The 57,671-nt window shown below is 70.7% G+C and carries 45 protein-coding genes and 3 tRNA genes (1 of these 48 cut by a window edge); 34 read left to right on the forward strand and 14 right to left on the reverse strand.

The window, feature by feature from the left end:
• Window positions 1–122 precede the first annotated feature (122 nt).
• The 20 genes from ACFY5B_RS12865 (at window position 123) to ACFY5B_RS12960 (ending at window position 26,964) form a co-directional block, all read left to right on the forward strand.
• The gene (locus tag ACFY5B_RS12865; protein WP_389968283.1) at window positions 123–281 is read left to right on the forward strand and encodes a hypothetical protein; all 159 of its coding nucleotides are present in this window, start codon (window positions 123–125) and stop codon (window positions 279–281) included.
• 148 nt (window positions 282–429) lie between these two features.
• Window positions 430–672 (forward strand): DUF6411 family protein, encoded by a 243-nt coding sequence (locus tag ACFY5B_RS12870; RefSeq protein ID WP_053672211.1) that lies wholly within the window; start codon window positions 430–432, stop codon window positions 670–672.
• Between the two features lie 70 nt (window positions 673–742).
• Window positions 743–1,708 (forward strand): YihY/virulence factor BrkB family protein, encoded by a 966-nt coding sequence (locus tag ACFY5B_RS12875; RefSeq protein ID WP_389968285.1) that lies wholly within the window; start codon window positions 743–745, stop codon window positions 1,706–1,708.
• A gap of 67 nt (window positions 1,709–1,775) precedes the next feature.
• A complete protein-coding gene (gene uppS / locus ACFY5B_RS12880; RefSeq protein ID WP_389968286.1) occupies window positions 1,776–3,662 on the forward strand; it encodes a polyprenyl diphosphate synthase in 1,887 nt (628 codons plus the stop codon).
• A 629-nt stretch (window positions 3,663–4,291) separates the two neighbouring features.
• A complete protein-coding gene (gene eno / locus ACFY5B_RS12885; RefSeq protein ID WP_389968288.1) occupies window positions 4,292–5,575 on the forward strand; it encodes a phosphopyruvate hydratase in 1,284 nt (427 codons plus the stop codon).
• Between the two features lie 49 nt (window positions 5,576–5,624).
• The gene (locus ACFY5B_RS12890) at window positions 5,625–6,887 is read left to right on the forward strand and encodes an ATP-grasp domain-containing protein (protein ID WP_389968290.1); all 1,263 of its coding nucleotides are present in this window, start codon (window positions 5,625–5,627) and stop codon (window positions 6,885–6,887) included.
• 43 nt (window positions 6,888–6,930) lie between these two features.
• A complete protein-coding gene (locus ACFY5B_RS12895; protein ID WP_389968291.1) occupies window positions 6,931–7,926 on the forward strand; it encodes an SGNH/GDSL hydrolase family protein in 996 nt (331 codons plus the stop codon).
• Window positions 7,927–8,057: 131 nt separating this feature from the next.
• Window positions 8,058–10,211, forward strand: coding sequence for an iron-containing redox enzyme family protein (locus ACFY5B_RS12900; RefSeq protein WP_389968293.1), 2,154 nt, complete (start codon window positions 8,058–8,060; stop codon window positions 10,209–10,211).
• The gene (locus ACFY5B_RS12905) at window positions 10,211–12,049 is read left to right on the forward strand and encodes a carbamoyltransferase (protein WP_389968295.1); all 1,839 of its coding nucleotides are present in this window, start codon (window positions 10,211–10,213) and stop codon (window positions 12,047–12,049) included. The genes ACFY5B_RS12900 and ACFY5B_RS12905 overlap by 1 nt, the downstream gene beginning before the upstream one ends.
• Window positions 12,050–12,064: 15 nt before the next feature.
• On the forward strand, window positions 12,065–12,211 hold the full coding sequence (locus ACFY5B_RS12910; protein ID WP_389968297.1) for a hypothetical protein: 147 nt from the start codon (window positions 12,065–12,067) through the stop codon (window positions 12,209–12,211).
• 39 nt (window positions 12,212–12,250) lie between these two features.
• Window positions 12,251–12,658 (forward strand): DUF6917 domain-containing protein, encoded by a 408-nt coding sequence (locus ACFY5B_RS12915; RefSeq protein WP_389968513.1) that lies wholly within the window; start codon window positions 12,251–12,253, stop codon window positions 12,656–12,658.
• A complete protein-coding gene (locus ACFY5B_RS12920; protein ID WP_389968299.1) occupies window positions 12,658–13,866 on the forward strand; it encodes a pyridoxal-phosphate dependent enzyme in 1,209 nt (402 codons plus the stop codon). The genes ACFY5B_RS12915 and ACFY5B_RS12920 overlap by 1 nt, the downstream gene beginning before the upstream one ends.
• Window positions 13,863–15,497, forward strand: coding sequence for a thiamine pyrophosphate-binding protein (locus ACFY5B_RS12925; RefSeq protein WP_389968301.1), 1,635 nt, complete (start codon window positions 13,863–13,865; stop codon window positions 15,495–15,497). The genes ACFY5B_RS12920 and ACFY5B_RS12925 overlap by 4 nt, the downstream gene beginning before the upstream one ends.
• Window position 15,498: 1 nt before the next feature.
• Window positions 15,499–16,761: an ATP-grasp domain-containing protein gene (locus tag ACFY5B_RS12930; RefSeq protein WP_389968303.1), complete on the forward strand. Its 1,263-nt coding sequence runs from the start codon at window positions 15,499–15,501 to the stop codon at window positions 16,759–16,761.
• A gap of 27 nt (window positions 16,762–16,788) precedes the next feature.
• Window positions 16,789–18,045, forward strand: coding sequence for an MFS transporter (locus ACFY5B_RS12935; RefSeq protein WP_389968305.1), 1,257 nt, complete (start codon window positions 16,789–16,791; stop codon window positions 18,043–18,045).
• A 62-nt stretch (window positions 18,046–18,107) separates the two neighbouring features.
• Complete coding sequence (locus ACFY5B_RS12940; protein ID WP_389968307.1) at window positions 18,108–19,100, forward strand: asparaginase; 993 nt, start codon at window positions 18,108–18,110, stop codon at window positions 19,098–19,100.
• Between the two features lie 187 nt (window positions 19,101–19,287).
• The gene (locus ACFY5B_RS12945; protein WP_389968309.1) at window positions 19,288–20,547 is read left to right on the forward strand and encodes an ATP-grasp domain-containing protein; all 1,260 of its coding nucleotides are present in this window, start codon (window positions 19,288–19,290) and stop codon (window positions 20,545–20,547) included.
• Window positions 20,548–20,700: 153 nt separating this feature from the next.
• Window positions 20,701–21,429, forward strand: coding sequence for an HAD family hydrolase (locus tag ACFY5B_RS12950; RefSeq protein ID WP_389968311.1), 729 nt, complete (start codon window positions 20,701–20,703; stop codon window positions 21,427–21,429).
• 538 nt (window positions 21,430–21,967) lie between these two features.
• Window positions 21,968–26,116 carry an AAA family ATPase gene (locus ACFY5B_RS12955; RefSeq protein WP_389968313.1) on the forward strand — a complete coding sequence of 1,383 codons (4,149 nt, stop codon included), beginning with the start codon at window positions 21,968–21,970 and terminating at the stop codon, window positions 26,114–26,116.
• Window positions 26,113–26,964 carry a serine peptidase gene (locus ACFY5B_RS12960; RefSeq protein WP_389968315.1) on the forward strand — a complete coding sequence of 284 codons (852 nt, stop codon included), beginning with the start codon at window positions 26,113–26,115 and terminating at the stop codon, window positions 26,962–26,964. Before ACFY5B_RS12955 ends, ACFY5B_RS12960 begins: the two co-directional genes overlap by 4 nt.
• Before the next feature lie 613 nt (window positions 26,965–27,577).
• Here the strand turns inward: ACFY5B_RS12960 and ACFY5B_RS12965 are convergent.
• From ACFY5B_RS12965 to ACFY5B_RS12975, 3 genes are all read right to left on the reverse strand, one after another.
• A tRNA-Ile gene (locus ACFY5B_RS12965) sits at window positions 27,578–27,654 on the reverse strand.
• Between the two features lie 190 nt (window positions 27,655–27,844).
• Window positions 27,845–27,917: transfer RNA gene (locus ACFY5B_RS12970), tRNA-Asn, on the reverse strand.
• A 5-nt stretch (window positions 27,918–27,922) separates the two neighbouring features.
• Window positions 27,923–27,995: transfer RNA gene (locus tag ACFY5B_RS12975), tRNA-Asn, on the reverse strand.
• 158 nt (window positions 27,996–28,153) lie between these two features.
• On the opposite strand from ACFY5B_RS12975, the gene ACFY5B_RS12980 reads away from it, so the two are divergent.
• The 4 genes from ACFY5B_RS12980 to ACFY5B_RS12995 all read left to right on the forward strand — a co-directional run bounded on the left by ACFY5B_RS12980 (window position 28,154) and on the right by ACFY5B_RS12995 (window position 33,832).
• Window positions 28,154–28,459, forward strand: coding sequence for a YtxH domain-containing protein (locus ACFY5B_RS12980; RefSeq protein WP_389968317.1), 306 nt, complete (start codon window positions 28,154–28,156; stop codon window positions 28,457–28,459).
• Window positions 28,460–28,611: 152 nt separating this feature from the next.
• Complete coding sequence (locus ACFY5B_RS12985) at window positions 28,612–30,060, forward strand: FGGY-family carbohydrate kinase (RefSeq protein WP_389968319.1); 1,449 nt, start codon at window positions 28,612–28,614, stop codon at window positions 30,058–30,060.
• A 110-nt stretch (window positions 30,061–30,170) separates the two neighbouring features.
• Window positions 30,171–31,904 (forward strand): ABC transporter ATP-binding protein, encoded by a 1,734-nt coding sequence (locus ACFY5B_RS12990; protein WP_389968321.1) that lies wholly within the window; start codon window positions 30,171–30,173, stop codon window positions 31,902–31,904.
• Window positions 31,904–33,832, forward strand: coding sequence for an ABC transporter ATP-binding protein (locus ACFY5B_RS12995; protein ID WP_389968323.1), 1,929 nt, complete (start codon window positions 31,904–31,906; stop codon window positions 33,830–33,832). The genes ACFY5B_RS12990 and ACFY5B_RS12995 overlap by 1 nt, the downstream gene beginning before the upstream one ends.
• A 206-nt stretch (window positions 33,833–34,038) precedes the next feature.
• Here ACFY5B_RS12995 and ACFY5B_RS13000 read toward each other — a convergent pair whose 3' ends face one another.
• Window positions 34,039–35,334, reverse strand: coding sequence for an RNA polymerase sigma factor (locus ACFY5B_RS13000; protein ID WP_389968325.1), 1,296 nt, complete (start codon window positions 35,332–35,334; stop codon window positions 34,039–34,041).
• A 139-nt stretch (window positions 35,335–35,473) separates the two neighbouring features.
• Here ACFY5B_RS13000 and ACFY5B_RS13005 point away from each other — a divergent pair, with 139 nt between their 5' ends.
• A complete protein-coding gene (locus ACFY5B_RS13005; protein WP_389968327.1) occupies window positions 35,474–36,091 on the forward strand; it encodes a hypothetical protein in 618 nt (205 codons plus the stop codon).
• Window positions 36,088–37,083 (forward strand): nucleotidyl transferase AbiEii/AbiGii toxin family protein, encoded by a 996-nt coding sequence (locus ACFY5B_RS13010; protein ID WP_389968329.1) that lies wholly within the window; start codon window positions 36,088–36,090, stop codon window positions 37,081–37,083. The genes ACFY5B_RS13005 and ACFY5B_RS13010 overlap by 4 nt, the downstream gene beginning before the upstream one ends.
• Window positions 37,084–37,089: 6 nt before the next feature.
• Here the strand turns inward: ACFY5B_RS13010 and dnaG are convergent, their stop codons facing one another.
• The 4 genes from dnaG to ACFY5B_RS13030 form a co-directional block, all read right to left on the reverse strand.
• On the reverse strand, window positions 37,090–39,009 hold the full coding sequence (gene dnaG, locus ACFY5B_RS13015; protein ID WP_389968331.1) for a DNA primase: 1,920 nt from the start codon (window positions 39,007–39,009) through the stop codon (window positions 37,090–37,092).
• A gap of 106 nt (window positions 39,010–39,115) precedes the next feature.
• Window positions 39,116–40,381, reverse strand: coding sequence for an NAD(P)/FAD-dependent oxidoreductase (locus ACFY5B_RS13020; protein WP_389968333.1), 1,266 nt, complete (start codon window positions 40,379–40,381; stop codon window positions 39,116–39,118).
• Between the two features lie 134 nt (window positions 40,382–40,515).
• Window positions 40,516–41,793: a deoxyguanosinetriphosphate triphosphohydrolase gene (locus ACFY5B_RS13025; RefSeq protein ID WP_389968335.1), complete on the reverse strand. Its 1,278-nt coding sequence runs from the start codon at window positions 41,791–41,793 to the stop codon at window positions 40,516–40,518.
• Window positions 41,794–41,929: 136 nt separating this feature from the next.
• The gene (locus tag ACFY5B_RS13030; RefSeq protein ID WP_389968337.1) at window positions 41,930–42,697 is read right to left on the reverse strand and encodes a sirohydrochlorin chelatase; all 768 of its coding nucleotides are present in this window, start codon (window positions 42,695–42,697) and stop codon (window positions 41,930–41,932) included.
• A 213-nt stretch (window positions 42,698–42,910) separates the two neighbouring features.
• Between ACFY5B_RS13030 and ACFY5B_RS13035 the strand changes: the two genes are divergently transcribed.
• Both ACFY5B_RS13035 and ACFY5B_RS13040 read left to right on the forward strand, forming a co-directional pair.
• Window positions 42,911–43,609 carry a vancomycin high temperature exclusion protein gene (locus tag ACFY5B_RS13035; protein ID WP_389968339.1) on the forward strand — a complete coding sequence of 233 codons (699 nt, stop codon included), beginning with the start codon at window positions 42,911–42,913 and terminating at the stop codon, window positions 43,607–43,609.
• 159 nt (window positions 43,610–43,768) lie between these two features.
• Window positions 43,769–44,077, forward strand: a complete 309-nt coding sequence (locus ACFY5B_RS13040) for a hypothetical protein (protein ID WP_389968341.1) — start codon at window positions 43,769–43,771, stop codon at window positions 44,075–44,077.
• Window positions 44,078–44,186: 109 nt separating this feature from the next.
• On the opposite strand, the gene ACFY5B_RS13045 is transcribed toward ACFY5B_RS13040, so the two are convergent.
• The 3 genes from ACFY5B_RS13045 to ACFY5B_RS13055 are packed head-to-tail and all read right to left on the reverse strand — an operon-like array spanning window position 44,187 to window position 47,740.
• The gene (locus ACFY5B_RS13045) at window positions 44,187–44,954 is read right to left on the reverse strand and encodes an enoyl-CoA hydratase-related protein (protein WP_389968343.1); all 768 of its coding nucleotides are present in this window, start codon (window positions 44,952–44,954) and stop codon (window positions 44,187–44,189) included.
• Window positions 44,955–44,966: 12 nt separating this feature from the next.
• Window positions 44,967–46,223, reverse strand: a complete 1,257-nt coding sequence (locus ACFY5B_RS13050) for a hypothetical protein (protein WP_389968345.1) — start codon at window positions 46,221–46,223, stop codon at window positions 44,967–44,969.
• The gene (locus ACFY5B_RS13055; RefSeq protein ID WP_389968347.1) at window positions 46,220–47,740 is read right to left on the reverse strand and encodes an amino acid adenylation domain-containing protein; all 1,521 of its coding nucleotides are present in this window, start codon (window positions 47,738–47,740) and stop codon (window positions 46,220–46,222) included. Before ACFY5B_RS13055 ends, ACFY5B_RS13050 begins: the two co-directional genes overlap by 4 nt.
• Before the next feature lie 393 nt (window positions 47,741–48,133).
• Here ACFY5B_RS13055 and ACFY5B_RS13060 point away from each other — a divergent pair, with 393 nt between their 5' ends.
• The gene (locus ACFY5B_RS13060; protein WP_389968349.1) at window positions 48,134–50,248 is read left to right on the forward strand and encodes a molybdopterin oxidoreductase family protein; all 2,115 of its coding nucleotides are present in this window, start codon (window positions 48,134–48,136) and stop codon (window positions 50,246–50,248) included.
• Between the two features lie 30 nt (window positions 50,249–50,278).
• Here the strand turns inward: ACFY5B_RS13060 and ACFY5B_RS13065 are convergent, their stop codons facing one another.
• Window positions 50,279–51,925 carry a M4 family metallopeptidase gene (locus ACFY5B_RS13065; RefSeq protein ID WP_389968350.1) on the reverse strand — a complete coding sequence of 549 codons (1,647 nt, stop codon included), beginning with the start codon at window positions 51,923–51,925 and terminating at the stop codon, window positions 50,279–50,281.
• A gap of 139 nt (window positions 51,926–52,064) precedes the next feature.
• Between ACFY5B_RS13065 and ACFY5B_RS13070 the strand changes: the two genes are divergently transcribed.
• Entirely contained in the window at window positions 52,065–52,481 is a 417-nt protein-coding gene (locus ACFY5B_RS13070; protein WP_389968352.1) for a gamma-glutamylcyclotransferase family protein, read from the forward strand.
• A 91-nt stretch (window positions 52,482–52,572) separates the two neighbouring features.
• Here the strand turns inward: ACFY5B_RS13070 and ACFY5B_RS13075 are convergent, their stop codons facing one another.
• On the reverse strand, window positions 52,573–53,181 hold the full coding sequence (locus ACFY5B_RS13075; protein WP_389968354.1) for an NADPH-dependent FMN reductase: 609 nt from the start codon (window positions 53,179–53,181) through the stop codon (window positions 52,573–52,575).
• 267 nt (window positions 53,182–53,448) lie between these two features.
• On the opposite strand from ACFY5B_RS13075, the gene ACFY5B_RS13080 reads away from it, so the two are divergent.
• Window positions 53,449–53,970: a hypothetical protein gene (locus ACFY5B_RS13080; protein ID WP_389968356.1), complete on the forward strand. Its 522-nt coding sequence runs from the start codon at window positions 53,449–53,451 to the stop codon at window positions 53,968–53,970.
• Window positions 53,971–54,080: 110 nt separating this feature from the next.
• Window positions 54,081–54,740, forward strand: a complete 660-nt coding sequence (locus tag ACFY5B_RS13085; RefSeq protein WP_389968358.1) for a class F sortase — start codon at window positions 54,081–54,083, stop codon at window positions 54,738–54,740.
• Between the two features lie 329 nt (window positions 54,741–55,069).
• Here ACFY5B_RS13085 and ACFY5B_RS13090 read toward each other — a convergent pair whose 3' ends face one another.
• Entirely contained in the window at window positions 55,070–55,852 is a 783-nt protein-coding gene (locus tag ACFY5B_RS13090; protein WP_389968360.1) for a sulfite exporter TauE/SafE family protein, read from the reverse strand.
• Between the two features lie 173 nt (window positions 55,853–56,025).
• Here ACFY5B_RS13090 and ACFY5B_RS13095 point away from each other — a divergent pair, with 173 nt between their 5' ends.
• Complete coding sequence (locus ACFY5B_RS13095; RefSeq protein WP_389968362.1) at window positions 56,026–57,243, forward strand: NAD(P)/FAD-dependent oxidoreductase; 1,218 nt, start codon at window positions 56,026–56,028, stop codon at window positions 57,241–57,243.
• Window positions 57,243–57,671, forward strand: partial view of a nitrite reductase large subunit NirB gene (gene nirB / locus ACFY5B_RS13100; protein WP_389968363.1) — the 5' portion only. Its footprint extends 2,181 nt past the window's final position; only the first 429 of its 2,610 coding nucleotides appear in the window; it begins with the start codon at window positions 57,243–57,245; its stop codon lies off the right edge, out of view. The genes ACFY5B_RS13095 and nirB overlap by 1 nt, the downstream gene beginning before the upstream one ends.

Below are 57,671 nucleotides of genomic sequence, written 5' to 3' on the forward strand. Positions count from 1 at the left end.
GGACGGCGCTGCAGCGGGCCGTGGCGCGGCGCCGCCGGGGCTGAGGGCGGAGTCCGGGGGGACCGGTGTTCCCCGGCCCACCGGGGTACCCGGCAGCGGACTGCTGCGCGAGGAGGTACACGATGAGCGACCACACCCCGTCGCAGGCCGAAGGCGACCGCGACGACGAGCAGGACACGACCCCGCGTCCCACCCCGTCCCAGGCCGAAGGCGACCGCGACGACGAGAGCACCCCGGGCGAGGGCGACACGTCCGAGGGCACCACAACGGAGGACCCGTAACGGGAGCCCCCGGTGGCGACGGACACCCGTAGCGACGGAGTCCCCGTCACGGAGAAGTCCTCAGAACGGTGAGTCCGAACGGTGGCGGCCACATACAGGCGGCCCGGCGGGGAACCCGTATCTCCCCTATCAGGCAAAGGAGTTACCCGTGATCGTCGCCGTCGTCATCGCCGGATGTGTGCTGCTCGCCGTGCTCGCCTTCCTCGTCCCCCGCCTCTCGCGCCACCCCGAGCGCGGCACCCAGCGTTCGCTCGGCGCGGGCGCCCGGGCCGGTGGCAAGGCACCCGGCGTCCTGGGCCGTCTCTTCGCCAAGCCGTTCCACACTAGTTCCCGCGCGGTGAGCCGCAGCGGCTCGGCCGGCCGCCGCACCCGCGGCCGCATGCCCTTCTGACCCACCGCGCGGCCGCGCCACCCGGCATGCTGGTCCGGTACGCACGGCAGGCAGAAGGAGACCTTTCTCGATGGGCACCGCAGTGCACGTCCCGCAGACGCGGGACATGATCGGGGAGGAACTCTCCGGGGACGAGGCGTTCACCGCCCTGCGGCGCTACGGAGGCCGCCGGCTGCTCGTCGACGCGTTCACCCGCTTCCGCTACGCGGACGGCTTCAGCAACTCCCGCTCCCTCGCCTTCCAGGTGGTCCTGGGCATGGTGCCGTTCACCATCGCCCTGGTCGGCGTGGCCACCACCGTGCACACGGAGAGCGTGGGACGGATCATCGAACTGACCCTCGGCCGGATCGTGCCCGGCGCCAGCGCGGACCTGGTCGAGGACGCCCTGGACGGCACCGCGCGCAGCGCCGGTTCGGGCGTCTGGGGCGCCGTCGCCATGTGGCTGGGCCTGGCCTTCGCAGTGCTCAACCTGGCCTCGGCCATGGCCCAGGTCGAACGCGGCGCCAACCGCATCTACGGCATCGAGCGCGACCGGCCCTTCGTGGCCAAGTACGGCCGTTCCCTGCTCCTCGCCATGGCCGCGGGCATGCCGATGGTCCTGGGGTTCCTCGTGCTGGTGGCCGGTGACGCCGTGGGCAGCGCGGTGGTGGAGGCCCTCGACTGGTCCGGCACCTGGCTCGACTGGTGGGGCGCCCTCGACGTGCCGCTGGGCGTGGTGCTGGCCTGGGTCGCCTCGGCGGCGATCTTCCGCTGGGCGCCCCGCCGGGACCAACCGGGCTACACCTGGCTGGCGTTCGGCTCAGCGGTCCATCTGGTGCTGTGGATCACGGCCACCTGGCTGCTGGCGCTCTACGTCGCGAAGAGCGGCTCCTTCGGCGCCGTCTACGGGCCGCTGACGGCCTTCGTCGCCCTGCTGCTGTGGGCCAACCTGACCGGTGTGGCGCTGTTCCTCGGTATCGCTTTCGCCGCCCAGCTGGAAGCGGCCCGGGCAGGCATCACCGAAGCCGTGCGGCCGGATCCGGGGCCGGGGCCCTGAGGTACGCCCCTGACGCGCGCCCGGCCCCTGTGATCCACCCGCTGAACCAGGACGTATCGTCCTCGGTGTGAGCGATGTGCCCCCCGCGACCACAGCACCGGCGGACCGAGAAGCGACCTCCGAGACCCCGGAGCGAGCCGAGCACCCGGTGACCGGCGACGACCCGGCCCTGCGGGCGGCCTACCGGCTGTGCCGGCGCCGGACGAAGGACCAGGACCCGGCGGAGTACGCGCTGATCCAGCTGGTGCCCGCGGCCCTGCGCCCGGCCCTGCACGCCCTGTGGGCGGCCGCCAACGCCCTCGACGACCTCGGCGACGACCCCACGGCGCCCGCCGCCGAGCGGGCCGCCCGGGTCGAGGCCTGGATCACCGCCCTGCACCGCGAACTGCCCACCGGCTCCAGCCCGGACCCGGTCCGGCTCGCCCTGGTGGACACCGCGAACCGCTGGCGCCTGGACCTGTCCGAGCTGCGGGACGCCATGGCCCAGGTCCAGGACGACACCCGCGGCAGGCACTTCGCCGACTGGGCGCAGTGGCGCGCCTGGGGCCGGGACAACCTGCTGCCCTGGTTCGGTCTGGTCCGCACGGTCTTCGACCGGGCCGGCGTCCCGGTGGCGCTGCGTCTGGACACCCGGGAGGCCTACGAGGAGTTCCTCGACGGCGTCCGGCTCACCGACATCCTCACCGACCTGTCCGCCGACCTCGCCCAGGGCGACCTGCTCCTGCCCGCCGAGGCCCTCGACCTGCACCCCGGGTCGGCCGCAGACCTGGCGCGGCGCCGCTGGAGCCCCGCCGTCGCCGCCCTGGTCACGCACCTGACCGGGCTGGCCCGCCAGTGGGTGGCCCAGGAGGCCCTCACCCGCGGCATGCACCCGGGCCCCGCGACGGTCCTGGACACGATGGCCGCCCTGCTGCACGCGCAGCTCGACGCCGTCGACGCGGCCGGTCCGGCGCTCCTGCACTCCCCGCCCCGGCCCGCGCTCCGCACCCGGGCCCGCATCCTCGCTCCCGCCCGGGCGCGCGCGGCCCTGGCCTGGAGCCTGACCTCGCTGACGGTGCCGCCGCGGCAACACCCCGCCGCCCACAGGCCACCGGCACCCCCCGGGCCGGCACCCACCGGCGCCTTCCGGCTGCCGCCGCCCCACCCGGGCGGCGAGCGGCCCCCGGAGATCCCGCCCGGCCTGCTGCCCGCACACGTCGCCGTGATCATGGACGGCAACGGGCGCTGGGCACAGCAGCGCGGCCTGCCCCGGCACGCGGGCCACCGCGCCGGTGCCTCCACCGTCCGCGAGGTGGTCCACGGCGCCCTGGAGATCGGCCTGCGCCATCTGACGCTGTACACCTTCTCCACCGAGAACTGGCAGCGCGACCCGGAGGAGGTCGACGCGATCCTCGGCCTGCTGAGCGACGAACTGGCCGAGAACCCCTTCCGCGACCTCGACGTCCGGCTGCGCTGGCACGGCCGCGCCGGCCGCCTGCCCCCCGACCTGGTCGACCTGCTCCACCTGCGGGAGCGCACCACCCGCGCCCGCACCGGCCTGACGCTGACGATGTGCATCGACTACGGCGGCCGGGACGAGCTCACCCGCACGGCCGCCGCCCTGGCCCACCGCGCCCGGGCCGGCCGTCTGGACCCCGGCCTGATCGCCGAGAACGACTTCGCAGGACACCTGCCGCACCCGGACATGCCCGACGTGGACCTGCTCTGGCGCACCGGCGGCGAACAGCGGATCTCCAACTTCCTGCCCTGGCACACGGCCTACGCCGAGCTGCACTTCACCCCCGGCCTGTGGCCCGACGTGGACCGCCGCGACCTCTGGCAGGCGATCACCGCCTACACCGGGCGCCAGCGCCATCACGGCGCGACCCCGGCCCCGGCGGGTGAGCTCTCCCCCGCCGACGGACAACCGGCGACCCACCGTGTGACGACCCCTGCTGCGGGTTCGGGCGGGTGAACGCGGAGGGGCCGCCGCGCCGGAGACCCGAATCGAAGACCGGGCCTCGCAAGACCTCCAAGCGGGTTATCAGAGCCTGCCCACAGCCGAGTTGCTCATCTCGCCGGACGGGAACGCACGAGTCCTGGGCGGAACCCCCGAACTGTCTTGCTCCGGGGGGCGTGTGGTTAGATGGCAACTGCACGGACACCTTGGATCCGTCGCGCGGAAAATGAGGAGCACGGCCCTTCAGTGTGGAAGGCTGCATTCGTCTCCTGGTGAGTTGCCCGAGCCTTGATGTGAGGGCGCGTAGAGGTGCCGGAAGCCATCCGCACCGTATGAGGTTCACGATGCACCGCATGCTTCGTGAATAGATCGGGCAGCCCTTCCGCCCGGCAGCGCAAACAGCATGGTCGACGGAGTCTCTTGCTGGTTCTGCGCACGACAGGCAGATATGACTCGATGACGAGCAATCCAGCCAGTCGATCGCTGTTACGGTCCAATTCCGTAGCACTACCCCAGGTCAGCAGCGTCCCACATGCCGTTTGACCGGCCGACGTCGTGGCACGACAAGCCTTCTGGTGTGCCACGGCAGCCATGCTGTGGTGACTCATCCGGCATGAAAATATGAGACGCAGCGTAGGAGTGGAATGTCTGATATCACTGGCGTGTCCGCACGCGAAATCGTCGATAGCCGCGGCAATCCCACTGTCGAGGTGGACGTTCGTCTGGCCGACGGCTCCTTGGGCAGGGCCGCGGTTCCCTCCGGCGCCTCGACCGGTACCCGGGAAGCGGTCGAACTCCGCGACTCCGACCCGGCCCGTTTCCGGGGAAAGGGTGTCACCCGGGCGGTTGCTGCGGTCAATGGAGAAATCGCGGAGGCCGTGCAGGGCATACCGGCTGACGCCCAGTCCACTGTCGACCGGCTGATGATCGAGCTCGACGGGACGGAGAACAAGGGGCGCCTCGGGGCCAATGCCACGCTGGGCGTGTCGCTCGCCGTCGCCAAAGCGGCGGCCGCGTCGCGCGACTTGCCTCTGTACCGCTATGTCGGCGGCACTTTCGCGCATGTTCTCCCGACCCCGATGATCAATATCATCAACGGTGGCGCCCACGCCGACAACGCGCTTGATTTCCAGGAATTCATGGTCGCGCCGGTGGGTGCGGCCTCGATGGCCGAGGCCGTCCGTATCGGCTCGGAGGTCTTTCACACCCTGCGAGACCTCTTGCGCGCTGCAGGACACAACACCAACGTCGGCGACGAGGGCGGGTTCGCGCCCGATCTGGCCACGGCGGACGAGGCGCTCGAGTTCATCGTCAAGGCCGTCGAGAAGAGCGGATTCCGGCCCGGCCACGACGTCGCGTTGCTGCTGGATCCCGCATCCTCCGAGTTCTACCGCGACGGCGCCTACCACTACGCGGGCGAGAACCGCGTCCGGTCGGTCACCGAGCACGCCGACTACCTCGCCGACCTGGCGTCCCGATTCCCGATCGTGTCGATCGAGGACGGCATGGCCCAGGACGACTTCGAGGGCTGGAAGTACCTCACCGACGCCATCGGCTCCACCTGCCAGCTGGTCGGCGACGACGTCTTCTGCACCAACGTACGCCTGCTCCGGGACGGCATCGACCGGGGCATCGCGAACTCGATCCTGGTCAAGGTGAACCAGATCGGCACCCTGACGGAAATGCTGGACACCGCGAACACAGCCTTCCGCGCCGGCTACTCCGTGGTGATGTCACACCGCTCGGGCGAGACCGAGGACACGACCATCGCCGATCTCGCGGTCGCCCTCAACTGCGGTCAGATCAAGACGGGTTCGCTGTCGCGGGCCGACCGAACGGCCAAGTACAACCAGCTGATCCGGATCGAGGAGGAGCTGGGATCCGAGTCGGTCTACGGCGGAGCGAAGTTCTTCAACGGCATCAGCTGAACGTGGGAGCCACAGCCACGGTCGTCATGCACGGAAAGACCTGCCGAGAATGAGCATCCTCTTACTCCACAAATCCAACGCCAGCCGGCGCGGGCACCTGGCGAAAGCCGCAGAGTACGCGAAGGAGAACGGGGACCGGCTCCTTGTCGCCGTGAGGAATCCGACCTGGGAGAAGGACTTCGCCGACGTCGTGGTGTCCGTGGACACCTCGGACATCGAGGCCACGGTCGCCGCGGTGCGCGCGCTCGCCGCGACGGAGCAGGAACCCATCCGAGCGGTCGCTGCGTTCGTCGGACACAGCGTGCCCGCCGCCGCTGCCGTCGCCGCGGACTTAGGACTCCCCTTCATCGGCGAACAAGTGGCGCGCACGGTGCGCGACAAGTACGCCATGCGCGAGGCCTTCGCCTCGGGAAACGTGCCGCAGCCGGCCTACGGGCTGGCCCGGACGCCGGACGAGGCAGTGGCGCAGGCCGCCCGCATCGGCTTTCCGCTGGTGCTGAAGCCGCTCATCGACAACGACAGCGGCTACTTCCGGCGGGTGGACGACATCGCCGAACTCATCGAGCACTTCCCGGTGGTACAGCACGGCGCCTGGCCCAGGATCGCGGACAACCCGCTGTACGCCTGGATGGTGGCGACTTATGACTCGGCCATCCTGCTGGAGGAGTACCTACCGGGCGCGGAGATCAGCGTCGAGTCGATCGTCGTCGACGGCCGGGCCCACGTGGTCGCCATCCATGACAAGCCCCTCCCCATGGAGGGCCCCTACTTCTTCGACGTCCACTACGCGACCCCCAGCCGGCTGCCGGCAAAGGTGCAGGAGCGGATCGTCGAGGTCACCGCAGCATCGCACCGGGCCGTCGGCATCGAGACCGGAGCCGTTCACACGGAGTTCCGCATCCAGAGCGACGGCACGCCGAAGATCCTCGAGACGGCGGCGCGACTCGGCGGCGGACCGGTCTACCAGTCGGTTCTGTTGAGCACCGGGGTCGACATGGTCGCAGCGGTGCTCGATGTAGCGTCCGGTCGAACACCGGATCTCACTCCCGAACTCGAGCCCACGCCTGCTGGTTTCTACCTGTTCTTCGCGGAGAAAGCCGGGCGGATCAGTGGTATCAGCGGCGTGGAAGAAGTCCGCCGCAATCCCCGCGTGCATGAGCTCTCGCTCTACCGGCAGGTGGGCGACTTTGTCGATGTCCCGCCGCGCGTCTGGCAGTCACACGGCCATGTGATCTTTGCCGCTGACAGCGACGCCGAACTCGTTGAGACGTTCGACGAGCTCGTGAAGTCCATCAGGATCGAGATCGAATAATGCTTTCGACCAGGGTCCGGACGTACCGCCTGAGGAGTTTTCAGTGAAAATCAGGAACGAACTGGCGCCGTATCTTGCGGGCTATGAGGAGAAGTTCACGAGCAAGGGCGAGATCCGCTGGCTCCCGCATCTTCTCTTCTTCCACCCGCAATCGCATCGTTCGGACGTGGTGAACACCGACTCGATCGGTTTCCGGTACGCCACGGACGGCGACCACAGCTATTCGGTGGCCGACCAGGGGGATGCCGAGTCGGTAAGGCTCCTGGCCGGCAGTTCCACCGTCTTCGGCATCGGCGCAAGCTCCGACGCCTGGACGCTTCCCTCGCGGCTGAACGCGCACGACGACCGGCCCGGCACCTGGCTCAACTTCGGCGGCCGCAGCTTCAACTCGACACAGGAGCTCCTCCTGCTCACGCTCTACCGCCACCTGTTGCCGAAGGTGGACGAGATCGTGCTGTTCTCCGGGTTCAACAACCTGAGCCTGGCCCGCATGCCGCAGATGCGGGAGGAGGACCACGGCACCTTCTTCCAGTACACGACGTACCAGGACATCTTCGCGCAGCACGCGAAGACCAAGTCCTCGATGCGCAGCCTGCTGCGCCGGGAGAAGGAAGCGCCGGCGCCGGCCGCGCCGGGCATCGACGAACAGATCACCTACGCCGCCGACCTCACGCTGCGGCACCTGAGCGGCTGGCAGGCCCTGGCCTCCACGTGGGACGCGAAGATCACCTACATTCTTCAGCCGCTGTCGGGCTGGGTGCGCGACAAGGGAAGCCGGGAAGAGGAACTCATCTTCGACGAGCTCGAGCAGCACGGCGGCTTCGCCGCGATGTACGGAGACATTCTCAGCCGCCAGGTGAACATCGATTACGCGGCGATGCTCGAGCAGGGCGCGAAGGAAATGGGCATCGACTTCGTCAACTTCAGCCCCGTCCTGGCCGATTCCGCCGAGCAGGACCAATGGCTTTTCATCGACCGGATCCACTTGACGGACCACGGTCATGATTTCGTCGCCAGCAAGATCCTGGACAACATCTGATTCGGAGGCGACGCATGTCGTTCATCAAATCCCTGATCGCCCGCATTTTCCGCCGGAAGAAGTCCAAGAAGCCGGACGCGTCCATCTACCCGATGTTCTGACGCCGGTTGAGCACGACAAGAGAGCACCCCATGTGGCGTGAGACGTACCGCCGGTGTGTCGACCCGGAGATATTTCTGGGCACCACCGCGATCCAGACACTCATGGCCGAGGTCGCGTCCATCGATCCCGGGACCGACCCCCCGCATCTGTCCGTCACGCTCGACGAGGCCGCCTCGTGGAGTGACGCACAGAGCAGCGCCTATCGAGAGTTAACCCACTCTGCCGACCGGACCGACGCATCGAGAACCCTGGCGCACGCACTGCTCCGCCAGTCCGGTCCCTTCGCCTCGACGCTCGGCGCCTGGCTGCAGGGCATGAGCGCACCCGGGGTCTTCGAGGACGAGACCCACCTCAAAATCCTGGCCCTGTTCGCCGACGACATCGGGGTCGGCGGGCCGCGCTCGTCGCGCTACGACGCGTTCAAGGGCCTCGCGACGCAGTACGGCCGTCCCGAACTGGCTGTGGACGCCGACGAACTGGCCGCCGAACGGCCGGTCCGGGACCACATGTTCGCCCTGCCCGCGACCCTGTTCGCGATCAGCCGGCGCAGCGACGAGTTCGCGCCTCTTGTCGCCGGTATCGATGTGGTGCTGCGCTCCATCGGCATGCTCCCCTGCTGGGAGGCGCTCCGCGCGAGCGACGGCGCCCCGGCCGAGTGGGCACGCCTGGACCTGGCGCAGTCCACCGGAGCCACCGACATCGCGGCGCCCCTGGACCTCTCGCGGGGCGTGGCCGAGCAGTTCTGCGCGACCGGCGGGGCCGCGCGCCGCCAGGTCGCGTTCGGCGCGGCCTGGATGCTCGACGCCCTGCGGTCGTGGAACGAGCTGCTGCTCGACGAGGCCCGCGCAGCGCTGCACCCTCGGCGCGCGATGGAACAACTGATCCGGGAGCGGGCCCGAGAGGGCGCCGTCTACCACCAGAACTTCCGTATGGACGGCGCGGAGTCGCTCTCCGAGCTGCTGGAGCGGGCCAAGACCGACCCGGGCCCGCTGCTGAAGGAGCTGGCCGGGACCCGCATGGTCAAGCCGGGCAACGCCGAGCGCAGCTCGCTGGTCAACGGCCTGATCGGCCCGAGGGGACCGATGTTCCGGGTCTTCTCGGCCGACGACGTCGAGGTGATCTCGAAGTGGATCGACTCGCTGGCCGACGGCGAGCCGGAGCCCGCGCCGCCGTCGGCCGCACGGGTCCCGAGCGCCCCGGCCCCCGACCTCCTCGACCGGACGGCCGAGGCGGGCGCGGTGCCGGCCGATGTCCGCGAGGCCTACTTCGTCCTTCAGGGGCGCGTACTGGCACCGGGCACCCGCGACTTCGCCCTCCGGTACGTGAACCACTGGCTGGCCCGGGCGAAGCGATCGCTGGGCCGCACAGACCGTTCGCTGCCCGAGCGGTGGACGTCCGGCGGACTGCGCCCCTGGCTGCTGGACATGCACGACAAGCACGGCGTCGAGTTCGAGAGCGCCAAGTTCGGCGAGATGCCGACCCGCGAGCAGGTCGTCGACGAGACCCTGCAGCTGGCGCCGCTGACGCTGATCGACGGTTCGTGGCTGCAGGGCTTCACCGACGCGGGGCTCGCCACCACCCGATACGGTTTCCCGCTGTTCGAGACGTACTGGGACGAGCTGGGCAACGGCGACATCGAGCTCAACCACCCCAAGATCTACCGTGACGTCCTGCGGGAGATGGGCATCGAGCTCGCTCCCACCGGCAGCCGGGAGTTCGCCTACGACACCCGGTTCCGCGAGGAGTCGCTGGAGCGGCCGGTCTACTGGCTGTGCCTGGGCAAGCTCCCGCACACCTTCATGCCGGAGATCCTCGGCATGAACCTGGCCATGGAACTCTCCGGCGTCGGCGGCAGCTATCGCGCCGCCCGGCGCTTCCTGAAGCACTACGGCTTCTCCACGCACTTCGTCGATCTGCACAACACGATCGACAACGTGTCCACGGGCCACTCGGCCTGGGCCGCCGACGCCATCGACACCCACATGCGCACGGTGTCGAAGCTGTCGACCCCGGCGGAGGCCGCCGCCGAGTGGGAGCGGATCCGCATCGGCTACGAGTCGCTGGCCCCGCTGCCTTCGTCCACCGTCGCCGACCGGATCGGCGACCGATTCCGTACAACTCCGTGGAAACCTCGATCGCAAGGCGGGTCGCTGTTCCACCACACACCGGTGGGGGTGTCCTGATGTCCACGTACACGCTGGGAATTTCGGCCTACTATCACGACAGCGCGGCCGCGTTGGTACGCGACGGCGTGGTGGTCGCCGCCGCGCAACAGGAGCGTTTCAGCAGGGTCCGGCACGATTCCGCGTTCCCGGCGGACGCGATCGCGTACTGCCTGGACCACGCGGGGATGTCCCTGGCAGAACTCGACGCCGTCGTCTACTACGAGGACCCTGGCCTGAAGTACGGGCGGGTGCTGTCCTCGTTCGCCAGCGCCGGGCCGCGTGGCCTCCGCCCGTTCTCGGCCGTCCTGCCGGAATGGCTGCGCTGGAAGCGCGACGTCCTGAAGCGCGTGGACGCCGAGCTCGTGGCGATGGGGCGCGGCACTGCGCCGCGGGCCGTGGCCTCACAGCACCACCGCTCGCACGCCGCATCGGCGTTCTTCCCCTCGCCGTTCGAGAACGCGGCGGTGCTCACGATCGACGGCGTCGGCGAATGGCAGACCACCACGATCTGGCACGGTCGCGGCAACTCCCTGGAACTGGTCAACTCGGTCTCGTATCCGCACTCGGTGGGAATGCTCTACTCGGCGTTCACCTACTACTGCGGCTTCAAGGTCGACTCCGGCGAGTACAAGCTGATGGGCCTTGCGCCCTACGGCGAGCCGCGGTACGCGGACGTCATCCGCCGGGAACTGGTGCACATCCGCCCCGACGGCTCGTTCACGCTGAACATGAAGTACTTCGAGTTCCATCAGGGCAGCCGCATGGTCGGGCGAGCCTTCGAGGAGCTGTTCGGCGCGCCGGTCCGAGACGCGGAGAGCGAACTGGAGCAGCGCCACTGCGACCTGGCGGCCTCCGTCCAGGTGGTCACCGAGGAGATCGTGCTGGGCCTGGCGCGGGCGGCGGTCGAGCAGACCGGCGAACGCGCGCTCGTCATGGCCGGCGGCGTCGCCCTGAACTGCGTCGCCAACGGCGTGCTCAGCCGCTCCGGCATCGTCGACGACCTGTGGATCCAGCCGGCGGCCGGCGACGCGGGCTGCGCGCTGGGTGCCGCACTCGACCACTCGGTCCCGGCGCACGGCCGGCCGCACCTGGCCGACGGCGGCGACGGCATGTCCGGCGCGCTGCTCGGGCCGAGCTTCTCCGACAGCGAGATCGAGGAGTTCTTGCGGGAGAACGGCTACGACTTCACCACGTTCGCGCAGGACAGGCTGTACGACGAGGTGGCCGGCCACCTGGCCGACGGCGCCGTGGTGGGCTGGTTCCAGGGACGCATGGAGTTCGGCCCCCGAGCCCTGGGCGCCCGGTCGATCATCGGCGACCCGCGCGACCAGTCCATGCAGAAGCGCATGAACCTCAAGATCAAGTTCCGCGAGTCGTTCCGGCCGTTCGCGCCGGCCGTCCTCGCCGAGGACGCCAAGGACTACTTCGGTCTGGTCGGCGACAGCCCGTACATGCTGGTGGTGGCGGAGGTCGCGGACCGGATCAAGACCGCGGCCGCGTTGCAGCCCGGTGGGCCGAGCCGCGGCCTGGGCAGCATCAACGAGGCCCGTTCCGAGCTGCCCGCCATCACGCACGTGGACCTCTCCGCCCGGGTGCAGACCGTCACCGAGCGCGACAACGCCCCGTACGCCCGGCTCCTGAGCGCCTTCAAGGCGGCGACCGGCTGCCCGGTCCTGGTGAACACGTCGTTCAACGTGCGCGGCGAACCCATCGTGCACACCCCCGAGGACGCCTATCGATGCTTCATGCGCACCGGGATGGACGTGCTCGTTCTCGGCAGCCACGTGCTGCACAAGGACGACCAGCCGCCGTTCGCCGAATCCGTCGACTGGCGCGACGAGATCCCGCTCGACTGACAAGGAATGGTCTCCATGCGTTTTGCAGCATCCGCGGTGTTCGTCGCGGTGTTCGTTCCGATCTCGCTGTATCGGCGGCTGCGGGGATCGAGCCGTTTCGGTCCGCGCTTCCATCAGGGTTCCTCGGCCTGGGACCTGCCGCGCGCGATGCGTCCGCGCTGACGGCGCTCACTCACGGAATCTTCCGAGAAGCAGGAAATGATGTTTACCAGTAGAGAACCGTTTCGGCTCCGTTGGGCCGCGGTCATGGACCACACGCGGCGCGACCGCGCCATCGAGCCGTCGGCGTGGCGGACGCGGTGCATTCGCGCGGGTGAGGTGCACGAGTTCATCAACGTGGGCCCCGGCCCCCGTTACCCCGTCGACCACGTCGAGTACTACGGATTCGCCACCTTCGAGACGTCGGGCGTCCTCGCGGTCGGCGACACCCTGGTCGCAGAGGGACGCACGCTCGGCACCATCAGCGGCTTCGACGAAACGCACATGCCGAACCACTACAACATTCTCGTCGAGGGCGCGGACCTCCGAAACGGCCACGCACTCGGGCTGAAGGCCGGGATGGCCGTCACCACGTGCCCGCGAGAAGACAAGGATTCCGGGGGGTCCTGATGTTCGACTACCAGAAGCTCTACGCGAACCACACGCCGGCCGACCGTCCCGTCTTCCTCTGCCTCGACTGCGAGAAGCGAACGGACGACAGGGCGCACCGGTGTCCTTCCTGCAAGGGCGCGATCGAGGTCCTGTACCCGCTCGACGGGGCCGAGATCGGATCCTTCGACTCGAACCCCAACCCGCTGCGGCGCTACAAGGACGTCCTGCCCGTGGCGGAGGAGGACCACATCACCTGGCTGGGCGAGGGCAACACCCCCTGCACGGACGTGCCCGCGCTGGCCCGCCTTCTCGGCGTCCGCTCGGTGTACATCAAGGACGAGACGCGCAACCCGACACGATCGACCAAGGACCGCATCGCGTCGGCCGGCCTGAGCCGCTTCAAGGGCCTCGGCGTCAACGAGTTCGTCATGGCCTCCACGGGCAACAGCTCCATGGCCTATGCGAACTCGATGAGCCTGGTGCAGGGCTTCAAGCTCCACATCTTCGTGGGGGAACGTTTCGCCTACCGTCTGAACTACGCGGACCACCCCCAGATCGAGACTCATGCCGTCGCCGGCACGTTCGTCGGTGCGGGCACGGCCGCCCAGAAGTTCGCCAAGGAGAACGGGTACTTCTGGGAGGGCGGGTTCTTCAACTACGCCCGCCGCGAGGGCCTCAAGATGTCCTACATCGAGGCGTACCAGCAGATGCCGTCGGCGCCGACCCACGTCTTCCAGGCCATCAGCAGCGGCATGGGCCTGCTGGGCGGCTACAAGGGCGCCGTGGAGATGAACCGCCTCGGCCTCCTGGCGAGCCTGCCGGCTTTCGTCGGCGTGCAGGAGGACAGCTGCTCCCCCATGGTCAGCGCGTGGAACGCGGGCCGCTCCGCGATCGCGGAGGAGGACATCGTCGAGAACCCCGAGGGACTGGCCCACGCCATCCAGCGGGGCGACCCGACGAACACCTATCCCTACCTGCGCACGATGGCCCTCAACACGGGCGGCGCCCTGGTCGCCGCCCGGACCCACGAGATGCACATGGCCAAGGGGCTGCTGAAGTCGCTCGGCTTCGACGCCTGCTACGCAGCCGCCGCGTGCCTCGCGGGCGCGATGCGGATGGCGCAGGAAGGCTCCCTCGCAGAGGACAGCGACCTGCTCATCATCCTCACCGGTGCGGAGCGGCCCATGCTGCCCACGCCGACGAACATCCTGGCCGTGGCCTCATGACCACGGTGGCTGACGAGATCGCCCGCACGCTGGCCGAGCGCGGCGTCTCCCGGGTCTTCGGATACCCCGGCGAGACCTCGCTCTCGCTGTATGCCGCCTTCCAGCGGAACGACGAGCTGACCCATGTCGTCGGCCGGTGCCCCAGGGGAGCGGCCTACGCGGCCGAGGCGTACGCCCGGATCAGCGGGGGTGTCGCGGTCTGCGACGCCCCGGGAGGAATCGGTTCCCCCTACGCCACCCCTGCCCTCCTGGAGGCCTACAACAGCGGCACGCCGCTGGTGCTGATCACCTCGGGGCCCAGCAAGAGCACCCCGCGGCCCTGGGCGACCGGACAGGTCGAGCACGCGCAGCTCTTCGACAGCGTCGCGAAGCACGTCTACGTGATCCGTGAACAGCGGGGCGCGCTGGGCGTCGTCGAGGCCGCGCTCGCCCTCGCGGAACGGCCCCGCCGCGGCCCGGTCGTCGTGGAGATCGCCCCCGACGTCCTGGAGGCCGAGGCCGACCCGACGCTGCTCGACGCGCCGTCCGCCGAGGCAGGCGTGACGGAGCCCGCGGACACGGCCGCCACGGCCGGCGGCGCGGTCGCGCGGGCCGCCGAAGCGGTCCGGCGCGGTGCGAGCGTCGCCCTGATCGCCGGTGGCGGCTGCCACGCGGCAGGCGCCGCCGGCGCCCTCCGGGAGTTCGTCGACCGGTTCGGCATCCCGGTGTTCACCACGCTCAACGGCAAGGGTGTCCTCTCCGAGGCCGGTGGCGGCCTTCCCCGGGTGGTCGGGTCGAAGGGCGACACGCCCGCCAACGAGTACATCAGCGGCTGCGAGGTCGTCCTGTACGCGGGCTCCAAGATGGGCGACAAGTCGACCAACCAGTACGCGTGGCCGTCGCCCGGCCAGTTCCTCGTCCGGATCGACGACGACCCTTCGATCGAGGAAGCCGACCCGGTGCGCGGCTGCGTGCTGCGCGAGGACATGGCCGACGGCCTCAAGCTGCTCACCGACGCATTGGGAGAGTGGTCCTACAGCGGCCCCCGTCCGTCGACCACCACCGCCGGCAACTGGTCGAAGACCGGCACCGCCTCCCTGGTGGCCACGGTGAACGCGGAGCTGTCCGACCGGGACGTCTGCGTCGGCGAGGCCAGTGTCGCGAGCGGCTGGTTCGGCGCGCTGCTGCGCCTGACGCCACCGCAGCGACTCATCACCCCGCGCGGGACCGGAAGCCTCGGCTACGCGATCCCGGCGTCCGTCGGTGCGGCCGTCGCACGCCCCGACGCGACGGTGTGGACCCTGGTCGGAGACGGCGGACTCACCATGTCCATCGGCGAGCTGGAGACCATCGAGCGCCTCGGTCTCAACGTGAAGATCACCGTGCTCGACAACGGACGGCTCAACCTGATCGACCAACACGCCATCCACCGTCACGGAGCGGCCGCCGTCAGCCGTGATTTCCACCGGATCGACTGGCCCACCATCTGTGCGGCGATCGGCCTGCCCGTGATGGCGTGCGACGACCCGGAGCGCGACGCCTCGGAGATCGCGTCCTTCTTCTCCCGGCAGGGCCCGGCCGTCCTCGTGCTCGACACGTCGGTCGACGAAGTCTCGCCGGACATGGCCATAGCAATTCGAAAGGTGCACTGAAATGACCCTGATGATCCTGCACACCCGCAACGCGAGCCGTCGCAAGCACCTCGCCAAGGCCGCGGAGACAGCCCACGCGCTGGGCCACCGGGCGATCGTCGTCGTCGAGCAGCCCAGCTGGGAGCACGAGTACGTCGACGCGGTCTACGCCGCGCCCACCGGTGACCTCGAGGCCACCGTCGCCCGGTGTGTGGAGATCGCGAAGGAAGAGTCCGAGCCCATAGCAGGCGTGATCGCGTTCGTCGAGCACAGTGTGCCGGCCGCGGCCGCTGTCGCCGCAGAACTCGGCCTTCCGTACATCTCTCCCGAGACGGCCGCGAAGAGCCGTGACAAGCTGAGCATGCGCAGCGCCTTCGAGACCGTGGGTATCTCCCAGCCGCGCTTCGCGCTCGCGTCCTCGGTCGAGGAGGCGCAGAAGGCGGCAGAGTCCATCAAGTACCCCCTGGTCATGAAGCCGATCATCGGGGGCGGCAGCATGTTCGTCCGTCGAGTCGACAGCCCGGAGGAGCTGGCCGAGCACTTCGAAGTGATCCGGAAGGGCGCCTGGGCCGGGTTCGACTACGACCCGCTGTTCTTCCTCAAGTCGCGGTACTCGGAAGGGATTCTCCTCGAGGAATTCCTCACCGGTGACGAGATCAGCGTCGAGAGCTACGTACAGAACGGCGAGACGACCGTTGTCGCTGTTCACGACAAGCCGGCGCCGATGGACGGCCCCTTCTTCGAGGAGACGTTCTACGCGACTCCGACCGTGCTGACGGGCGAAACGCTGGAGAAGGTGAAGAAGTTCACGACGCTCGCCCACGAGGGGCTCGGCATCACTCAGGGCGCCACACACACCGAGTTCCGGGTCTCGCCGGAAGGGGAGCCCTACATTCTGGAGACCGGCGCACGCCTGGGCGGCGGCCCGGTGTACCAGAGCGTGCTGCTGTCGACCGGCGTCGACATGGTCGAGGTCCTCACCAAGGTTTCGCTGGGCGCGGACGCCGATGTCGTCGTGGACAGCGAGAAGTTCCGGCACGTCGGCTTCTCGCTGCATTTCGCGGAGGAGCCGGGTGAACTCGTCGCTGTCGACGGAGTCGAAAGCCTGGAGGCCAGCGACAGCGTCTCGGAGGTCATGATCTACCGCCGGATCGGCGAGCAGGTCGACGTGCCGCCGCGGGTCTGGCAGGCCCATGGGCACGTGATCTTCACGGGGGAATCCCGTGAAGACATTCTCACGAAGCAGCAGAGCATCAATCAGACTCTCCGGTTCCACGTTCGGTAACTAGCACGCAGGATTGTGTAGCCACCCATGTCTCCACTACTTCCCGACACCAGGCCACGCCGCGTCCTGGCGCTTGCGACGCTGGTCGGCACCACCGGAAAGGGGATATTCCTCACCGCGGGCGTGTTGTATTTCACGCGATCAGCACATCTGCCCGTCAAACAAGTGGGCATCGGGCTCAGCGTTGCTGGATTCATATCGGTGGCCATCGGGGTCTTCGCTGGCTATCTGGCCGACCGTCGCGGGGCCCGGGGCATCTATGTGGCGAGCCTGGTGCTCGGTGGCCTCGCGACTGCGGGCTTCTGCCTGGTGAGCAGCTTCTGGCCATTCCTCGTGGTGGCGAGTCTGGCCGCCGCCGCCCAGGGCGCGGGTCTGATCGCCCGCGGCCCGCTCATTCGCCGCTACGGAGGCCATCGGCCGCAGGAGTTCCGCGCCTACATCCAGTCCGTCACCAATGTCGGCATCTCCGTGGGTGCCGCGGTGGCAGGATGGGCCGCCCAGACCGATACGCGCAGCGCCTATCTCCTCATCGTCCTCGGCAACGCGATCCTGCTCCTGGCATCCGCCGCGATCATGCTCTACCTGCCGCCGGTAGCGCCGGAAGTCCCGACGGAAGGACCACGCTGGCTGGCTCTGAGGGATCGCCCCTATATCGCGCTGTCGCTGCTGGACGGCATTCTGTCCATCCAGTACCGGGTGCTGACGGTGGCCATTCCCCTGTGGCTGGTCAGTCAGACCTCCGCGCCGCGCTGGCTCATATCGGCCATCGTCATCGCCAATACCGCCATCGTCGTGCTCTTCCAGGTGCGCGCCAGCAAAGGCGTCGACAGCCCCCGGGCGGCAGGGCTCACTCTGCGCCGGTCCGGGGTCGCCTTCCTTATCTCGTGCGTGGCCATTGCCTGGTCCGCCGGGGTCCCCACGTGGGTCGCCGTCATCATGCTGGTCATCGCCACCGTCGTGCACAGCGTCGGCGAGTTGTGGCAGGCCGCCGGGGGATTCGAGCTTTCCTTCGAGCTGGCGCCGAGCCACTCTCAGGGGCAATATCTGGGCGTGTTCGGCATCGGACTCGGTCTGGCCGAATCCTTCGGTCCGGCCCTGCTCACTTCCCTGTGCATCGGACTGGGGAAACCGGGCTGGTACATCGTGGGCCTGCTCTTCCTGATGGCGGGACTTGTCCAGCCGGCGACCGTGCGCTGGGCCGAGCGCACCCGGCACATCTATCGAGAGCAGGCGGCCCCCAAAACACCGAGGGTTCCCCTGAACAATTCCTCCGGCGTGGCCTGACGGCCGGCTGATCCGTCCGGTTCCCTGGAGCCATCACACCGATTTCGCAAGGAGTTCCCTGAGTGAGCCCCAAACCCTCCGCCGCCGCATACGGTGGCGGAGACAACGTCGCCGAGCTCGTCCGTTCCGGTTTTGTCGAGAGTTTCCACCGCGGCTCCGTCGCGGTCGTCGATCCCTCGGGCGTACTCGTCAAGTCGGTCGGTGACGCGGCCTCTCCCGTCTTCCCGCGCTCGGCCGTCAAGCCGGTGCTCGCCGTCGCGATGCTGCGCGCGGGGTGGAGGCCCGGCAGCGCCGCGGAACTGGCGGTCGCCGCGTCCAGCCACCGGGGCGAGCCGATGCACGTGGCGCAGGTCGAGGCGATCCTGTCGGGCGCGGGGCTCGGCGAAGACGCGCTCCAGTGCCCGGCGGACCTGCCCGGCGACCCTGCCGCCCACCGGGCGCTGATCGCCGCCGGAGCGGGGCCGCGGCAGGTGTACATGGCCTGTTCGGGCAAGCACGCGGCGATGCTCGCGGCGTGTGCGGCGGGCGGTTGGGACACCGAGACCTACCGGGAGCTCGACCACCCGCTGCAGAAGCTCGCCGCGTCCGTGGTCGAGGAACTGTCGGGCGAGCCGGTCACCGCGACCGGTATCGATGGTTGCGGCGTGCCGATCTTCGCCGTGAGCCTGACCGGCCTGGCGCGCGCGATGGCCCGTCTGGTCGAGGCCGCCGAGGGCACCGAGGAGCGGGAGGTGGCCGACGCGATGCGCGCCCACCCGCAGTTGGTCGAGGGCACCGACCAGATCGACGCTCGGGCGATGACGGCTGTCCCGGGCCTGCTGGCGAAGCTGGGGGCCGAGGGCCTGCACCTGCTCGCCGCGCCGCGAGCCGGGGCGGTGGCGGTGAAGATCGACGACGGCTCGAGCCGCGCCTCGATGCCGGTGGCGCTGCGTGCGTTCACCGAGTTCGCCGGGCTGCCCGTGCCCGAATCGGCCAGGAGCACCGTCGAGGAGCTTCTCTCGCCGCAGCTGTGGGGCGGCGGCCGACCGGTCGCCCACCTGCGCACGCTGCTGTAAGGGTTCACCACCCCCGGACGACGGACACCGCTGCCCGTCGTCCGTCACCGATGTCCGTCAGGACGTCCCGGGTGCGAATCGCCCGCCCGCGGCCGGCTCTGACGTGCTGTTCCGTCCCGCGCGCCGTGCCGCCCACCGGGCCAGGCACCCGCTTTCCCGCTCACTCTCACGAAGGAACCGACCCGCCATGAGCGTCCTGATCCTGCACACCAGCACTCCGAACCGAAAGCCGCACTTCGCCCGTGCCCGGCAGTACGGTGAGAGGCTGCTGCTGATCGTCAACGGCCCCACGTGGGAGCCGGAGTTCGTGGACCGCGTGGTGACCGCGGACACCAGCAGCATCGCGGAGACGGTGGCCGCGGCCCGGGAGCTGGCGGCCTCGGAGAGCGAGCCGATCGAGGCGGTGGTGTCCTTCGTCGAGCACAGCGTGCCCGCCGCCGCGGCGGTCGCCGCCGCGCTCGAGCTGCCGTACATCACCGAACGGACCGCGCACATCGCCCGCAACAAGTTCGAGATGCGTACCGAGTTCGCCCGGCACGGCTCCGTCCCCGGCCCGGGGTTCGGTCTCGCGCACACCCTGGACGAGGCCCGCCGGCTCGGGGCGGACATCGGCTATCCGCTCGTGATGAAGCCGCTGATCGGCGGCGGCAGCATGTATGTGCGCCGCGTCGACGGCGAGGCCGAACTCGAGGAGCACTTCGACATGATCCGGGGCGGGGCCTGGGACGGCTTCGACTACGACCCGCTGCACCAGGCGGACCGTGCGAAGTACGGCGCCGCACTGCTGTTGGAAGGCTACGTCGAGGGCAGCGAGGTCAGTGTCGAGGCCGTCGTGCGTGACGGGGAGACGCACGTCGTGGCGATCCACGACAAGCCGCTGCCGATGCAGGGCCCCTTCTTCCAGGAGGTCTTCTTCCGCACGCCCTCCCAGCTCTCCCCTGAGATCCAGGGTCGGATCGTAGAGTTGACGGGCCATGCGCACGAGGCGCTGGGCATCCGCACCGGTGTCACGCACACCGAGTTCCGCATCCCCGCGAACGGCGAGCCCGTCATCCTGGAGACCGCGGCGCGGCTCGGCGGCCTCCAGGTCTACACCTCGGTGCTCACCAGCACCGGCGTCGACATGGTGGACGTCATCCTGGACGTCGCGCTGAACCGCGAGCCCGACGTGAAGGGCACCGGCGCCGCCCGGCCGACCGGCTTCTTCGGCTTCTTCGCCGAGGAGGCCGGCGAGATCACCGCCATCCACGGTGTGGAGGAGGCCCGCGCGACCGAGGGCGTCGTCGAGGTCGAGGTGTACAAGAGTGTGGGCGACATCGTCCAGGAGTCCTCGCACGTCGGGCAGGCGCACGGCCACGTGATCTTCACCGCCGACGATCCCGCGGGCCTCGACGCCCGCTTCGACGAACTGCGGGCCATGCTGCGGATCGACGTGGCAGCTCGGTGAACCGAGAGGGGACATCGGGGGCAGCGGCCCCGCGGAGACGTGTGGCCCGGCATCGGCTCGAAGCGCCCCAGAGCGAACGAGCACCGGCGAGGCAGGCACCTGTTGCGGTTTGAACCAGAGGGGCGCGCTGCCGGCTCGTCCTCGTCCGGCGGCATGCACACGACGCCCGGATCGGCAGCGCGCTTCGGCGGGGTCCGGCTGCCCCATCGGACAGCCGGACCCGCCGGGGTTCTGCTGGACATGGACGACACTCTCGTCGACTTCAGCACGGCGAGTCCTGCGGCTCTGGCGGAAGTCCTGGGGCCAGAGGCGGATTTCCCGACGTGGATGGCGTTGACCGACCACTGGTATCCACGGTTCACCTCCGGACAGCTGAGCTATCAGGCCCTGGAGCGGAACCGTCTCGCCGAGATGCTCACGGTGCTCGGCCGCCCTGTTCCCGACGCCGCCGGTCTCGACGAGCTCGACGCGCGACGCAAGCAGGCCGTGGAGTCCCGGCTCCGGCTCTACCCCGACGTCCTTCCCTTCGTCCGGCGGGTGCGCGCCGGCGGGTACCGGATCGGGGTCCTCTCCAACTCCGACGGGCGCCAACAGCGACGCCGTATCGACCGGTTGGGCTTGCGCCCGTGGCTTGACGCGATCACCGTCTCGGGCGAGTCGGGTGTGGCGAAACCCTCCGCGGAGTCCTTCGCCCTGGCCTGTGATCGGCTCGGCACCCCGCCCGAGCGCACGATGCACATCGGCGACAGCCTGGTCAACGACGCCGTCGGTGCGCATCGTGCCGGTCTGACAGCGGTATGGCTGCGCAGGAATGCCCCCGCCGGAGCCACCGCCCCCGCAGGCATCGCGGTGGTCACGAGCCTGTCCGCCATCACGCACTGAACACCACCCGAGGCGGCGCGCCGTGGCGGGCTACCTGAACCCCTCTGACCTGCATGGATGCGTGTGAGGCAGTCGGTCGGAGTGTCGACGAGCCCCCGGGTACCGGAGGCGCCGGCTACTCGCGAGCATGACCTCCGGCATCCAAATGGAACGTTTCCGCAAGTCAAGGACGCGTTTGGTGGGGCGGGTGGAACTCGAACCCCCGGCCGACGGATGATGAGTCTTTTGAGGATCTTGGCGGCCCTTTCCGATCAGCGTCCATCCACGACGTATTGCTGGTCAGACAAGGTGCACTTTACTTCTCCCTCTCCGTCTTTCTCCCTCCCCGTCTTTGTCGGTCTGTTCCTGTCCTTGGGCAGGCCGGACGTGCGGTGGCGAGTGAAGCAGACGCCGAACGCCTTCTCGGGCATCGCGCAGCGTATCCAGAAGCAGGTGTGACGGCGTTACCGAGCCGACCCTTCGCGGGGGGACTCCCCGTACAATTCCGCCACAAGGAAGCAGGGGGGCACGGTCTGTGGTCGAAGCAGTCGTTATCGGGATGAGCACCTTCGACGAGAGCGAGAAGATACCCGACGACCCGCTCGACCGTCGCCGGCTCACCCCCCTGCCGACGGTGCAGAAGGTCGCGCCCGAACTGGCAGCGCTGTTAGGTAAATACCCGGGGGTTGCACTCCACGGCGACAGCCCGCGGTTCGATCTGGTGCACGAAGATCTCGGGAAGCTTTGGGAGCAGGCCTACGACCAATGTGCGCGTAACGGTACCGGGCTGATCGTCCACTTCATCGGGCACGGCATCAAGGGCCGGACCGGCACTCTCTACTTGGCCGCCAAGAACACCGATTCGAATTGTCCCCAGCGTACGGCTGCCAATATCGGCCAGTGGCTCGACGAGGTCGAGGCCACCGGGGACGGCCCTCCGGCACTCTTCCTTCTCGATGTCTGCGGCGCCGGCCGTGTTCCGCTGCAGCAGTGGCTGCAGGGCTTGCCCGCCGAGCGCAGACGCGCCTGGGTGATCGCTGCCTGCGCTGAGGACGGCAAAGCCTACAAGGCACGGTTCTCTCAGGCGACGGCCACCGTGCTGAGCCGGCTGAAGGCCGGCTGGATCGACCTGTCTCCGAGCCTCACGCACGTGCCGTTGGAGACGTTCGCACATGAGATCGACCGGGAGCTGGCACGACTCACCCAGGCGGACGGGTCTCCCCCTCAGCGAGTGATGCGTACCGCACACCCCGAGGCGGACTCCCCCGTTCTGCCCCTTCTCAAGAATCCCGGGTTCCGCGAAACCCCGGCCGACCGGTTCCGGCAGTACCTGGAGAACGGACTGCTGCAGTTCGCCTCCGCCCTCGACCCCGCTCTGGATCCCCTGCACTTCGTCTCACGGGCGTCAGGGTCACCGCACCAACGGTACGCGGCGAGCCGCTGCTTCTTCACCGGCCGCGAGAAGCAGCTGGAGAGTTTGAAGAAGTGGCTGACGGAGGAGGAGAAGCACCCGGTCATGGTGGTCACCGGCAGCCCGGGGTCCGGGAAGTCGGCGCTGTTGGGTGTCATGGCGTGCCTGGCTCACCCTCAGCTCGCCGAGGTGTCGAGATCCATCAGATCGGTCGTACCACGGCAGCTGCGCTTCGACCGTCATCCGCTGCTTGCCGCAGTGCACGCACGACAGCGTGACCCCGACGCCGTCCTGGCCTCTATTGCGCGTCAACTGGGTCTGGGCGAGGCTCCCGAACGAGGGTGGACCGTTGTCTCAGTGCGCGAGGTCCTGAACCAGAAGAACCCTGACAAGCAGGCCGTGGTCGTCGTGGACGCACTTGACGAAGCGTCCCTCGATACGGCGTTGCTGCGGTCGGTGCTCCTACCACTGGCCACGTCGGGCACCCACAGGGACGGCACTCTCAGGTGCAAGGTACTCATCGGAGTACGTCCGTGGTGGGACCGTTTCCCAGAACTTGGCAGGCACACGGCGGACCCGGACGCACACATCGACCTGGACCGGACGTCCCAGCGGGAGCGCGAGACCGACCTGCGGAACTACCTCGCGGACCTGCTGGAGGAGGCTCCCGCGTACAACGGCCTGGGGTCCTGTGCACTGCGTGAGCGCATGGCGAAGGCGGTCGCGCGTCGCCTCGTGGCCGTGCGGCACCGCGGCAGCTTCCTCCTCGCCTCGGTCTACGCCCATTATCTCGCCGAACACGACCGTGCGCTGACGCCCGAGGAGGCGGTCCAGCTCGTCCCCTCCGACCTTCCCGGCATGCTGGAGCTGCATCTGGGTGTCCTGGCCAAGGACCGGCCGTCCATCCGTGCCGTGCTCGTCGCGCTGGCACACGGGCGGGGGCAGGGAATGCCGCTGGAGATCATCCACGCGGTGGCCGGGGTACTCACCCCTCCCGGAGAAAGGCCTCCGGACCTTTCCGACACCCAAGAGGCGATCGAGGCGGCTTCTTTCTACGTCCGGTCCGCCACCGACACAGACGGTCGACGCCTCTACCGGTTCTTCCATCAGAGCCTCTCCGACCACCTGGTCTCGGCGGCGGACCACCGCGCCGTCCTCGACGCCGTTCTGGCATCGGTGCCCGGACAGAGCGAGCGCGGCGCCCCGGTATGGGATCTGGCCCTCCCCTATGTGCTGCGCCATGCCGCCGAGCACGCGAAGGCCGCCCACCGTCTCGACGATCTGCTGCGGCAGCCCCCCTTCCTGGTACACGCCGGTCCCACCGAGCTGCGTGCGCAGTTGCCTTACGCCCGCTCGCTGCGGGCCCGGCGTGTGGCACGGATCGTCGAAGCGGCGCTGAGACCCGAGCCGGATCCCTGGGTGCGCTGGGAGTGGTTGCTCAACAGCGCCGTCAGCGAACAAGAGACATGGCTACAACGGGGCCTGGAGGCCGTGCGCGATCCGGGCGGTCGCGCGCCGGAGACGCTCACCTTGCAGTGGGGCTCACCGATACGCGACCGCGATGGCACTCTCCCCTACCCCGAGGAGGCGGTCTTCACCCGGACCTCCGAAGGTCTTGTGGCGGTGACGAGCCATGCCGGCGGCGGAGTACAGATCTGGGACGCACAGACTGGTGGCCTGTTGGACACACTGGTCGTCAACGGCGGTCATATCACGGCTCTCGCAGCGGCGACGGCCGGTGGCGACACATTGGTCGCGGCCGGTGATTCCGACGCACGTCTCACCGTGTGGAACCTGGAGACGCGGAGCAGGGCCTGGACGTCCACCACCCTGAACGAGTGGACAGCTCTCGCGGTCGGCACACTGGGAGGCAACCTCGTGGTGGCTGCCAGCACCTGGCACACCCTCACCCTCTACACCCACACCGGTAGGTGCCTGTGGGGGGTGGAGCTCATCCAGGAGTGGCTCGCCCAAGGCGAGGGACCGCTGGCCGGTCGGTCACCCGGAGACAGCGTCGAGATCACGTCGGTGGCAATCGCGGAGTTCGACGGCCGCCCCGCGGTGATCGCGGGCACGACAGCGGGCACCCTCGAGGTCTGGGACGCCGACGGCACAGGCCACCGCAGCTGGCCCGTGCACAGCGGGAGCGTCTGGTCTGTCCTCCCGAGCAGGAGCGGCACCACACGGACGGTCGCCTGCCAGGCCTACGCCGGTGTCCACGTCGTGGACGTGGACACCGGCACCGTGTGGGACAGGCAGCAGGGCACGGCAGACTCGGGTCATGCGGTGGCGTTGATCGACGTCGAGGGAGAGGAGTGCGTCGTCACCCAGCACAACGACCGCGTCCAAGTCCGCTCACTCCGTGGCGACCTGATACGCAGCCTCACCAGTCCGAAAGACGCCTGCGTCCTCGCCGTCACCGGAGACGGAGGCCGTCTGCTGGCCGTCACGGAGTCGAGGACGTCCCAGGTCGATGTGGTCAGCCAGGTCGACAGCATGGGCTCTCTCGCTCCGTGGGACGGACACGACGGTGCCGTCATAGCCGTCGCCCTGACCAGTAACGGGGGCCGGCACTTCGCCGTGAGCCTTGACGATCAAGGAGTGCTGCACACCTGGGACACGACGGACGGCCTCCGCCTGTCCACCAGACGGTTCCGGAACGCGGTGTCCGCCACGGCGGGCGTGGCCGGGGGACGCCCGCTCGCCTTCGTGTGTGACTCCCACGGAGCGGGCTGGGCTCTCGATCTGGCCGACGGCACCACCCGCTACAGGTGGCAGTGGCCAAGGGCATTCGAGGATCTTTCCTGGGCACAGCTTCGGGGCAGGCCGGTGCTGGCCATCCGCGACGGGGACGGCCAGTTGCTCGTCGCGGACGCCGAGAATCCTGTGGACGTCTTTCCATGCCCCGGGGAGGACGATGCCGATCTGGTGACCACGTCCTCCTGGGCGCACGACGGCGAACACCTGGTCGTTCACACCGACAGGGCAGAGAGCACCGTCACCGCCTTCTATCCGGCCGACGGACGCAGGGCATTCTCCTTCTGCGCTTACCCGGACGACGATCTGAACGAGTGCCACGTCGTGGAGTGGAATCGACGCCTGTGTCTCGTGACCACGTCTTCCAGAGGAACCATCACAGTCTGGTCGCCGTTTGACGAAACGGATCCTGTGGCGCAGACCCGCATCCCGGGGTTGGGCGGCGCGCTCGCGGTGTCGCGCGCCGGTGTGCTTGCCGCAGCCGACTCTCGGATCTTCTACTTCGCCTGGGCCTCGGCAGAGGGGACGGAAGCAGTATGAAGCAGCACAACGTGGTCATCGTGCACGGGGTACGGAACTGGAGGCCCGGCGTCGCGCCCGCCAAGGCCGCCGCCGAGCTCGCTGACAGGTGGGCCGTGCCGCTGGCGGCCGGCTACCGGACAGCCGGGCTGGGGCATGTGCCCCCACCGCGTGTTCACGCCGCCTACTACGCCGATCTGATCAACGACGACGAAGCGCAGTCCGTCGTGGACGACATCGACGATCTCGCACCGGCGGAGCAGGAGTTGCTGCTGTCGTGGCTTCACTCTCTGGGGCTGCCACAGGAGCCTCCTGAGGGACAGTCGTGGGCCACGATGCCGCCCCGGCACGCCCTGTCATGGTTCGCCCAGCGTAGCGGCATGTCCGCCAGGGTCCTGGCGCGTGTGGCCATTGCCCTGCTCCCGGAGGTGTACAGCTACCTTGCTTCTCCGGCCCGCCGGGAGAACGCCCGTCGTGCGGTGGCAGAAGTGATCGGCGATTCGGGTGCGAAGGTCGTGGTGTCTCACTCGCTCGGATCGATCGTCACGTACGAAGCCCTCCACGCCCATCCGCTCCCCCACGTCGAGCTTCTGGTCACCCTCGGTTCCCCGCTGGGACTGCCGGGCGGGGTGTTCGAGATGCTGGATCCAGCCCCGACCGGCGGCAGAGGCGTCCGACCTCCCGGTCTCTCACGCTGGGTGAACATCGCGGACCGCGGCGACCTGGTGGCGATACCGCGGCGTCTGGGCAATCGATTCGATGTCGACGATCACTTCGAGGACCACATCGCCGCCGTGGATTTCCACACGCTCGACAGCTACCTCACCTGCGGTCTCGTCGCCACGGCAGTAGCGCCGTACCTGTCGTGAGTTCCGGCGGGCAGGGGCCCTGCCGGGCACACACCAGGGAAGGCCCATAAGGGAGGCAGCAACAGCGGCTCACTGCCACTCGCCCAACAGTCAGGGATACCGCGGACCAATGGGGTGGTGGGAGCAGCGCACCCAGGAAGCGCATCTACGGCTCCGCCGTGAGGGAGCGGGACGGATCATGACGGAGATCGTGCCCGATTCCGCAAGTCGCTGAGCTGCGGTGACTGCGGGCCGAGCTCCTGGCCGGCCCGGCCTGGCGCGTGCTCGGGCCGTGCCTCCCCGGCGAGATCTCGCCGTCGTGGGAAGGATCTCGTGCTCCTCCTCCACCTCGCGGATCTCCTGTGGCGAGCGACCTGACGTCGCACACATCCGCCAAGCCACCCCGTCCCCCCTGCCCGCCATGGCCAAAGAGGCGGCAAGTGGGTCTACGGGCGATCTTTCCCTTTTCTGCGTCCCATCAGCGTCCCGACTCGCAGGTTCAGAGTCCGTACACATCGGCGATGACGGCATCGGCAATCAGCGTTGAAGCCGCGAGCAGGGGATTCGGTCCGTTGGCCCAAAGTCCTGAACCAGCACACCCGCTGAGACGTTTGTGCAGGTCAGAGGCCTGCAGTGGTGGGGCGGGTGGGACTCGAACCCACGGCCGACGGATTATGAGTCCGCTGCTCTAACCGGCTGAGCTACCGCCCCATAGCGGCGTGTCGCGTACATGTGTGCGCGCCGTCTGCCGCAGCATAGCCGCTCATACGATCTCCTGCTTCGGCTGGGCGGCTTCGCACGGCCTACGTGACCTTGAGGACTGCGCCGGGCGCCGCGCGGTTCCCGGACCAGGGAGACGGACATGAAAAAGGACCCCTGTGAGGGGTCCTTTTACGACCTGCTCCCCCGACTGGACTCGAACCAGTAACCTGCCGGTTAACAGCCGGCTGCTCTGCCAATTGAGCTACGGAGGACCGAGCTCCCCGGACTGGACTCGAACCAGTAACCTGCCGGTTAACAGCCGGCTGCTCTGCCAATTGAGCTACCGAGGAAGGTCTCGTGTGCATCGAACGCACCTACCTGGGTATCCGCCAGGGGGCGCGCGCTCGCTGCGACACATACATTAGCGCAAGCAGGGGGGTGCTTCGCCAATCGGTACTCCCCGGCGCCGTGCCGCACCGGAGACCTACGCAAGGAAAGGGTGGCCGTCATGCGTTACCGGCTCACGTTCGTCGCCGGAGTCGTCCTGGGTTACGTGCTGGGCACGAGGGCCGGACGCGAGCGCTACGAGCAGTTGAAGAAGTCAGCCCGGCAGATCGCGCAGAACCCCGCCGTGCGCAACACCGCGGAGACGGCGGCCCACCAGGGCCGTGAGTTCGCGGGCAAGGCGTACCACGTGGTGAGCGACAAGGTCGGTGACCGTGTCCCCGAATCGGTGGCGGACCGCGTCCGCCACCTCCGCGACCGAGCCACCCACAACGGCGGCGAGGACGACTGGGGCACGACCAACACGTAACAGTTCTTTCGCGCGCCGGGTACGGCCACGTCCCCACGGGGGCGCGGGGAACTGCGCGACCAGCCACGACGAGCCCCGCACCCCCGCCCCGGCGCCAAGATCCACGGCGCCCAGGGCTCAACCCGAGCGGAGCGTGCGGCAGAATTTTGGCCATGGGGATAGTCGCCGGGTTGGACAGTTCACCCGATTTCACTCGTATCGTCGTCTGTGACACGGACTCCGGAGCCGTGCTCAGGCAGGGATATGCACCGCATCCGGTGGAGAGCCCCGAGAGCGGCGGCCGGCCGTCGGACGTCGACCCGCAGGCCTGGCTGCTCTCCCTGGGCGAGGCCGCGGGCGGCGGGCTGCTGGAGGGCGTGCAGGCGATCGGCGTCTCGGCGCAGCAGAACGCCGTCGTGCCGCTGGACGCGCAGGGCAACACCGTGCGGCCGGCGATGGTCGGCGGTGACAAGCGGACGCAGGTCGCCGCGGCCGATCTGATCGACGCGCTCGGCGGGCGGGAGGCGTGGGCGCAGGCGGTGGGGTGTGTGCCGCAGGCCGCCCAGCCGATCACGAAGCTGCGCTGGATGGCCCGGACCGAGCCGGAGAACGCGCAGCGCACCGCGATCCTCCTCCAGGCGCACGACTGGCTGGTGTGGCAGCTGCTGGGCCGGCCGGTCAGGAGAACCACCGATCGGGGCGGCGCGTCCGGCACCGGCTACTGGTCGGCGGCGACCGGTGGTTACCGGCCCGACCTCGTGGAGCTGGCGCTCGGCCACCAGGTGATGCTGCCGGAGGTGATCGGCCCGGCGGACGCTGCCGGTACGACGCCGGAGGGGCTGCTGATCTCCGTGGGGACCGGCGAGACCATGGCGGCGGCGTTCGGTCTGGGCATCGGCCTCGGCGACGCGGTGGTGTCGCTCGGCGCGTCCGGATCCGTGATGGCCGTGCACCCCGAGGCGCTGGTCGACGGGTCCGGCATGATCACCGCGCTCGCGGACGCGACCGGCATGCACCTGCCCGTCGTCACCACCCTGAACGCCGTACGGACCCTGCGCGGGGCCGCCGAGCTGCTGGGGCTGCCGGATCTGGAGAGCCTGTCCGACCTGGCGATGAAGTCCACGCCGGGATCGCACGGGCTGGTGCTGCTGCCCTATCTGGAGGGTGAGCGGACACCGAACCTGCCGCACACCGCCGGGACCCTGGCCGGGCTCCGGCGCGAGTCGATGAAGGCGGAGCACCTGGCGCGGGCCGCGTTCGAGGGGATGCTGTGCGGGCTCGCGGACGCGCTGGACGTGCTGCGCGGCCGGGGTGTGGAGGTGCGGCGGGTGTTCCTGCTCGGGCCGGCCGCCGAACTGCCCGCCGTGCAGGCCGCGGCACCCATGCTGTTCGGGACGCAGGTCGTGGTGCCGCAGCCCGCGGACTACGCGGCGATCGGCGCCGCCCGGCAGGCGGCCTGGGCGCTGGGCGCCTCGCAGGGCACGCTCGACGTGCGCAACCCGCCGGCCTGGCAGGGCGCGGTGGCGCAGGTCCTGGAGCCCGGGGACGAGCTGGCCGTGGGGCAGGCGGTGCGCCAGCAGTTCGTGGCGGTGCGGGAACAGACGCATCCCGGTGCCCTCTGAGGCTTTGACCGCCTGTCGGGTTAATTCGGTTGGGGTAACGCGGGTGGAGTGTTCGACGATAGGGGCCAGGGGCAACCACTCGCCCCGTCGTCCACTCCGAGAGAAGCAGCGTGCTCATACGACTTCTGCGGACCTGTCTCAGGCCCTACAAGAGACCCATCGCTCTCCTGGTGCTGCTGCAGTTCCTGCAGACCTGCGCCACGCTCTACCTGCCCACGCTGAACGCCGACATCATCGATCAGGGCGTCGTGAACGGCGACACCGGCTACATCGTGGGGTACGGCGGCCTGATGATCGGCATCTCGCTGGTCCAGGTCGTGTGCAACATCGGCGCCGTGTACTACGGGGCCCGTACGGCGTCGGCACTGGGGCGGGACCTGCGGGCGTCCGTGTTCGACCGGGTGCAGTCGTTCTCGGCGCGTGAGGTCGGTCACTTCGGGGCGCCGTCGCTGATCACCCGGACGACGAACGACGTCCAGCAGGTGCAGATGCTGGCGCTGATGACGTTCACGCTGCTGGTGTCGGCGCCGATCATGTGCGTGGGCGGCATCGTGCTGGCGCTCGGTCTGGACGTGCCGTTGTCCGGGGTGCTGGTGGCGGTCGTGCCGGTGCTGGGCATCTGCGTGACGCTGATCGTGCGGCGGCTGCGGCCGCTGTTCCGGGCGATGCAGGAGCGGCTGGACTCGGTGAACCAGGTGCTGCGCGAGCAGATCACCGGCAACCGCGTGATCCGCGCCTTCGTCCGGGACGAGTACGAGCAGCAGCGCTTCCGGAAGGCCAACACCGATCTCACCGACTTCGCGCTCGGCACCGGCAACCTGCTCGCGCTGATGTTCCCGATCGTCATGACGGTGGTGAACCTGTCGTCGATCGCCGTGGTGTGGTTCGGGGCGCACCGCATCGACAGCGGCGGGATGCAGATCGGTGATCTGACGGCGTTCCTGGCCTATCTGATGCAGATCGTCATGGCCGTGATGATGGCCACCTTCATGTTCATGATGGTGCCGCGGGCGGAGGTGTGCGCCGAGCGCATCCAGGAGGTGCTGGACACCTCCTCCAGCGTCGTGCGGCCGTCGGCGCCGGTGCGGGAGCTGCGCCGGCACGGGCATCTGGAGATGCGCGGGGCGGGCTTCCGCTATCCGGGTGCCGAGGAGCCGGTGCTGCGGGCGGTGGACCTCGTAGCCCGGCCGGGTGAGACGACCGCCGTCATCGGCTCGACCGGCAGCGGCAAGTCCACACTCCTCGGGCTGGTGCCGCGGCTGTTCGACGCGACCGAGGGTCAGGTGCTCGTCGACGGGGTCGAGGTGGCGGAGATCGACCCGCAGCTGCTCGCGAAAACCGTCGGGATGGTGCCGCAGAAGCCGTATCTCTTCGCGGGGACGGTGGCGACCAACCTGCGCTACGGCAATCCTGACGCCACCGACGAGGAGCTGTGGCACGCGCTGGAGGTGGCGCAGGCCAAGGACTTCGTGGAGCGGCTGGAGGGTGGTCTCGACTCTCCGATCTCCCAGGGCGGGACGAACGTCTCCGGTGGTCAGCGCCAGCGGCTGGCGATCGCCCGGACGCTGGTGCAGCGGCCCGAGATCTACCTCTTCGACGACTCCTTCTCCGCGCTCGACTACGCCACGGACGCCGCCCTGCGAGCCGCACTCACGCAGGAGACCGCCGACGCGACCGTGGTGATCGTCGCGCAGCGGGTGGCGACCATCCGGGACGCCGACCGGATCGTGGTCCTCGACGAGGGCCGGGTCGTCGGCACCGGACGGCACCAGGAGCTGATGGCGGACAACGAGACCTACCGGGAGATCGTGCTCTCCCAGCTCACGGAAGCGGAGGCTGCCTGATGGCGGGGCCCATGGGGCGGATGATGGCCGGGGGCGGCCCCGACCAGCGCTCGCTGGACTTCAAGGGGTCGGGCAAACGGCTCGTCGCGCAGTTCCGGCCGGAGCGCGCGATCATCTACGTGCTGCTGCTGTGCGTGGTGCTCAGCGTCGGCCTGAACGTCGTCGGGCCGAAGATCCTCGGCAGGGCGACCGACCTGGTCTTCGCGGGCATCGTCGGGCGGGGCATGCCGGAGGGGGCGAGCAAGGAGCAGGTCCTCGACTCCATGCGGCAGCGCGGGGACGGGGACGTCGCCGACATGCTGCGCAGCACCGACTTCACCCCGGGTGAGGGCATCGACTTCACGGCCGTCGGGCATGTGCTGCTGCTCGCGCTGGGCGTGTTCACGGTGGCCGGGCTGCTGATGGCGGTGGCGACGCGGCTGGTGAACCGGGCCGTGAACCGGACCATGTTCCGGATGCGGGAGGACGTCCAGACGAAGCTGTCGCGGCTGCCGCTGTCGTATTTCGACCAGCGCCAGCGCGGCGAGGTGCTGTCCCGGGCGACGAACGACATCGACAACATCGGGCAGACCCTCCAGCAGTCGATGGGGCAGCTCATCAACTCGGTGCTGACCATCATCGGCGTGCTCGCGATGATGTTCTACGTCTCCTGGATCCTGGCGCTGGTCGCGCTGGTGACCGTGCCGCTGTCGTTCGTCGTGGCCACGCGGGTGGGCAAGCGGTCGCAGCCGCACTTCGTGCAGCAGTGGCGCTCGACGGGCAAGCTGAACGCGCACGTCGAGGAGATGTACACCGGACACGCCCTGGTGAAGGTGTTCGGGCGGCAGGAGGAGTCGGCGCGGCAGTTCGCCGAGCAGAACGACGCGCTGTACGAGGCGGGGTTCAAGGCGCAGTTCAACAGCGGGGTCATGCAGCCGCTGATGATGTTCGTGTCGAACCTGAACTATGTGCTGGTGGCGGTGGTCGGCGGGCTGCGGGTCGCCTCGGGCTCGCTGTCGATCGGTGATGTGCAGGCCTTCATCCAGTACTCGCGGCAGTTCTCCATGCCGCTGACGCAGGTCGCCTCCATGGCGAACCTGGTGCAGTCGGGTGTCGCCTCGGCGGAGCGGGTCTTCGAGCTGCTCGACGCGGAGGAGCAGGGCGCCGACCCGGTGCCGGGCGTGCGGCCGGAGGAGCTGCGCGGGCAGGTGGCGCTGGAGCACGTGTCGTTCCGCTACGACCCCGACAAGCCGCTCATCGAGGACCTGTCGCTCAAGGTCGAACCCGGGCAGACGGTGGCCATCGTCGGCCCGACCGGCGCCGGCAAGACGACGCTGGTGAATCTGCTGATGCGGTTCTACGACGTCACCGGGGGGCGCATCACGCTCGACGGGGTCGACATCGCGCGGATGTCGCGGGACGAACTGCGCGCCGGGATCGGCATGGTGCTGCAGGACACCTGGCTGTTCGGCGGCACGATCGCGGAGAACATCGCGTACGGCGCCTCCCGGGAGGTCACCCGCGGGGAGATCGAGGAGGCGGCCCGGGCGGCGCACGCGGACCGGTTCGTCCGGACGCTGCCGGACGGGTACGACACGGTGATCGACGACGAGGGCACCGGGGTCAGTGCCGGTGAGAAGCAGCTGATCACCATCGCCCGGGCGTTCCTGTCCGACCCGGTGATCCTGGTGCTGGACGAGGCGACGAGCTCGGTCGACACGCGGACGGAGGTGCTCATTCAGAAGGCCATGGCGAAACTCGCCCATGGCCGCACGTCGTTCGTCATCGCCCACCGGTTGTCGACGATCCGGGACGCGGACGCGATCCTGGTGATGGAGAACGGGTCGATCGTGGAGCAGGGGACGCACGAGGAACTGCTGGCCGGGGGCGGTGCGTATGCGCGGCTGTACGAGGCGCAGTTCGCGCAGGCGGTGGCCGAGGTGGACTGAGTCGCGATCCGGGGGGGCCGGATGGTGTCGTGGGGCGGCTGCGGGCCGGTGGGGGCTGGTCGCGCAGTTCCCCGCGCCCCTTGAGTACGTGCAGCTGACGCCCCTTCAGAGGCTCGCGAAACCGCTCCCCTTGAGGGCGCGGGGACATGCGCCCTCAAGGGGCGCGGGAACTGCGCGATCCGCCCCCGCCGGGCCCGCACCCGGCATCAGTCCAGATAACCCCGCAGCTGGTCCGCGAAGGCGTGATCCCGCAGCTTGTTGAGAGTCTTCGACTCGATCTGCCGTATCCGTTCCCTGGTCACACCGAAGATGCGGCCGATCTCCTCCAGCGTGCGCGGGCGGCCGTCGGCCAGGCCGTACCTCAGTTGGACGACCTTCCGCTCCCGCTCCCCCAGGGTCGACAGAACCGCCTCCAGGTGCTCCCTGAGCAGCAGGAACGCGGCCGACTCCACCGGAGAGGCCGCGTCGCCGTCCTCGATGAGGTCGCCGAGGGCGACGTCGTCCTCCTCTCCGACGGGCGCGTGCAGCGACACCGGCTCCTGGGCGAGGCGCAGGACCTCGCTGACCCGCTCCGGCGCGAGGTCCAGGTGGGCCGCGACCTCCTCCGGGGTCGGTTCGTAGCCCCGCTCCTGGAGCATGCGGCGCTGGACGCGGACGACCCGGTTGATGAGCTCCACGACGTGCACCGGGACCCGTATCGTGCGGGCCTGGTCGGCCAGGGCGCGGGACATGGCCTGGCGGATCCACCACGTGGCGTACGTGGAGAACTTGTAGCCGCGGGCGTAGTCGAACTTCTCGACCGCCCTGATCAGGCCGAGGTTGCCCTCCTGGACGAGGTCGAGCATCGTCAGGCCGCGGCCGACGTAGCGCTTGGCGACCGAGACGACCAGGCGCAGGTTCGCCTCGATCAGGCGGCGTTTGGCCATGCGGCCCATGACGACGAGCCGGTCCAGGTCGAGGGCGAGCTGGCTGTCCAGGTCGGGGGTGAGCCGCAGCTTCTCCTCCGCGAACAGTCCGGCCTCGACGCGGCGGGCGAGTTCGACCTCCTCGGCGGCGGTGAGCAGGGGGATGCGGCCGATCTCCCGCAGGTACTGGCGGAACAGGTCCGAGGAGGGGCTGCCGGTCTCGGCGCGGACCGGCGGGGGTTCGACGGCCTCGGGAGGCTCGGTCGCCTCGACGGCCCCGGCGGGCGGCTCCTCCGGTTCCGGTTCCGACTCGGGGTGGTGCACGGCTCGGCTCTGCGCCGGGACCCCTGACAGGGCGTCGGCCTCCGCGTCCGGCGCGGCACCGTCGGCGCCGGAGGCGGCACCGGCGTCGGTCTGGGTGAGGGTCTGGGTCTGCACGGGGGCGACCTCCAGGATGATCGCTGCCAAGGAGTGCGGCAGCGGTACTTCGGGGGCGGAGTCGGCCTCGCCGCTTTCCGTCCCGTACGCGATGAGCGGAACCGCGGGGGTCTGGGACCCGTGGGTGACGGATCGGCCGCGCTCCGAGGACTCAGGCACCGGAACCCAGTGTGGGGTAAGACACATCGTCGCCACGAGGGGCGTGCGATGACTTTTTGTTTCCGGTCCGTGACCGCGCGGTCGCCCCTCGTGGGAAACCCGGATGCCTCATATGCCACTGGTCTGCGACGATCGTCCGATGTCCGCTTCCCTGTACGAGTCGCATGTGACGGTCCGCTGCGCCGGCCCTGACGAGCTCGCCCGGCTGCGCCGCTGGGCGGCGGCGGGCGGGTTCAAGCTCACGCACATCGTGCTGGCCAGGGGCCGGATGCGCGACCAGCCGATGCTCACCCTGTCCGGTTCACCGTCGTACGCCTGCGAAGCGGCTCGCGTGCGGGAAGTGGCCGCGCGTCTGCGGGCGGACGGCTTCGATCCGGTGCGTGTGAAGATCGAGTCGTCGCCCTGGGCACCTGAGGTACCGCGTCGGCCCTGCGACGACGGGCGGTACTTCGAGCACCACGTGAAGCTGCGGCTCACCGCGGACACGGACCTGGCGGCTCTCGCGGCGCGCGTCGTGCCGCACGGCGCCCATCTGTCGTGGAACGCCCGGCGAGTGCGGGGCGGGCACCACGAGCGGTTCGTGACCCAGCGCTGCCACGCGGTGGACGCCGAGGGCGCGGGCCGGGCACTGGAGAGGCTGCTGACCGAGCTGCGGGATCGTGAAGTGCTCGGTGTGGAGCGGGAGTTCGTGCTGCACGACAGTGATGTGTCGGTGGACGAGGGATGGCTCGGTGAGCCGATGGGGGTATCGGGATGAAACAGTCGTGGCAGGGCTTCGGGTGGGCGAACACGGAGATCCCCCGGGAGCCGCTGGACGACGTCACCCGCCGGGAGGAACGCCTGCCGAAGACGCTGCGTCCGGTGCCGGGGGACGACGTGGTGCAGCGCCCGGTCTTCGACCCCGCCCTGAAGCACCACCAGAACGCCTATCGCGCCACCGACCCGCGCTTCGCCGACCCGACGCGGGGCGAGGCGTGGCGGGCGGCCCGCCGTCAGGCGCTGCATCTGGTGCTGGCTGCGATCAGCGGCTCGCCCTGGGTGGACTCGCTGGTGCTGCGGGGCAGCGTGCTGATGTCGGCGTGGTTCGCAGAGGCCGCGCGCGAGCCCGGTGACCTGGACTTCGTCGTCGTCCCGCACACCTGGCGGATGGAGGACGGCCGGACGGACCGGATGCTGACCGGAATCGCGGCGGCGGCGCAGGAGCTGGCCGAGGCGCGGGGGCCCGGGGTCGGGATCTCGGCGCGGGGCGCGGTCGCCGAGGACATCTGGACGTACGACCGCGTGCCCGGCCGGCGCATGGTGCTCCCCTGGGGCGCCCCCGGCCTGCCCGGCGGCCACGTCCAGCTGGACTTCGTCTTCAACGAGCGGCTGCCCGAGGAACCCGAGCCGGTCGAGCTGCCCGGCGGTGCGCTCGTCCAGGCCGCGACGCCGGAGCTGTCCCTGGCCTGGAAGCTGATGTGGGTGATCAACGACGCGCACGCCCAGGGCAAGGACCTGTACGACGCCGTCCTGCTGGCCGAGCGGTACCCGTTGCGCTACGAGCTGCTGCACGAGGTGTTCCGGCTGTCGGGCGAGTGGCCGTACCCGTACCGCGAGAAGATCCTCCTGGAGGACGTGGTGGAGGCGGTCGGCTACGTCGAGTGGAACCACTTCGTCACCGAGTACCCGCGGTTCAGGTACGACGAGCGGGAGTTCGCCGAGCGGCTGGTGCGCGCGGTGACGCCGACCTTCGAGGGGGCCGGGTCCTGACCTGTGTCAGAGCGCGGCGGCGCCGTGCTCACGGAGGGTCTGGTCGTACTGCTGGAGGACCCACAGTTCGTTCTGCACGGCGGCGAGCTCGGCCGGGTCGCCGTGGGTTCCGAGGCGGGTGAGCCGGCTCGTGATGTCGCGGATGCGGCGCTCCACGGCCCGGCGGCGGACCGTCACCAACTGGGCGCCCGCGTACACCTCGTCGGCCCCCTTCACGCCCTTGTGCAGCAGGATCGCCTCGACGGCGAGCTCCGTCACCATCGCGCGGACCGCGTCGTCCGGGGCGGCCTCGCGGACCCGGACCAGGTAGTCCTGGGGGTCGGCGACGCCCGGTTCGGCGCCGCCCGCGTCCTGGATGGCCTGGCGCACGGCGGCGTAGGGCGGGGCGGTGAACTCGTCCACCCCGTACGCGTCGAAGGCCGGGGAGACCAACTCGGGGCGCTGGAGGGCGAGTTTGAGCAGTTCCCGTTCGGTGGCGAAGACCGGGTTGCGGAGGTTGAGGGCCGGGCCGCGGGAGGTGGCGGGCTGGGGCGGGCCGGCGTACTGCTGCCCCCGGTGGTGCCGCTCCGGGGCGGGGCCCTTGCCGCCGCGGTCGCGGGCCCAGCGGGCCAGCTGGGCCACGCGCTTGACCACGAACTGGGTGTCGAGGATGCCGAGCATGCCGGCGAGCTGGACGGCGACCTCGTGCTGGGCGCCGCTGTTCTTGATGCGGGCGACGATCGGGGCGGCCTCGTCCAGGGCGGCGGCGCGGCCCGCGGGGGTGTCGAGGTCGTAGCGGCTCACGATCTGGCGCAGGGCGAACTCGAAGAGCGGGGTGCGGGGTTCGACGAGGTCGGCGACGGCCTCGTCGCCCTTGGCCAGGCGCAGGTCGCAGGGGTCCATGCCGTCGGGGGCGATGGCGATGTACGTCTCGGCGGCGAACTTCTGGTCGTCCTCGAAGGCGCGCAGGGCGGCCTTCTGGCCCGCGGCGTCGCCGTCGAAGGTGAAGATGACGCGGGCCGAGCCGTTGTCCATGAGCAGGCGGCGGAGGATCTTGATGTGGTCGCCGCCGAAGGCGGTGCCGCAGGTGGCGATGGCGGTGGTCACGCCGGCGAGGTGGCAGGCCATGACGTCGGTGTAGCCCTCGACGACGACCGCGCGGGACGCCTTGGCGATGTCCTTCTTCGCCAGGTCGATGCCGTACAGGACCTGGGACTTCTTGTAGATCGCCGTGTCGGGCGTGTTGAGGTACTTGGGGCCGTTGTCCGCCTCGTAGAGCTTGCGGGCACCGAAGCCGACGACGTCGCCGCCGATGTCGCGGATGGGCCACATCAGGCGCCCGCGGAAGCGGTCGATGGGGCCGCGGCGCCCCTCCTGGGAGAGGCCGGAGAGGATCAGCTCCTTGTCGGTGAAGCCCTTGCCGCGCAGGAAGCGCGTGAGGTGGTCCCAGCCCTGAGGGCTGTAGCCGACGGAGAAGTGCTGCGCGGCGGCCTGGTCGAAGCCGCGATCGGCGAGGAACTGGCGGCCGGTGTCGGCCTCCGGGCTGGTGGCGAGCTGCTCCACGTACCAGTCGGCGGCGATCTTGTGGGCCTCGACCAGGCGGATCCGCTCGCCGCGCTGGTGGGAGGGGTTGTAGCCGCCCTCCTCGTAGCGCAGGGTGATGCCCGCCTGGCCGGCCAGGCGCTCGACCGCCTCCGAGAAGGAGAGGTGGTCGATCTTCATCACGAACGTGATGGTGTCGCCGCCCTCCTGGCAGCCGAAGCAGTGGAAGAACCCCTTGCTCGGGCTGACCTGGAAGGACGGGGACTTCTCGTCGTGGAAGGGGCACAGACCCTTGAGGTTCCCGCCGCCCGCGTTGCGCAGCTGGAGGTACTCGGACACCACGGCGTCGATCGGGACCGCGTCCCGTACCGCCTTCACGTCCTCGTCGTTGATCCGTCCTGCCACGAGGTGATTCTACGGGGCCGAACCGACACTCCTGAGGCGAGACGGCTTTCCGGCCGGGGGTCCGGGGGCCGCCCCCGGGAATCGCGGCACGGGGGTGGTGTGACAGCTACGGTGCGAGACTTTCCAGCGGTACGTGCGGGTCCGCCAGGGACTCCGTGTTAACCCTGGCCTTGGAGCGGACCAGGCGCTGGATCTTGTCCGTGACGTCCCACACGTTCACGTTCATCCCGGCCAGCACCCGGCCGTCCTTCACCCAGAACGCGATGAACTCGCGCTTCCCGGCGTCCCCGCGGATCACGACCTGATCGTAAGCGCCCGCGGGCGCCCAGCCGGAGTACTCCATGCCCAGGTCGTACTGGTCGGAGAAGAAGTAGGGCACCCGGTCGTACGTCACGTCGCGGCCCAGCATGGAGCGCGCGGCCGCCGGTCCGCCGTTCAGGGCGTTGGCCCAGTGCTCGACGCGCACCCGCGTGCCGAAGAGGGGGTGCGGGAAGGAGACGACGTCGCCGGCCGCGTAGACGTCCGGGTCGGAGGTGCGCAGCCGCTCGTCGACGACGATGCCGCCGCCGTGGGCCCGGTCGGCGATCTCCAGGCCCGCCGCCTCCGCGAGGTGGGTGCGCGGGGCCGCGCCGATCGCCGCGAGCACGTCGTGCGCCGGGTGCTCCTCGCCGTCGTCGGTGCGGGCCGCGAGGACCATGCCGTCCTGGCCGACGATCTCCGTCAGCCGCCTGCCGAAGTGGAACCGCACCCCGTGCTCGCGGTGCAGCTCGGCGAAGAGCCCGCCGAGTTCGGGGCCCAGCACGCCGTGCAGCGGGGTCGGTCCGTGCTCGACGACCGTGACCTCCGCGCCGTACTCGCGGGCCGCCGCCGCGACCTCCAGGCCGATCCAGCCGGCTCCGGCGATGACGAGGTGGCCGTTGTCCCGGCCGAGGTTGGTCAGGACGTGTTTGAGGCGCTCGGCGTGGGCGAGGCGGCGCAGGTGGTGCACGCCGGCCAGGTCCGTGCCCGGGATGTCCAGGCGGCGGGGCTCGGCGCCGGTCGCCAGGAGCAGCTTGTCGTAGCGGACGACGGTGCCGTCCTCGCCGAAGCGGACCGTCTTGGCCGAGCGGTCGATGGCGTCGACCGTCTGGCCGAGGTGCAGCTCGATGTCGTTGGCCGCGTACCAGGCGGGTTCGTGCACGAAGACGCTGTCGCGTTCCTCCTTGCCGAGGAGGTAGCCCTTGGACAGGGGCGGGCGCTCGTAGGGGTGGTCGCGTTCGTCGCAGATCAGTATCACGCGGCCGGTGAAGCCCTCCGCGCGGAGCGTCTCGGCCGCCTTCGCGCCGGCCAGTCCGCCTCCGACGATGACGAATGTCTGATCCGCGTCGACCACTTGGTGCCTCCTCGTCAGGGTGTCGCCACTTGCGAGCGTCCCGCACGGAGCGTGATGCGGGAAGAGGGAGTGACCCGATCAGGCCACGGAGGGTCACATTCGGGGGTGCTCACGTCCCGCCCGTCGCGCCAGTCTCATCCCTGCCCCGTCAAACGGGCGTGAAGCGAACGGGCGGAGGTGTCGGTGAGGGAGGCGATCTGGTCGACGATCACCCGTTTGCGCGCCTGGTCGTCCGCCGCCCGGTCGAACAGGGCGCGGAACTGCGGGTCCAGGCCGTCCGGGGCGCGGGCGGTGAGCGCCTCGGCCAGTTCGGCGACAACGATGCGCTGGTCGGCGCGCAGCCGCTCCTGCTCGGCGCGCTGCATGACGTAGAGGTCGGCGACGGCCTTGAGGACGGCGCACTCCATCCGGGTCTCGCGCGGGACGACCAGCTCGGCGCCGTACCGGGTGAGCCGGCCGGCCCCGTACGCGGTGCGGGTCGCGGTCTCGGCGGCCAGGCAGAAGCGGCCGATGAGCTGACTGGTGGCGTCCTTCAGGCGGGCTTGGGCGACCGCGGTGCCGTCGTAGCCGTGCGGCCACCACTCCTGGGCGAGCAGCCGGTCCAGGGCCTCGGCGAGCTCGGCCGGGTCGGTGTCGGCGGGGACGTACCGGCCGCGGGCGACCTGGAAGACGTCCCGGCGTTCGGGGTCGGCGTGCAGGCAGTTGGGGTCGATGTGACCGGCGTGCAGACCGTCTTCCACGTCGTGCACCGAGTAGGCCACGTCGTCGGACCAGTCCATGACCTGCGCCTCGAAGCAGGTGCGGGTGCCGGGGGCGTCCTTGCGGAACCAGTCGAAGACGGGGCGGTCGTCCTCGTAGACGCCGAACTTGTGCGAGGCCGGGTCGGTCGGGTGCGCGCCGCGGGGCCAGGGGTACTTGGTGGCGGCGTCGAGGGCGGCGCGGGTGAGGTTGAGGCCGACGGAGCGCTCCGACGTGAACCGCTTGGGCTCGATGCGGGTGAGGAGTCTGAGGGACTGGGCGTTGCCCTCGAAGCCGCCGCAGTCCGTCGCGAACTCGTTGAGGGCCTGTTCGCCGTTGTGGCCGAAGGGCGGGTGGCCGAGGTCGTGGGAGAGGCAGGCGGCTTCGACGAGGTCCGGGTCGCAGCCGAGGGCCGCGCCCAGTTCGCGGCCGACCTGGGCGCATTCCAGGGAGTGGGTGAGACGGGTGCGGGGGCTGGCGTCCCAGGCGGGGCCGAGGGTGCCGGGCGTGACCACTTGGGTCTTGCCGGCGAGGCGTCGTAGGGCGGCGCTGTGCAGAACCCGGGCCCGGTCGCGCTGAAAGGCGGTGCGGCCGGGGCGTTTGTCTGGTTCCGGGGCCCAGCGGTCGACTGACGTCGGGTCGTAAGCCGGGGAGTTCTGTGCGGTGCCGTCCATGGCTCGACAGTACGGGCACGGGTGTGCTGTACGCCTTTGCGTGTGCCGAGTTCGGTGGTGTGGCGTGTGCGAGCCCGTCGTGGCTTGTCACGCAGTTCCCCGCGCCCCTTTCGGGGCGTGTTCCCGCTGCCCGGTGTCAGGCTGAGGCCAGCTCCCCGATCGTCGCCATCGCCAGCGCCTCCTCGTAGCGGTGGAGGACGAGGTCGGCCATCGACGGGTGGGTGCCCAGGGGGGCCGCCGCTATCCAGGGGGCCTTCCGGGCGCACTCCGTGGCGAAGCGGCCCGGGGCCGTGAAGTAGGACGCGAGGGCGATGTGGCGGCGGCCCCTTGCCAGGAGGGTGCGGACGGCCGTTTCGACCGTCGGGGTCGCCGCCGAGGCGTAGGCCGGGATGACCGGGACGCCGAGGCGGGCCGCCAGGAGGTGGGCGGTGCGGCCCGTGTCCGTCTTCGCGTCCGGGTCGCGGGAGCCCGCCGCGGCGAGGACGACCGCGCTGGTGCGATGGGGTGTCCCGCCCCAGCCGGCCTCCGTGAGGCGGGCCTGGAGGGCGTCGACCAGGAGCGGGTGGGGGCCCAGGGGGGCGGCCAGGTGGGTGCGGGCCCGGGAGGCCGCCGCCATCTCCGGGATGTCCTGCTTGACGTGGTAACCGCGGCTGAGGAGGAGGGGGACGAGAACCGCCTCCGCGTCCCCGAGCGCCGCGAGGGTGTCGGGGAGCAGGGGGGCGTTGAGTTCGATGTGGCCCAGGTGCACGGGCACGTCGGGGCGCAGGGCCCGGACCCGGTCGAGGAGCGCCCTCACGGTGCTCAGCGCACGGGGGTCGCGGCTGCCGTGGGCCACGACCACGAGGGCGGGCGGGGCCGGGCGGCGCGTGGCGGGCGGCGGGACGAGGCTGAGCTGACTGGGCATGCACCGATGGTGGCGGCGGCGCGTTGCCTGCCCGTTGCATGGGCGTCACGGGTGTTTTCCAGCGGTTCACGATGTGGGACAGCGCTGTGTGAGGTGTCTTGACCTGCGGTTTCCATGAATCGAGTGAAGCTGGTCACGTGGCTGCGGATGAACCGGGCGGTCTCACGGGACGTCCCTGACTGTCGAGGGGCCGATCTGGGGAGGGACCGTCCGATGCGTCGTGTGACGTTCCGAGGACCACGGCTGCCGCGCACCCGCCGGGGGCAGCGACGGCTGGTGCAGGCCGTGATGGCCGGGTGCGTGCTGGCCCTGCTTCCGGCGACGTGGATGTACGCCGTGACAGGGGACCGGCTGCGTACGGCGGCGGATGTGCCGCGTACCGATGTGGCGGTGGTGTTCGGTGCCGGGCTGTGGGAGGGCGAGCCCTCGCCGTATCTCGCGCACCGGCTCGACGCCGCGGCGAAGCTGTACCGGGAGGGGCGGGTGGAGGTCGTGCTCGTCACCGGGGACAACAGCCGGGAGGACTACGACGAGCCGGACGCGATGCGCGCGTATCTGACGCGGCACGGGGTGCCCGACGGTCGGATCGTCAGCGACTACGCGGGGTTCGACACCTGGGACTCCTGCGTGCGCGCGAAGAAGATCTTCGGGGTGGATCGGGCCGTGCTGATCAGCCAGGGCTTCCACATCCGGCGGGCGGTGGCGCTGTGCGAGGCGGCGGGGGTCTCCTCGTACGGGGTCGGCGTGGACGCCGTGCACGACGCGACCTGGTACTACGGGGGCGCCCGGGAGATCCTCGCCGCCGGGAAGGCGGCGCTGGACGCGGTGTTCCGTCCGGATCCGCGGTTCCTGGGGCCGCGGGAGCCGGGTGTGGAAAGGGCGTTGGCCAGGGCCGAAGAAACGCTCGGATGAATCCGGACGTTCTCCTCCCACGGGTTTGACGCGGTCATTTCACCCTCGCGCGTGAATTACCCTTCCGGCGCTCTCCGTGTTCGCGTGATCACGCTTAGTGTCTTCGCCGGGCGGCGGCGGATCGGACCGTCCGCCGCGAACTGGGGGAAAGGACATGCGATGACTCGACTTCGCTCCGCGTTGGTGGTGGCCGCCGCGGGTGCGCTGCTGGCGGTGCCGGCCGCCATGGGGACCGCCTCGGCGGCGCCCGTGGCGGCACCGGTGATCCAGGCTCCGGAGCCGGGCTGCGCGAAGCTCGGCGCCTACGGCCAGTGGTGGGCCGACATCCACAACGTGTGTGGGCACACCATCTCCGCCAGCGTGGAAGTCGACGGCTGGGACCCGTCGTGCATCCAGATCGGCCCCGGCGGGGTCGGCAGGATCGGCCTGGATCAGGGTGACGAGCCGTACCACGCGTACGAGTGCTGACCTTGCTGGACGCAGGGTGACCGGGGCCGTGTCCTGACCAGGCACCGTCCCTGAACGCGTCCGGGGGTGGGGGCAGGCGCCGCCCCCACCCCCGGATCAGCCGTGGCCGTCAGCGGCCCCGGAAGCGCGGGGGGCGCTTCTCCAGGAACGCCGTCATGCCCTCCTTCTGGTCGTCGGTGGCGAACAGGGCGTGGAAGACGCGGCGTTCGAAGCGGATCCCGTCGCGCAGTCCGGTTTCGAGGGCGCGGTCGACGCACTCGCGGGCCGCCCGGACGGCCGCGCTGCCGTACGAGGCGATCGCCGTCGCCGCTTCGAGGGCCTCGGGCAGGACCCGGTCGTCCGGGACCACACGGGAGACGAGACCGCAGCGTCCAGCCTCCCGTGCGTCCATGGTGCGGCCGGTGAGGACCAGGTCCATGGCCGTGGCCCGGCCGACGAGCCGGGTCAGCCGCTGGGTGCCGCCGATGCCGGGGATCACGCCCAGCTTGATCTCGGGCTGGCCGAAGACGGCCGACTCCCCCGCGACGACCAGGTCGCACATCATCGCCAGCTCACAACCGCCCCCGAGGGCATGGCCGTTGACGGCGGCGATCTTCGGGGTGCGGAGGTCGGCGAACTCCTCCCATTCGGCGAAGTAGTCCTCGGCCATCATGTCGACGGCCGACTTCCCCGCCATCTCCTTGATGTCGGCGCCGGCCGCGAAGACCGTGTCCGAGCCGGTGACGACGAAGCAGCCGACCTCGGGGTCCGTGTCCAACGGGCGCAGCGCGTCGAGGAGTTCGGACAGCAGCGCCGAGCTGAGCGCGTTGCGTACGTGCGGGCGGTGCAGGCGTACGGTCACCACCCGGCCGTCCCGCTCCAGCTTCAGGTTGTTCATCGGCATCCCCTTCTACGAGTCCCAGATCGCGCCGTACGCCGGAATCCCCCGCCGTTCCAGGCCGTGGACCACCTGCCAGGTCAGCTTCTTGTTGGAGATGCAGATGACCGCCTCGGCGCCGAAGTCCCGGCAGGCCTCGTGGGCGAGGCGCACCATGTCGGGCTTGCCGTGCCGGGAGGTGTCCCAGATCAGGGCGTGCGGCTGTACGGCGAGGATCTCGTCAACCAGGGCATCGCCGTAGGTCGTCCGGGGGTCGCGGGTCGCCCAGACCAGCCGGGAGGGCACCTGGGCGGCCAGCAGGTGGGGCAGGCAGGGGCCGATGCCGCTGCCGGTGGCGACGTAGACGACCTTGGTGAACAGGACCTCGATGTTGGCGACGCCGGCCGTGGTGATGCCCTTGACCCACACCTGCCGGGGCAGGTCGTCGATGAAGGAGCCGGTCCAGTCGCCGGCCCGCGAGATGGTCAGGCGGAAGCCGGGCTCGCCGGGGGCGGGGACGTTGGCGAAGGAGTGCCATTCCCTCAGCGGGCTGCGGCTGATCGCGGTGGAGGAGCCCGCGAAGGGGGTCTCGCCGTGGTCGAAGCGGGCCAGCACCACGTGGGAGGAGGGGCGTTCGAGGCGGACGTCCACCTTGCGCAGCCGGAGCCAGGGCAGGGCGACGCTGAAGGTGACCACCGCGAGCGTGCCGACCTCCCAGGGGCCCGGCGACGCCAGCAGCGTGTGCGTCCAGAACAGGGCCAGGGCCGTCCAGCCGCCGAAGCGGTGGATCTTCTCGAAGTGGTCGTGGTGGCGGGAGCGGAAGGGCGGCAGGGCGGTGGCGATGATCAGGGCGAGGAGGGCGATCAGGGTCCAGCCGACGGCCCTGAGGGGGCCGTCGGGTGTCGTGACCGTCAGCGCCAGGAACCAGGCCGTGCCCGCCAGCGCCCCGCCGACGTGCAGTCCGCCGAAGTGGTAGACCTTGCCGAGCGTCCAGCGGACCCGCAGCGGCCAGTTGGTCGGCGCCGAGGTCGCCAGGCGGAACAGCAGGTTGACGACGTACTGCTGGCGGACGACGACGGCGAGGGCGAGGTTGGCGAGGGCCGCGTGCCCGAGGGTGGCGGCGGACAGGGGCCAAAGGGCCCAGGCGCACGCCGCGTTGGCGAGGAGCATCAGGGCCGCGAGCCGGTTGTAGTGCATCAGGCGGGGGTGCTTGAGCAGGCGGCGGGGAGCGGGCAGGAGCGGCGGGAGCCCGCCGGTGGCCTGGTGGTTCCGGGGCGGGGACGTCGTCATCGCGCCACCGCCACGCGCTCCTCGATCATGTGCAGCAGCGCCTGTTTGTCGACCTTGCCGCGGTCGGTCTCGGGGAGGAACGCGAGCGGCAGGATCCGCTCGGGGACGCAGTAGTAGGGCAGGGCGTCCGCGACCGCGCGGCGCGCCGCGTCCGGGTCGACGTCCGCCGGGCAGACGAAGGAGACCAGGGTCCGGGCGTCGCGTTTCAGGGTGACGGCCCGGGTGCAGCCGGCGGCCGACTCCAGGACCGAGGAGACGGAGTCCAGCTCGACGCGGAAGCCGCGCACCTTGACCTGGTCGTCGGTGCGGCCGAGGTGCTCCAGCTCGCCCCCGGCGGTCCAGCGGCCGAGGTCGCGGGTGCGGAACATGCGCCGGCCGCCGCCGAGGAACGGGTCGGGGGCGTAGCGCTCGGCGTTGAGGGCGTCGTCGCCGAGGTAGCCGGCGGAGACGCAGTCGCCGCCGGCCCACATCTCGCCCACCTCGCCCACCGGCAGGGGGCGGCGGTCGGCGTCGAGGACGTACACCGTGTTGTTGGGGGTGGGGCGGCCGATGGTGAGCAGCGGGGCGGACGGGTCGTGGCGGCTCATCGTGTTGACGATCGTCGTCTCCGTGGGGCCGCAGCAGTTGAAGAAGGCGGCCTGCCGGGCCCAGCGGTCGGCCAGCGGGCGCGGGCAGGGCTCCCCGGCGACGGCGACCGTGCGCACCCGGGGGCAGGCGGCCGGGTCGAGGCCGGAGAGGACGGTCGGGGTCGCGATCAGCACGTCCGCCGTGCGGGCCGCCGCGGCGATGTCCTTGCCGCGGATGACGAGGGTCCCGCCGTGGGTGAGGCAGCCGAGAATCTCCCAGGCGGCCATGTCGAAGGCGATGTTGAGGAGCTGGGCGACCCGGTCGCCGGGCCGGACGCCGAGGTCGCCCGGGGCGGTGAGCAGGAGGTTGGCGACGTTGCGGTGGGTGACCTTCACACCGTTGGGGCGGCCGGTGGTGCCGGAGGTGAACAGGACGTAGGCGCCGTCGTCGCCGGTGACGGGGACGCGCGGGGCCGGGGCGTACGGCAGCGGTTCGTCGAGCGGGAGCAGCAGGTGGCCGTCGGGCAGCGGCACGCGGTGGGCGTGTTCGGCGACCGTGAGGACGACCCGGGTCCGGGCGGTGCGGATGACGTGGGTGAGCTGGGCCGGGGGCGCGAGGCCGATGTCCTGCGGGACGTAGGCGGCGCCGGCCTTCAGGATGCCGAGCAGGCCGACCAGCATCGGGATCGAGCGGCGGACGAACAGGCCGACGTGGTCGCCGGGGCGGACGCCCGCGCGGACCAGGCGGGCGGCGAGGGCGCCGGCGTACCGGTCGAGTTCGCCGTAGGTGATGCGGGCGCCCTGGTGTTCGGCGGCCACGGCGTGCGGGGTGGCCCTGGCGTGCCGGGCGACGGCGTGGTGCAGGAGCGGGTCGGGGACGGGGACGGTGTTGCCCCGGCCGTACTGCCGGAAGAGCCGCTGGTCGTGGGGGGTCAAGTGGCGCAGAGGCATGATCGGGTGGCCTCCTGGCTGTTTCGAGGTCGGATTGCCACCTGCGGTCCGGCCGCGGGTGGATGCTGCCGTGAGCGGCGGGCATGCCCGGGTGTCGAACGCCGTGCGGAGTCGTGCGAGCGCTGCGCGTAGCGAGAGCGTAGTGCGGCTGCTTCAACTCTCAACGAGGTCGGATCGGCCAAGAAATGAACGCAATGAGCCACATGTGGCGTTCCTCGTCCCAGAGGCAACGTCCGTGGCGGTCGGCGACGACCTGAAGGAGGGCGGGCCTGTGCCTGGCCGGGCCAGGGGCTCCTGCCTCACGCGGGCGGGACGGCGGCGGGGAGGTTGCCGTCCCGGCCGCGTAACAGGGAGCCGTCCCGGGCGTAACACGGCCGACGCACGCTGAACGGTATGCAGAGCACCGTGACGCCCACGCACTGCCCGTACTGCGCCCTGCAGTGCGGGATGAACCTGACGCCCGCGCCGGACGGGACCGTCGAAGTGAGCGAGCGCACGGACTTCCCGGTCAACCGGGGCGCGCTGTGCGGCAAGGGCCGTACGTCCGCGGCGGTGCTCGCGAGCAACGTCCGTCTGACCTCCCCGTTGGTGCGCGACCAGGGCGGCACGCTGGTGCCCGCCTCCTGGGACGAGGCGCTGGAGAGGATCGCCGCGGGGCTGGGCCGCACGCGCGCGGAGCACGGGCCGGACGCGGTCGGGGTGTTCGGCGGGGGCGGCCTGACGAACGAGAAGGCGTACACGCTCGGCAAGTTCGCGCGGGTCGTGCTCGGCACCTCGCAGATCGACTACAACGGCCGCTTCTGCATGTCGTCGGCGGCGGCCGCCGGCATCAAGGCGTTCGGGCTCGACCGGGGGCTGCCGTTCCCGCTGGAGGACATCCCGAAGTCCGGCTGCGTGATCCTCGTCGGGTCGAACCTCGCGGAGACCATGCCTCCGTCGCTGCGGTTCTTCACCGAGCTGAAGGAGAACGGCGGCACGCTCATCGTGATCGACCCGCGCCGCACCAAGACCGCCGAGCAGGCGGACCTGCACCTGGCGCCCCGGCCGGGCACGGACCTGGCCCTCGCCCTGGGCCTGCTGCACCTGGTGATCGCCGAGGGCCGGGTGGACGAGGAGTACGTCCGGGAGCGCACGGCCGGCTGGGAGGACGCCCGGGCGGCGGCGATGGCGCACTGGCCGGAGTACGTGGAGCGGATCACGGGGGTGTCAGTTCCTCAACTGCGGGAGACCGTACGGCTGTTCTGCGAGCCGGAGTCGGCGATGGTGCTCACCGCCCGGGGGCCCGAGCAGCAGTCCAAGGGCACCGACACCGTGGGCGCGTGGATCAACCTGTGCCTGGCGACCGGCCGGGCGGGCCGCCCGCTGTCCGGGTACGGCTGTCTGACCGGGCAGGGTAACGGGCAGGGCGGGCGTGAACACGGGCAGAAGGCCGACCAGTTGCCCGGCTACCGCAAGCTCGACGACCCGGCCGCGCGGGCGCATGTCGCCGAGGTGTGGGGTGTCGACCCGGACAGCCTGCCCGGCCCGGGACGCAGCGCGTACGAACTGCTGGACGCGCTGGGAACCGACATCAGGTCGCTGCTGCTGATGGCGTCGAACCCGGTGGTGTCGGCGCCGCGGGCCGCGCACATCGAGGAGCGGATCAGGTCGCTGGACTTCCTGGCGGTCTGCGACGTGGTGCTGTCGGAGACGGCGGCGCTCGCGGACGTGGTCCTGCCGGTCACCCAGTGGGCCGAGGAGACGGGCACGACGACCAACCTGGAGGGCAGGGTCCTGCTGCGGCGCCGGGCGATCACCCCGCCCGAGGGCATCCGCAGCGACCTGGAGGTGCTGCACGAACTCGCCGCCCGGCTGGGCGTGGAGAAGGGCTTCCCGACCGACCCGGAGGAGGTCTTCGAGGAGCTGCGCCGGGCGTCGGCGGGCGGGGCGGCGGACTACTCGGGGATCACGTACCGGAGGCTGGCGGAGGAGAACGGGGTGTTCTGGCCCTGTCCGGCGGCTGTGGAGGCGGCCGGCGACCCCGCCGGGGAGACACCTGCCGCGCACCCGGGCACGCCCCGCCTCTTCCTGGACCGTTTCGCCACCCCCGACGGCCGGGCCCGGTTCGTTCCCGTGTCGCACCGCGCGATCGCCGAGGAGCCGGACGACGAGTACCCCGTGCTGCTCACCACCGGGCGGGTCGTGGCGCAGTATCAGTCCGGGGCGCAGACCCGGCGCGTGGCGGAGCTGAACGCCGCCGCGCCGGGGCCGTTCGTCGAGCTGCACCCGAGGCTGGCGGCCCGGCTGGGAGCGGCCGAGGGGGATCCGGTGGCCGTCGTGTCACGGCGGGGCCGGGCGGTGGCGCCCGCGAGGATCACGAACGCCATCCGGCCCGACACCGTCTTCATGCCCTTCCACTGGCCGGGCGAGGGCCGCGCCAACACCCTCACCAACCCCGCGCTCGACCCGACCTCCCGGATGCCGGAGTTCAAGGCGTGCGCGGTGCGGCTGGAGGCCGTCGAGGGGTAGGGCCCCTCTGATCCAGAAGGGCCCAAGGCATCAGCTCACCGCCACGGCCTTCCAGGCCGCGGCGACCGCCTTCTGCTCGGTGCTGTCGGCGCCGTAGAGGTCCTTGGCCGCGCTCAGGGTCGCCGCGCGGGCGTCCGCGTAGTCCGTCGAGGACGTCATGTAGACCGTCAGCGCGCGGTACCAGATCTTGCCCAGGGCGGCCCGGCCGATGCCGTTCACCGTGGATCCGTCGCAGGTCGGGGAGGTGTAGGCGACGCCGTTGACGGTCTTGCTGCCGCTGCCCTCCGCGAGCAGGTAGGCGAAGTGGTTGCCGACCCCCGAGGAGTAGTGCACGTCGAGGTCGCCGAGCTTGGCGTTCCAGCAGTCCGCCGACTTGCCGTCCTTCGACGGCTTGTCCATGAAGCGCAGGGCCTCCCGGCCGAGGCCGGAGCGCACGACCTTCTCGCCGATGAGCCAGTCGCCCCGGTCCTCGGCGTTGGCCGCGTGGAACTCCACCAGCGTGCCGAAGACGTCCGACGTGGCCTCGTTCAGGCCGCCGGGCTCGCCCGAGTACGTCAGCGCCGCCGTCTTGGACGTCACGCCGTGGGACATCTCGTGCCCGGCGACGTCCAGCGACACCAGCGGGCCCATCAGCTTGCCGTCGCCGTCGCCGTAGGTCATGCAGAAGCAGTTGTCGTCCCAGAAGGCGTTGTTGTAGTCCTTGCCGTAGTGGACGCGGTTGAAGGAGCCCTTGCCGTCGCCCGCGATGCCGGCGCGGCCGTGGACCTTCTTGTAGTAGTCCCAGGTGACGTCGGTGCCGTACTGGGCGTCCACCGCCACCGTGGACCGGTCGGCGGCGGTACCCGTCCCCCACTGGTTGTCGGCGTCCGTGAAGAGCGTCGCGGGCGCGCGGGTCAGGCAGACGGTCAGCAGGCACTTGTCCGTCTTGTTCTCGGCGTCGCCGGTGTAGGTGCCGCCGCGCGTCGCGTCCTTGAGCTGGTACGACGAGCCGGACGCCGTCGTCTCCAGCGGGACCGTGCCGCCGTAGAGGGACTTGCCGTCGCCGGAGGCCGACTCCATGGAGTCCCAGGCGTCGATCCGGGCGCCGGTCGTCGCGTCGGTCAGCACCGTGCGCCCGACCGGGTTGCCGACCTCGTCGTGCGCCACCGCGTCGGTCTGCCAGGCCAGCTTCGGGGCACCGTGCAGGGCGTCGACGACCAGCCGGGGCTTGGCGGTCAGCTTCTTCAGGGTCTCGCCGAGGTGCGCGGCGCGCAGCAGGTTCGCCGCGAGGTCGGCGGCCTTGGGGGCGGTCACCTTCGGGGTGACGCTCGCCAGGGAGAGCGCGGACGTCGTCGCGCGGCTCGTACCGCGGTAGGTGCCGTCCGGGTTCAGGTGGAGCACGAAGTCGCCGCCGAGCACCGGGAGTCGGTGGTAGGTGCGGTCATAGCGCACGTGCCGGGTGCCGTCCTCGTCGACGACGACGTCCCGGACCTCGGTCTCCTGGGCCGGGGTGAGGCCCAGGGCTCCGGCCCGGTCCGCGAGCACCGCCTCCGCGTCCTCGATCGCGCCGGACCTGGTCGGCCGGTCCGCCGCGCCGGCGGCCGGGGAGAGGACGGCGGCCAGCAGGGCGGTGGTGCCGGTGACGGCCACACCGGCGAGGGCGAGACGGGAACCGCGGACATGACGTATCCGACTCATCGGTCTCCTCATACGGGCGCACCCGGTCGCGTGGGGTCGACCGGGGGCGGCGTTGATGTTGACCGCGAGTTAAGGCGGCGCGGACATGGCATGTCCATAGCCCCGCTGTGGAGGTGTGTGAGGGTGCAGAATCGTTCCTGTGACCCTGCCTTTCTTCGTCTACGGCACCCTCCGTCCGGGAGAGGTCAACCACGGCCTCTTCCTGCGCGGCCGCACCCGCTCCGAGGAGCCGGGCAGGCTCGCGGACGCGGTGCTGTACGAGGGGCCGGGCTATCCGTACGCGGTCGAGGAGCCGGGTGGCGGCGCGGTGAGCGGGGAGCTGGTCACCGCGCTGCCCGAGGCGTACGCGGCGCTGCTCGCGGAGCTGGACCGGCTGGAGGAGTACGTACCGGGGGACCCGCGCAGTCTGTACGAGCGCGTCGAGCGGAAGGTCGTACGGGAGGCCGACGGGGCGGCCGTCCTGGCCTGGGTGTACGTGGCCGCGCCCGCCGTCGCCGCGCGGCTGCGGGCCCGGGGGCGGGCGATCGCGGGCGGGGACTGGCGGGCGCGGGTGTGAGGAGCCGCGGTGTCCGGGGTGCGGCGGCGTGAAGGGGGCCGGCGGTGTGCAGGAGGCGGCGGTGTGAGGGGCGTGTGCGCCTGAAGCCGGCTCAGCCCCCGTACGGCCGCTTCCCCCTGGCTTCCCGCAACGCACGCCCCCACCACACCAGTTGGTCCAGCATGGTCTTCGCCGCCGCGTCCGGGCCGGACGGGTCGCGCGGGGCGCCCCGTTCGTCGAAGGCGGCGCCGGCGTTGTGGAAGGAGACGGTGTCGCGGACCGTCACGGCGTGCAGCTCCGCGAAGACCTGACGCAGGTGCTCCACGGCTCGCAGGCCGCCGGACAGGCCACCGTAGGAGACGAGGCCGACGGGTTTGGCCTGCCATTCGGTGAAGTGCCAGTCGACGAGGTTCTTGAGGCCTGCCGGGAAGGAGTGGTTGTACTCGGGGGTGAGGACCACGAAGGCGTCCGCGCGCGCCAGCTTCGGGGTGACGCCGGACAGCGCGGCGGTCGCCTCCGGGGTCGGCCGGAGGGACATGGGCAGTGGGGCGTCGGCGACGTCCACGACCTCGGCGACCAGGTCGTCCCGGTCCCGGATGCGGGCGAGGAGCCAGTCGGCGACGACGGGGCCGAAGCGGCCGTGCCGGTTGCTGCCCACGACGAGGGTCAGGCGGAGCGGGTCGGTCGCGGCAGCGGCTGAGTCGGTGGCGGTGGGATTCATGCGACCCAGCCTCGTACCTCAACCATCCTTGAGGTCAAGCGCCGGCGCGTACACCCGGGTCACCCGTTCACACGCGCACCCCGGGCTTTTCCGCACCGCGCCCGCCGAACGCCCGTGACCTGCCGAAACGGCCCTGACAAGCTGCCGGTTCACCGCCCCCTGACACCCATTCACCCCAATTCTGACGTTCCCTCAGCAAGCGCGGTCGTCCCGCTGCCCGTTACCTCGAAGGGCAGGCGCACGACCGATCCGCTCGAGGGAGCACCGATGCGACGTACCGCCCGGCCGCTGACCGCCACCGCGTTCGCCGTCGCCGCCGTGGCCCTCGCCTCCGCCCCCGCCCACGGTGCGTCCACCGGCGGCCTGGAGGTGTCCCCGGCGTCGGTCGCGCCCGGAGGGCGGGTCACGGTGCGTACGGCGGCCTGCGGTGACGGCGGCTCGGCGACGGGTGACGCCGGCGCGGTCGGGGCGGGTTCGCTCAGCCTGGTGCCGGACGCGCACGGGCAGGACGCGACCGGGCGGTTCACGGTGCCGCCGAGTGCGCAGCCGGGCACGTACGAGATCACCGCGACCTGCGGCGGCAGTGGCCGGCGGATCGCCGGGGACGTGGTGGTCACGCTGACGCCGGTGCGCGGGCAGGTGCGTCCCCGGGGAAGTGTGAAGACGGGGGTCGGCGGCGCCCTGGGCCCCGATCCCGTGCAGACCGCGGCCGGTGTGGCGGCTCTCGCCGTCGCCGCCGCGGGCGGTACCTGGCTCCTGCATCGCCGGGCGAGAGGCGACGGGATCTGACGGACACCCTCCGCTGTCCGTCGCCGGTACCGCATGTCCCTCCCCCTCCGGGTCCGACGCCCCTCGCGGCCCGGAGGGGGTACGGGGCCGGAGCTCAGAAAGGGGTGGGTATGCGCAGGGTCCCCGGGTTCGGCAGCGGCGTCCGCAGTCCCGCGAACGCGGCCATGGCGGCCGTCACGGTGTTCGCGCTGTGCTCCGGGGTGTGGCTGCTGCGCAACGGCGCCGAGACGCACGCCCCGCCGCAGCCGTCCGCCGCGCAGGCCCGGGCCGGGCTGGGCGGCCGGGCCGGTGAGCTGCCGGCCGTGCCCCCGCTGCCGCCCTCGCCACCCGACCGCATCCGCATCCCCGCGATCCGGGTCGACGCGCCGCTGACCGGGCTCGGCCTGACGACGACCGGCAGCCTCGACGTGCCGCCCGCCGCGGACGAGAACCTCGCCGGCTGGTACGAGGCCGGTACCACCCCCGGCGAGCGGGGCACGGCCATCGTCGCCGGACATGTCGACAACGCCGACGGACCCGCCGTCTTCTACGACCTCGGCGCCCTGGCCAGGGGCAGCACGGTCGAGGTGGACCGGCGGGACGGCGGCGTCGCGGTGTTCACCGTGGACGCCGTCGAGGTCTACGCCGCGAAGGACTTCCCCGACGAGAGGGTCTACGGTGCCGCCCGCCGCCCCGAACTGCGGGTCATCACCTGCGGCGGCGGCTGGTCACGCGGCACCGGGTACCAGGGGAACGTCGTCGTCTTCGCGCACCTGACCGGCAGCCGGTGACGCTTCCAGAACCTTGGCCCTGCCCCGGGCACGAGCGCCGAGCGGCTTCACAGGCGGTGCCTTCCTGCGGAGGACGGGACGGGGACGGTCGAGCTGCCGGACCTGCTAGGGCCTGTCGTTTGGATCATGCCGGCGTCGCGGAGCGTGGCACGCACATCTGCCGCGTTGTCGTCGGTTGTCAACTCCCCCACGCTCGGCTGCGCTCGCGCGGGAGGGACCCCCCATCGCGTTGACGCCCTCCTCCGCCTTGCATCTGCACGCACCACACCCCGCTCGGGTCGGCCGAGAGGCGCTGTCACTCCCGGCCGACCTGATCCGAACGACAGGCCCTAGGCGACCCACTGCTCGTACGCCAGGTTCCCCACCAGGGCGAAGACGACCGTCAGCAGCACGATGCGGACGAAGCCGCTGCCCTGCTTCAGGGCGGTGTGGGCGCCGAGGGTGCCGCCCGCCAGGTTGAAGAGGGCCATCAAGGCGGCCAGTTGCCACAGGACGGCGCCCTGCCAGGCGAAGGTGGCGAGGGCGCCCGCGTTGGTACAGCAGTTGACGATCTTCGCGGTGGCGGAGGCCGTGACGAGGTCGAGGTGGAGGATCGCGGTGAGCGCGAGGACCAGGAACGTGCCCGTGCCGGGGCCGATCAGGCCGTCGTAGAAGCCGATACCGAGGCCCGCGAGGCCGATCGCGGCGAGGATCCGGCGGCGGCCGGCAGGACCGGTCGCGGGGGCCGTGCCGAAGGCGGGCCGCAGGATCACGAAGGCGGCGACCCCGAGCAGCACCACCATGATCACCGGCTTGAGGACGTCGGCACTCATCCCGGCCGCGAAGAACGCCCCGGCCGAGGATCCGGCGAGGGCGGCCAGCCCGATGCGGACGGCGGTACGGACGTCCACGGGGGCCTTGCGGGCGTACGTCACCGCCGCCCCCGTGGTGCCGACGATGGCGACGGCCTTGTTGGTGCCCAGCGCGTGCGCGGCGGGTGTGTTCGCGGGCAGTCCGAGCAGCAGCACCGGCAGCAGCAGGAGGCCGCCCCCGCCGACCACGGCGTCGATCCACCCGGCGGCCAGGGCCGCGACACAGAGCAGGACGATCATGGCCAGCGATATGTCGGGCATGATCGCGAGCCTATGCGAGGGCGGCGCGACGCCGGTGCGACGACCCTCACAGTGGGTCGTCGTCCCAGTTCAGGAACCCTCACACCCACCGCCACCGCCCGCTGAGGGCAGCGTTCCCCGCGGGAAACAGAGGTGATGCTGCCGGGTAACACCGGCACCGCACGCTCGAGTGCATGACCTCGAATGAGCGTGTGGTGGTGATCGGCACCGGCCTCGCGGGCGTACGGCTCGCCCGGCGGCTCGGTGAGCTCGGCACGCCCGCGCTGCTGATCGGCGAGGAGGAACACCGGCCCTACAACCGGGTCCTGCTCGCCGAGGTGCTGGCCGGACGGTACAGCCCCGAGGTGATCGCCCTGCCGGCGCCGGCCCGGATCGTGCGCGGCCGCGTCGTCGCCATCGACCGGGCACAGCGCACCGTCGCCTGCGCGGACGGGACGGTGATCGCATACGACCGGCTGGTTCTCGCGACCGGCTCCAACCCCGTACTGCCGCCGCTGCGGGGCCTGTTCACCGAGAATCACGAACTGCCCGAGGGTGTGCACGCCTTCCGGACCATGGACGACTGCCTGGGGCTGTCGAAGGCGGTCCGGCCGGGCGCGCGGGCCGTCGTCGTCGGCGGCGGTCTCCTCGGTGTGTCGGCGGCCCGGGCGCTCGCCCTGCGCGGCGCCCAGGTCGTACTCGCCCAGCAGTCCGAGCGGCTGATGGAACGCCAGCTCGACCCGGCCGCCTCGAAGCTCGTCAAGCGGCACCTGACCGACCTGGGCGTCGAGGTGCACACCGAGTGCCGCGTGCGGGACGTGCGCTGCGTCGGCGGCGCGGTCCGCTCGGTGGAGATGGCCGACGGATACGCGCTCGACGCGGACCTGGTGGTCGTCGCCTGCGGTGTCCACCCCCGGGTCGGTCTCGCGCAGGCCGCCGGACTCGACGTCCGCAAGGGCGTCGTCGTCGACGACGAGCTGCGCACCTCCGACCCGTACATCCACGCCGTCGGCGACTGCGCCCAGCACGCCGACGTGCTCTACGGACTCGCCACTCCGGCGCTCGAACAGGCCGACGCGCTGGCCGAGTTGCTGGCCGGGGACACGAGCGCCCGGTACACCGGCACGCGCTCGCTGACCCGGCTCACCCTCACGGGGCACGACAGCCCCTTCGACCTCGCCGCGTTCGGCGAGACCGAGGCGCTCCCGGGCGACGACGTCGTCCAGCTCGCCGACGCCACCCGCGGCACCTACCGCAAGGTCGTCGTCCGCGACGACCGCCTGGTCGGCGGGGTCCTCGTCGGCGAACTCGGCACCGTCGGCGCGCTCGCCCGCGCCTGGGAGGGAGCAGAGCCGCTCCCCTCCGACGGCGGCCCCCTGCTCCACCTGCTCACCAACGATGGAGGCTCCTGATGACGGCCACCCAGGGGACGACCCCCACGATCGTGCTCGTCGGCCACGGCATGGTCGGCCAGCGCTTCCTCGAAGCGCTCGCCGAGCGCGGCCTGACCGCCACGCACCGCGTGGTCGTACTCTGCGAGGAGCCGCGTCCGGCCTACGACCGCGTCGCCCTCACCTCGTACTTCTCGGGGAAGACGCCCGAGGACCTCTCCATGACCGACATGGAGTTCATCGCCACGCACGGCATCGAGCTGTACGTCGGCGACCCGGCCGAGACCGTCGACCGTGAGGCGAAGAAGGTCACGGCCCGCTCGGGCCAGGTCTTCGACTACGACACCCTCGTCCTCGCCACCGGCTCCTTCCCCTTCGTCCCGCCGGTGCCGAACAAGGACGCCGAGGGCTGTTTCGTCTACCGCACGATCGAGGACCTCCTCGCGATC

It is taken from the genome of Streptomyces sp. NPDC013187 (assembly GCF_042899705.1).
In the GTDB taxonomy this organism is placed as follows: domain Bacteria; phylum Actinomycetota; class Actinomycetes; order Streptomycetales; family Streptomycetaceae; genus Streptomyces; species Streptomyces hawaiiensis_A.

What these genes read in the sequence shown, in the direction of transcription:
- ACFY5B_RS13080 (WP_389968356.1), top strand. Translation starts at nt 53,449, where the DNA reads ATGCGACGTACCGCCCGGCCGCTGACCGCCACCGCGTTCGCCGTCGCC.
- ACFY5B_RS12995 (WP_389968323.1), top strand. Translation starts at nt 31,904, where the DNA reads ATGGCGGGGCCCATGGGGCGGATGATGGCCGGGGGCGGCCCCGACCAG.
- ACFY5B_RS13055 (WP_389968347.1), bottom strand. Translation starts at nt 47,740, where the DNA reads ATGCCTCTGCGCCACTTGACCCCCCACGACCAGCGGCTCTTCCGGCAG.
- ACFY5B_RS12910 (WP_389968297.1), top strand. Translation starts at nt 12,065, where the DNA reads ATGCGTTTTGCAGCATCCGCGGTGTTCGTCGCGGTGTTCGTTCCGATC.
- ACFY5B_RS13045 (WP_389968343.1), bottom strand. Translation starts at nt 44,954, where the DNA reads ATGAACAACCTGAAGCTGGAGCGGGACGGCCGGGTGGTGACCGTACGC.
- ACFY5B_RS13050 (WP_389968345.1), bottom strand. Translation starts at nt 46,223, where the DNA reads ATGACGACGTCCCCGCCCCGGAACCACCAGGCCACCGGCGGGCTCCCG.
- ACFY5B_RS12960 (WP_389968315.1), top strand. Translation starts at nt 26,113, where the DNA reads ATGAAGCAGCACAACGTGGTCATCGTGCACGGGGTACGGAACTGGAGG.
- ACFY5B_RS12950 (WP_389968311.1), top strand. Translation starts at nt 20,701, where the DNA reads ATGCACACGACGCCCGGATCGGCAGCGCGCTTCGGCGGGGTCCGGCTG.
- ACFY5B_RS12890 (WP_389968290.1), top strand. Translation starts at nt 5,625, where the DNA reads ATGAGCATCCTCTTACTCCACAAATCCAACGCCAGCCGGCGCGGGCAC.
- ACFY5B_RS12985 (WP_389968319.1), top strand. Translation starts at nt 28,612, where the DNA reads ATGGGGATAGTCGCCGGGTTGGACAGTTCACCCGATTTCACTCGTATC.
- ACFY5B_RS12955 (WP_389968313.1), top strand. Translation starts at nt 21,968, where the DNA reads ATGAGCACCTTCGACGAGAGCGAGAAGATACCCGACGACCCGCTCGAC.
- ACFY5B_RS12930 (WP_389968303.1), top strand. Translation starts at nt 15,499, where the DNA reads ATGACCCTGATGATCCTGCACACCCGCAACGCGAGCCGTCGCAAGCAC.
- ACFY5B_RS13030 (WP_389968337.1), bottom strand. Translation starts at nt 42,697, where the DNA reads ATGCCCAGTCAGCTCAGCCTCGTCCCGCCGCCCGCCACGCGCCGCCCG.
- ACFY5B_RS13065 (WP_389968350.1), bottom strand. Translation starts at nt 51,925, where the DNA reads ATGAGTCGGATACGTCATGTCCGCGGTTCCCGTCTCGCCCTCGCCGGT.
- ACFY5B_RS13060 (WP_389968349.1), top strand. Translation starts at nt 48,134, where the DNA reads ATGCAGAGCACCGTGACGCCCACGCACTGCCCGTACTGCGCCCTGCAG.
- ACFY5B_RS13095 (WP_389968362.1), top strand. Translation starts at nt 56,026, where the DNA reads ATGACCTCGAATGAGCGTGTGGTGGTGATCGGCACCGGCCTCGCGGGC.
- ACFY5B_RS12980 (WP_389968317.1), top strand. Translation starts at nt 28,154, where the DNA reads ATGCGTTACCGGCTCACGTTCGTCGCCGGAGTCGTCCTGGGTTACGTG.
- ACFY5B_RS12925 (WP_389968301.1), top strand. Translation starts at nt 13,863, where the DNA reads ATGACCACGGTGGCTGACGAGATCGCCCGCACGCTGGCCGAGCGCGGC.
- ACFY5B_RS13025 (WP_389968335.1), bottom strand. Translation starts at nt 41,793, where the DNA reads ATGGACGGCACCGCACAGAACTCCCCGGCTTACGACCCGACGTCAGTC.
- ACFY5B_RS12920 (WP_389968299.1), top strand. Translation starts at nt 12,658, where the DNA reads ATGTTCGACTACCAGAAGCTCTACGCGAACCACACGCCGGCCGACCGT.
- eno (WP_389968288.1), top strand. Translation starts at nt 4,292, where the DNA reads ATGTCTGATATCACTGGCGTGTCCGCACGCGAAATCGTCGATAGCCGC.
- ACFY5B_RS12945 (WP_389968309.1), top strand. Translation starts at nt 19,288, where the DNA reads ATGAGCGTCCTGATCCTGCACACCAGCACTCCGAACCGAAAGCCGCAC.
- ACFY5B_RS12875 (WP_389968285.1), top strand. Translation starts at nt 743, where the DNA reads ATGGGCACCGCAGTGCACGTCCCGCAGACGCGGGACATGATCGGGGAG.
- ACFY5B_RS12905 (WP_389968295.1), top strand. Translation starts at nt 10,211, where the DNA reads ATGTCCACGTACACGCTGGGAATTTCGGCCTACTATCACGACAGCGCG.
- ACFY5B_RS13040 (WP_389968341.1), top strand. Translation starts at nt 43,769, where the DNA reads ATGACTCGACTTCGCTCCGCGTTGGTGGTGGCCGCCGCGGGTGCGCTG.
- ACFY5B_RS12900 (WP_389968293.1), top strand. Translation starts at nt 8,058, where the DNA reads ATGTGGCGTGAGACGTACCGCCGGTGTGTCGACCCGGAGATATTTCTG.
- ACFY5B_RS13075 (WP_389968354.1), bottom strand. Translation starts at nt 53,181, where the DNA reads ATGAATCCCACCGCCACCGACTCAGCCGCTGCCGCGACCGACCCGCTC.
- ACFY5B_RS13010 (WP_389968329.1), top strand. Translation starts at nt 36,088, where the DNA reads ATGAAACAGTCGTGGCAGGGCTTCGGGTGGGCGAACACGGAGATCCCC.
- ACFY5B_RS13035 (WP_389968339.1), top strand. Translation starts at nt 42,911, where the DNA reads ATGCGTCGTGTGACGTTCCGAGGACCACGGCTGCCGCGCACCCGCCGG.
- ACFY5B_RS12935 (WP_389968305.1), top strand. Translation starts at nt 16,789, where the DNA reads ATGTCTCCACTACTTCCCGACACCAGGCCACGCCGCGTCCTGGCGCTT.
- ACFY5B_RS13090 (WP_389968360.1), bottom strand. Translation starts at nt 55,852, where the DNA reads ATGCCCGACATATCGCTGGCCATGATCGTCCTGCTCTGTGTCGCGGCC.
- ACFY5B_RS12915 (WP_389968513.1), top strand. Translation starts at nt 12,251, where the DNA reads ATGTTTACCAGTAGAGAACCGTTTCGGCTCCGTTGGGCCGCGGTCATG.
- ACFY5B_RS13005 (WP_389968327.1), top strand. Translation starts at nt 35,474, where the DNA reads ATGTCCGCTTCCCTGTACGAGTCGCATGTGACGGTCCGCTGCGCCGGC.
- ACFY5B_RS13085 (WP_389968358.1), top strand. Translation starts at nt 54,081, where the DNA reads ATGCGCAGGGTCCCCGGGTTCGGCAGCGGCGTCCGCAGTCCCGCGAAC.
- ACFY5B_RS12865 (WP_389968283.1), top strand. Translation starts at nt 123, where the DNA reads ATGAGCGACCACACCCCGTCGCAGGCCGAAGGCGACCGCGACGACGAG.